General features: G+C 44.3%; 41 protein-coding genes and 1 pseudogene. 29 read left to right on the forward strand and 13 right to left on the reverse strand.

What is annotated here, in order from left to right:
- Positions 1-161: 161 nt before the first annotated feature.
- A pseudogene (locus H6F66_RS29495) lies at positions 162-470 on the forward strand (transposase); the annotation flags it as partial.
- A 186-nt stretch (positions 471-656) separates the two neighbouring features.
- Here H6F66_RS29495 and chlG read toward each other — a convergent pair.
- The 4 genes from chlG to H6F66_RS21675 all read right to left on the reverse strand — a co-directional run bounded on the left by chlG (position 657) and on the right by H6F66_RS21675 (position 5,713).
- Complete coding sequence (gene chlG, locus H6F66_RS21660; protein ID WP_190425289.1) at positions 657-1,649, reverse strand: chlorophyll synthase ChlG; 993 nt, start codon at positions 1,647-1,649, stop codon at positions 657-659.
- A gap of 146 nt (positions 1,650-1,795) precedes the next feature.
- Positions 1,796-2,893: an ArsA family ATPase gene (locus H6F66_RS21665; protein WP_190425292.1), complete on the reverse strand. Its 1,098-nt coding sequence runs from the start codon at positions 2,891-2,893 to the stop codon at positions 1,796-1,798.
- Between the two features lie 4 nt (positions 2,894-2,897).
- Positions 2,898-3,092: a DUF2862 domain-containing protein gene (locus tag H6F66_RS21670; RefSeq protein ID WP_190425295.1), complete on the reverse strand. Its 195-nt coding sequence runs from the start codon at positions 3,090-3,092 to the stop codon at positions 2,898-2,900.
- Positions 3,093-3,400: 308 nt separating this feature from the next.
- On the reverse strand, positions 3,401-5,713 hold the full coding sequence (locus H6F66_RS21675; RefSeq protein WP_190425298.1) for an O-antigen ligase family protein: 2,313 nt from the start codon (positions 5,711-5,713) through the stop codon (positions 3,401-3,403).
- A gap of 252 nt (positions 5,714-5,965) precedes the next feature.
- On the opposite strand from H6F66_RS21675, the gene H6F66_RS21680 reads away from it, so the two are divergent.
- The 14 genes from H6F66_RS21680 (at position 5,966) to H6F66_RS21745 (ending at position 24,840) form a co-directional block, all read left to right on the forward strand.
- On the forward strand, positions 5,966-6,811 hold the full coding sequence (locus tag H6F66_RS21680; RefSeq protein WP_190425396.1) for an ABC transporter permease: 846 nt from the start codon (positions 5,966-5,968) through the stop codon (positions 6,809-6,811).
- 21 nt (positions 6,812-6,832) lie between these two features.
- Positions 6,833-8,095: a Wzt carbohydrate-binding domain-containing protein gene (locus H6F66_RS21685; RefSeq protein WP_190425301.1), complete on the forward strand. Its 1,263-nt coding sequence runs from the start codon at positions 6,833-6,835 to the stop codon at positions 8,093-8,095.
- A gap of 32 nt (positions 8,096-8,127) precedes the next feature.
- Positions 8,128-9,663, forward strand: a complete 1,536-nt coding sequence (locus H6F66_RS21690) for a class I SAM-dependent methyltransferase (RefSeq protein ID WP_190425304.1) — start codon at positions 8,128-8,130, stop codon at positions 9,661-9,663.
- Positions 9,660-11,990 (forward strand): glycosyltransferase, encoded by a 2,331-nt coding sequence (locus tag H6F66_RS21695; protein ID WP_190425307.1) that lies wholly within the window; start codon positions 9,660-9,662, stop codon positions 11,988-11,990. Before H6F66_RS21690 ends, H6F66_RS21695 begins: the two co-directional genes overlap by 4 nt.
- Before the next feature lie 75 nt (positions 11,991-12,065).
- Positions 12,066-13,223 (forward strand): class I SAM-dependent methyltransferase, encoded by a 1,158-nt coding sequence (locus tag H6F66_RS21700; protein ID WP_190425310.1) that lies wholly within the window; start codon positions 12,066-12,068, stop codon positions 13,221-13,223.
- Positions 13,224-13,363: 140 nt separating this feature from the next.
- The gene (locus H6F66_RS21705; protein WP_190425312.1) at positions 13,364-14,299 is read left to right on the forward strand and encodes a methyltransferase domain-containing protein; all 936 of its coding nucleotides are present in this window, start codon (positions 13,364-13,366) and stop codon (positions 14,297-14,299) included.
- Positions 14,296-15,456, forward strand: a complete 1,161-nt coding sequence (locus tag H6F66_RS21710; protein WP_190425316.1) for a glycosyltransferase family 4 protein — start codon at positions 14,296-14,298, stop codon at positions 15,454-15,456. The genes H6F66_RS21705 and H6F66_RS21710 overlap by 4 nt, the downstream gene beginning before the upstream one ends.
- Positions 15,457-15,615: 159 nt before the next feature.
- Positions 15,616-16,587: a GDP-mannose 4,6-dehydratase gene (locus tag H6F66_RS21715; RefSeq protein ID WP_190425320.1), complete on the forward strand. Its 972-nt coding sequence runs from the start codon at positions 15,616-15,618 to the stop codon at positions 16,585-16,587.
- The gene (locus H6F66_RS21720) at positions 16,581-17,795 is read left to right on the forward strand and encodes a glycosyltransferase family 1 protein (protein ID WP_190425323.1); all 1,215 of its coding nucleotides are present in this window, start codon (positions 16,581-16,583) and stop codon (positions 17,793-17,795) included. The genes H6F66_RS21715 and H6F66_RS21720 overlap by 7 nt, the downstream gene beginning before the upstream one ends.
- A gap of 176 nt (positions 17,796-17,971) precedes the next feature.
- Positions 17,972-19,171 carry a glycosyltransferase family 1 protein gene (locus H6F66_RS21725; RefSeq protein ID WP_242023806.1) on the forward strand — a complete coding sequence of 400 codons (1,200 nt, stop codon included), beginning with the start codon at positions 17,972-17,974 and terminating at the stop codon, positions 19,169-19,171.
- An 89-nt stretch (positions 19,172-19,260) separates the two neighbouring features.
- Positions 19,261-20,133, forward strand: a complete 873-nt coding sequence (locus H6F66_RS21730) for a lipid kinase (protein WP_190425326.1) — start codon at positions 19,261-19,263, stop codon at positions 20,131-20,133.
- Between the two features lie 97 nt (positions 20,134-20,230).
- A complete protein-coding gene (locus tag H6F66_RS21735; RefSeq protein ID WP_190425400.1) occupies positions 20,231-23,038 on the forward strand; it encodes an HAD-IC family P-type ATPase in 2,808 nt (935 codons plus the stop codon).
- 70 nt (positions 23,039-23,108) lie between these two features.
- A complete protein-coding gene (recF, locus tag H6F66_RS21740) occupies positions 23,109-24,245 on the forward strand; it encodes a DNA replication/repair protein RecF (protein WP_190425329.1) in 1,137 nt (378 codons plus the stop codon).
- A 139-nt stretch (positions 24,246-24,384) separates the two neighbouring features.
- Positions 24,385-24,840, forward strand: a complete 456-nt coding sequence (locus H6F66_RS21745; RefSeq protein WP_199295297.1) for a hypothetical protein — start codon at positions 24,385-24,387, stop codon at positions 24,838-24,840.
- A 237-nt stretch (positions 24,841-25,077) separates the two neighbouring features.
- Here the strand turns inward: H6F66_RS21745 and H6F66_RS21750 are convergent, their stop codons facing one another.
- Positions 25,078-26,988, reverse strand: a complete 1,911-nt coding sequence (locus tag H6F66_RS21750) for an iron uptake porin (protein ID WP_190425332.1) — start codon at positions 26,986-26,988, stop codon at positions 25,078-25,080.
- Between the two features lie 350 nt (positions 26,989-27,338).
- Between H6F66_RS21750 and H6F66_RS21755 the strand changes: the two genes are divergently transcribed.
- Together H6F66_RS21755 and H6F66_RS21760 are read left to right on the forward strand one after the other, a co-directional pair.
- Entirely contained in the window at positions 27,339-28,310 is a 972-nt protein-coding gene (locus H6F66_RS21755; protein ID WP_190425404.1) for a zinc ABC transporter substrate-binding protein, read from the forward strand.
- A gap of 241 nt (positions 28,311-28,551) precedes the next feature.
- On the forward strand, positions 28,552-29,376 hold the full coding sequence (locus tag H6F66_RS21760; protein WP_190425335.1) for an ATP-binding cassette domain-containing protein: 825 nt from the start codon (positions 28,552-28,554) through the stop codon (positions 29,374-29,376).
- Between the two features lie 186 nt (positions 29,377-29,562).
- Here the strand turns inward: H6F66_RS21760 and H6F66_RS21765 are convergent, their stop codons facing one another.
- From H6F66_RS21765 to H6F66_RS21785, 4 genes are all read right to left on the reverse strand, one after another.
- A complete protein-coding gene (locus H6F66_RS21765; RefSeq protein ID WP_190425338.1) occupies positions 29,563-30,732 on the reverse strand; it encodes an NDP-sugar synthase in 1,170 nt (389 codons plus the stop codon).
- A gap of 196 nt (positions 30,733-30,928) precedes the next feature.
- Positions 30,929-31,756, reverse strand: coding sequence for a segregation/condensation protein A (locus H6F66_RS21770; protein WP_190425341.1), 828 nt, complete (start codon positions 31,754-31,756; stop codon positions 30,929-30,931).
- A gap of 85 nt (positions 31,757-31,841) precedes the next feature.
- Positions 31,842-32,222: a LapA family protein gene (locus H6F66_RS21775; protein WP_190425344.1), complete on the reverse strand. Its 381-nt coding sequence runs from the start codon at positions 32,220-32,222 to the stop codon at positions 31,842-31,844.
- A gap of 522 nt (positions 32,223-32,744) precedes the next feature.
- Positions 32,745-33,161, reverse strand: coding sequence for a DUF4112 domain-containing protein (locus H6F66_RS21785; protein ID WP_190425349.1), 417 nt, complete (start codon positions 33,159-33,161; stop codon positions 32,745-32,747).
- A 420-nt stretch (positions 33,162-33,581) separates the two neighbouring features.
- On the opposite strand from H6F66_RS21785, the gene H6F66_RS21790 reads away from it, so the two are divergent.
- The 8 genes from H6F66_RS21790 (at position 33,582) to H6F66_RS21825 (ending at position 38,927) form a co-directional block, all read left to right on the forward strand.
- Positions 33,582-34,112 carry a choice-of-anchor C family protein gene (locus H6F66_RS21790; RefSeq protein WP_190425352.1) on the forward strand — a complete coding sequence of 177 codons (531 nt, stop codon included), beginning with the start codon at positions 33,582-33,584 and terminating at the stop codon, positions 34,110-34,112.
- A 114-nt stretch (positions 34,113-34,226) separates the two neighbouring features.
- Positions 34,227-35,027, forward strand: a complete 801-nt coding sequence (locus H6F66_RS21795; RefSeq protein ID WP_190425355.1) for a hypothetical protein — start codon at positions 34,227-34,229, stop codon at positions 35,025-35,027.
- A 71-nt stretch (positions 35,028-35,098) separates the two neighbouring features.
- Complete coding sequence (locus tag H6F66_RS21800; protein WP_190425360.1) at positions 35,099-35,455, forward strand: hypothetical protein; 357 nt, start codon at positions 35,099-35,101, stop codon at positions 35,453-35,455.
- Between the two features lie 129 nt (positions 35,456-35,584).
- A complete protein-coding gene (locus H6F66_RS21805; protein ID WP_190425363.1) occupies positions 35,585-35,962 on the forward strand; it encodes a YtxH domain-containing protein in 378 nt (125 codons plus the stop codon).
- Positions 35,955-36,485: a DUF948 domain-containing protein gene (locus tag H6F66_RS28570; RefSeq protein WP_190425366.1), complete on the forward strand. Its 531-nt coding sequence runs from the start codon at positions 35,955-35,957 to the stop codon at positions 36,483-36,485. Before H6F66_RS21805 ends, H6F66_RS28570 begins: the two co-directional genes overlap by 8 nt.
- A gap of 60 nt (positions 36,486-36,545) precedes the next feature.
- Positions 36,546-37,196 (forward strand): rhomboid family intramembrane serine protease, encoded by a 651-nt coding sequence (locus H6F66_RS21815; protein WP_190425369.1) that lies wholly within the window; start codon positions 36,546-36,548, stop codon positions 37,194-37,196.
- A 122-nt stretch (positions 37,197-37,318) separates the two neighbouring features.
- Positions 37,319-38,122: a TPM domain-containing protein gene (locus H6F66_RS21820; RefSeq protein WP_190425372.1), complete on the forward strand. Its 804-nt coding sequence runs from the start codon at positions 37,319-37,321 to the stop codon at positions 38,120-38,122.
- 175 nt (positions 38,123-38,297) lie between these two features.
- Positions 38,298-38,927 carry a precorrin-8X methylmutase gene (locus tag H6F66_RS21825; RefSeq protein WP_190425375.1) on the forward strand — a complete coding sequence of 210 codons (630 nt, stop codon included), beginning with the start codon at positions 38,298-38,300 and terminating at the stop codon, positions 38,925-38,927.
- Between the two features lie 414 nt (positions 38,928-39,341).
- Here H6F66_RS21825 and H6F66_RS21830 read toward each other — a convergent pair whose 3' ends face one another.
- The 3 genes from H6F66_RS21830 to H6F66_RS21840 all read right to left on the reverse strand — a co-directional run bounded on the left by H6F66_RS21830 (position 39,342) and on the right by H6F66_RS21840 (position 41,587).
- Complete coding sequence (locus H6F66_RS21830; protein ID WP_190425378.1) at positions 39,342-40,055, reverse strand: phosphate ABC transporter permease; 714 nt, start codon at positions 40,053-40,055, stop codon at positions 39,342-39,344.
- Between the two features lie 63 nt (positions 40,056-40,118).
- Positions 40,119-40,949 (reverse strand): 4-hydroxy-tetrahydrodipicolinate reductase, encoded by an 831-nt coding sequence (dapB, locus tag H6F66_RS21835; RefSeq protein ID WP_190425381.1) that lies wholly within the window; start codon positions 40,947-40,949, stop codon positions 40,119-40,121.
- A 143-nt stretch (positions 40,950-41,092) separates the two neighbouring features.
- Positions 41,093-41,587: a DUF427 domain-containing protein gene (locus H6F66_RS21840; RefSeq protein ID WP_190425385.1), complete on the reverse strand. Its 495-nt coding sequence runs from the start codon at positions 41,585-41,587 to the stop codon at positions 41,093-41,095.
- Positions 41,588-41,668: 81 nt separating this feature from the next.
- Between H6F66_RS21840 and H6F66_RS21845 the strand changes: the two genes are divergently transcribed.
- The 4 genes from H6F66_RS21845 (at position 41,669) to H6F66_RS21860 (ending at position 45,342) form a co-directional block, all read left to right on the forward strand.
- Positions 41,669-42,442, forward strand: coding sequence for an ion transporter (locus H6F66_RS21845; protein ID WP_190425387.1), 774 nt, complete (start codon positions 41,669-41,671; stop codon positions 42,440-42,442).
- Between the two features lie 319 nt (positions 42,443-42,761).
- Positions 42,762-43,721, forward strand: coding sequence for a TIGR04222 domain-containing membrane protein (locus tag H6F66_RS21850; protein ID WP_190425389.1), 960 nt, complete (start codon positions 42,762-42,764; stop codon positions 43,719-43,721).
- A 203-nt stretch (positions 43,722-43,924) separates the two neighbouring features.
- Complete coding sequence (locus tag H6F66_RS21855; RefSeq protein WP_190425406.1) at positions 43,925-44,755, forward strand: DUF692 family multinuclear iron-containing protein; 831 nt, start codon at positions 43,925-43,927, stop codon at positions 44,753-44,755.
- A complete protein-coding gene (locus tag H6F66_RS21860; protein WP_190425391.1) occupies positions 44,746-45,342 on the forward strand; it encodes a hypothetical protein in 597 nt (198 codons plus the stop codon). The genes H6F66_RS21855 and H6F66_RS21860 overlap by 10 nt, the downstream gene beginning before the upstream one ends.
- Before the next feature lie 401 nt (positions 45,343-45,743).
- Here H6F66_RS21860 and H6F66_RS21865 read toward each other — a convergent pair whose 3' ends face one another.
- Positions 45,744-46,742: a DVUA0089 family protein gene (locus tag H6F66_RS21865; protein WP_190425393.1), complete on the reverse strand. Its 999-nt coding sequence runs from the start codon at positions 46,740-46,742 to the stop codon at positions 45,744-45,746.
- Positions 46,743-47,215: the final 473 nt, after the last annotated feature.

The raw sequence follows: 47,215 nt of genomic DNA on the forward strand, positions 1-47,215 counted from the left end.
TTATGAGTTATTGCCAGAAACATCGGAGACTTTTATTTATCTGGCAATGATCCGTATCATGGTCAGGCGGTTGGCATAATATTTAACCCCTCACCACTTTTCAAACATCCTCTTACACCGAGTGAGCTTTTTTACTGCTCAACCAACTTTTAAGACAACCTCTAATCAAAAGTTATTTTAGCCGCAACTGCGAACAAGAGTATCATCAAAAAGTTTCTCTATCCAGACAAAGTAAAAAAGAGCAATCAATCTGGCAACGCCGCTTTTGGGAACATCAAATTCGAGACGAAGAAGATTTTGCTAAACACCTGGAGTATATTCACTATAATCCAGTCAAACATGGATTAGTGAAAGCACCCAAAGACTGGGAATATTCTAGCTTTCACCGTTATGTTGCTGCCGGAATATATGATCTATCTTGGGGTTGTGGGGAAGAAATGTTGTTTTATGTCAGTGTAGGGCACGAGTAAGTTGGGGTTTGTTTTAATATCAATTCCTAATAATTGTAGGTTGGGTAGAGCGAATCGAAACTGAACAAATACTTGTTAATAAATAAGTTGGGTTTCCTACGCGAACCCAACCTACTGTAAAGAATAATTGTAGCGAAACCCAACAAATGCTTGTCAATGTTGGGTTTCGTATCTCAACCCAACCTACTAATAAACAGCGTGACCTAATGCCAAACCAGCAACCAGCATTCCTAGAACCAAAAAAGGTTGAGCGCTTGCCTGATATTTCACATCATTTTTTAGGGGATCGCGCAGAAAATACATATCCTGAAAAGTGATTTGGGGGATGATGAGTAATATCAAGATTGCCGCATAAAGATTTTGGTGGATGCTAATTAAATACGCGGCAATTCCAGCTTGAAAGATATCGATCATCAGCACGCATATCCATGCAGCGGTGCCAACGCCAAACATCACCGGAAGCGATTGTAGACCGAGTTGGCGATCGCCTTCAACACTCTTGAAGTCATTCACCACCGCGATTCCCAACCCCGCCAAACTGTAGAACAGCGTCAGAATCATAATCGTAGCGTTTAACTCGCCAAACAGCGCGTGACCAGTCCACCAGGGAAGAGCAATATAACTGGCACCCAGTGCGTAATTGCCTAGCCAGCCATTTTTCTTCAGCTTCAGCGGTGGCGCAGAATAAATATAGGCTAGAAAAGTACCACCCAAGGCAATGCAGGTGATGGTAGGAAAATCATGCCCCGCCCATCTATCTAAAACGTAGGAAAGACTTAACCCTGCAAATAACAGCACCAAAATTTGCATTACCACTTGGGGAACAGAAATGGCACCAGAGGGAATAGGACGGTAGGGTTCGTTAATCGCGTCGATATCGCGATCGTAAAAGTCATTTAAAGTTTGGGTATACCCAACCAGAATAGGCCCCGACAGCAGCATACAAGTAGCAGCTTTCAGAACATTTTCCAGAGTCCAAGTGTATTCACCCGAAGAAGCTGCACCGCAGACAACGCCCCAAATCAGGGGAATCCAGGTAATCGGCTTCATCAGCTGCAAGCGAATTTTCCAGATAGAAGTCTCGCCAGAAGCAGCACCTTTCATGCCTAGCAGTTGCCGAGTTTTCGCACTGCGCTCAGCTGAGTTATCAGTTGTTGGTTGTCCGTTGTCCGTTGTCATTTGCTAATAGGTAATAGGGACTGGGGACTGGGGACTGGGGGCTAGGGACTGGGGGTTGGGGGCTAGGGACTAGGGGTTAGGTAAGCAACTTTCCCAATTCCCAATTCCCAATTCCCAATTCCCAATTCCCAATTCCCAATTCCCAATTAAAACGAAATCGTTAAGTAACTATTTTGAAATTTAGCGCCTTTGACGGATTGACCGCTCAACTGGGGCGGCAAAGAGATATTGCGCCGCTGGTCTCCAGCATCGATGGTGACTTCTGGGCCAGACTGGGTAAGTTTTACCTGTTTTTTGTCAAAACCAGGCAAGAATAAACGTACCTGACGGGCAGAGATATCAATCTCAATCGGTTTGGGAGCCGATGCAGCTTGACGCAAATCTGGGAGAGCTTCTATCAGGGGTTGCCAGTCACTAGGAGGACAGATAGGAAGAGAACTAACTGCCAAAGGGCTAAAGTTCGCCGAGATGCCTTCTGTCACAGGCTCCTGGTTTAGCAGTACGCCGCCCACAGTCAGCCCGATTTGTTGGGCGCTACCCCACAGATACTGGGCAGTTGCCACAGCGGTAGGATCGCCTGTTGTCACCAAATAGGCGGCAGTCCGGGAGGGGTCTGCTATTGCTGCTTTCCCTCGTTCCAGCAGATTGTTCACTTCGTTAGTGGGTTGTTGGGCGAAGTTATCCCCAGTCCATGAGACGTTGAGGACAGCGCTGCTGATCGGTTGAATGAAGGGCGATACTGTTTTCCAGAGGTCGGAATCTTCCACTACTTTCCGGAAGCGACGGATATACCAGCTGAGTATTTCTGGCATACCCAACATCCGTAGGGTAGTCTGGTCGCCGCTGCCATCGTAAACGATCGCGTCGTACTTGCCACTGGCATCGTACTCGCGGATGGCGTTTAGAGCTAAGGCGCTATCCATCCCTGGCAATACGCCTAGTTCTTGACCGTAGACATTTTTTATCAGGGGTGTCCGGAGATATTGCGCCTCCAGTTTTTTGATTTCTTCCCAGCTGCGCTCTAGCAAGACGGCGGACTGGAACTGCACTACTTGCAAATTTTGAGTTAGTTCCTGGGGGTCGGGACTGGTGGATGTCCCCAGCAGCAATCCGAGGGATGGGCCGGGGTCAACTCCAGCCAGTAGAACTCGCGCTCCCTGGGTTGCCAGTTTTTTTGCAGCTGCGATCGCTACTGTTGTGCGACCAGTGCCGCCTTTGCCCAAAAAGGTTAAAATCAAGGCCATCTCTTTACTGTGCAGGTTTCAGTTCGTCTTCAAAGAACCATGTGGCTGAGTTGTCCTCGAATTGTACGACGACCCCAACGCCACTGCCATCGGTCATTCTGTAACCTTGGATGGTTCCGACTTTCCCCAGTTTATTGACTATCGCAGGTGATACCCTGTCTCTGAGGCGGTATACTTTAACTTTTTGACCTATCTCCATTACTGCTTCCGAATACAATGAATCATTCCACAGTGTAGCGGAATCGGGGACTTAGAGGGACTGGGAATTGGGGAATAGGAGCTAATGAGATATTGCACCATTGACAATAAGCTTTGAAATAAATTTCAGGCTGAAAACTTAAACCTTTTAAAACTGGTTAAAATCTTTATCTAGTCTGTTTTAACTGACTGCTTACTATCAGCCTCAAACTTTAGTTCAGGGCAGGATTGCGTTGCTCATAGTGACTGGTGCAAAATGTGAGGATTAGGAACAAAGAAAAAAAATACTACCGGAGTTCCTAGTCAGCTTCATTTCGGGCAAGATGCTTCCTGTACGATGGCTGTCAAATTTCGATCATCTGGAGAAATTCCCAAAGATTTTGGGTTAAAAACTGAATCAGACTCTACCCAAACCAGATACCAGGAGGTTTTTGGGGTTCCTTGCACATGAATCAGCTTTGATGTGCCAATTTTATCAAATTGTTCGCGCAAGTCTAGAAGCGGAATGGGCAAATGTGAGAAAAGTTTCTGGGAAAACTGAGTTTCTTCGCTAAACCCATAAACCGAAATGTGCAAAGTAGACGGTGGAATTTTCCCATCGACGGGTCGGGGTGCAAGTATGGAAAAATCTAAGCGATCGCTTCTGGAACAAGTTTTTACCAAAAAAACACAATTCTGTCCACACCATCGCCCCTTAGCGTTACCAAACGTCTCCCAACCATACATATTTCTCGACCAAGCAATGCCAAGATTTGATTGCACTGGCGGGTAAGCAACCTGTACTCCGATCCAGCGCGTTCCATCCCCAGCGACTGGAAAAAAAGATAAATTGTGTTTGCGAGGTAAATTCTGTCCCCCATTCTCTAGCGCCAGTTCCAGCCGATCCGTTCCTTCCACTGTGATGCTGAAATCCTTAGCCTTACCAAGATTAACAGTCATTGGCTTCTGTCTGGGATTGACATCGTACACGGAGTATGATTTTTTCTCTGCCGTTGCGAAAGTTGCCAATGCCGTATTTGGCCCCAACCAGCGCATGATTTTTGTATTTGGTGCCGTCAAAGCTGCCTCAAACTGATATCCTCCGAAACTAAAGGTTAAATAACAAAAGAGAATTCCTAGAAGGGAAACACCAGACAGTAGCGCGAATGCGATCGCCGGAATAAATCGCGCCCCTAGCGATCGCGTCTTAGACGGTAGTAATTGATACTGTGGCTCAACCGAGTTTGGCTTTGAACTATGGTCTGCATGAAACGGTAGACCAACTAAAGCCCCCCAAAAGATAGCATGAATATAGTAACTAGGGCGGATGTAGTTAATTTCTTGCACCAGGGTTGGTACAAAAAAGGAACTCACGGCTAAAAGAAAAAGTAACCTACCACCGGGTAAAAAGCGAGAGTTTTGAAATGCAGTAAACGCGATTAGTCCTAAGAAAGAAAAAATAATTACAGTGTGCAGTAACCCAAATTCTACTAATATTTGAAAAAACAAGTTATGGGCAGTATCAAACACAACATTTGGTCGATTATTTCTCAAACCGTACTCGGAAATTATTTGTAGCCAACTTGCATATCCATGCCCAAAAAGCGGTGCTTCTTTAAAGATATTCCACGCTGCTTTCCAAATTTCCAGCCGTGTCGTCTCAGGAGATAGAGCTTCGGTATCCCATTCATAACCTACCAATTTAGCAATTTGCTGCAAAAGCTTTTGATTACTAAATATTGCGAGGAGAATACTAGCAATAAAAAGCGGTAAGCTTGCACGTTTTACTTGATTAACTATGCTACTTTTTTTCAATCCAAAGCTAAGGTAATAGAAGCCGCACACAGTAATGTAAATAAGACAAAGTAGAAGTGCGCCAGCTTGTTGTGTGGCAAGAGCACCCAGAATTAATATAAAAGATATCCCCGCCCAAAGAATCCGACTTCTTCTAGTCGATGCTGTGACTGTCGCCCATAAAACAATAGCGATTCCCGGCGCAAAATAAGGCCAGGCCCAGCCAGGATTTCCAAATATTTGCGTTAGCCGATGAGAACCCCAAGCATTATAAAGAAGGCTTTTTGGTAAAACTTGCTCAATTCCCACCAAAAGGCAGAAAAAGCCCGTAAGGGTGACAAGAAGCGGGCCAAAAACAACTAAACCTAATAATAACTTCCAACCATGTAAAAAACTGCGGACAATTAAACAGGCAAGGGTTCCCATCATCACCGCAGTTAGGAGCATAAAAAATGTTCTAACCCCATAGTTTTGATAGGTAGTTGCCTGAAAAAAACATTCAATGCGAGTATTTATATTAGGAATAATCAGGCATGGTGTCCAAAGCTGACCGGGAGTTTTAAATAAGGATATAAAAGCGCGTGTTCCCGTTAGGAACAACACAGTTAACCATAGAAAGCTGAATACACCAACCTCACTTGGTCGGAACGACCAACCGGACACCTGAAGATTTCTTCCCCAACTGAAGGTAAAACAGAGAATCCCACTCAGAAGCGCAATCCCCGCAAGTTCTGGTATAGCAGGAAGAGTACCATCTGGATTGACTGGAACCAAAAGATGAAAAATAATAATAATTCCCAAGCAAAAGCTAATAACCGACCTTTGCCACAGCGCTTTGTGTCTAATCACTTCTCCTCTCCTGCACTTTTTTTGGATTTAACAGCGTTACAGCTTCAGCGCTTTGCCTTCTGGCAAGGCTGAAATAATTTTGAATGGCTTGTGTTTACGCAAAATTGTTATAAAATCATAAATTTAGCAGATGACCAGATGAATTGGAGGCGGAATTTACAGGAACGGGAACTTTGATGTTGGACTACCGACTAAAAAAAAAGCGCTTCTGTAAGTCGGCTGTAGATGAGGGAGTAAGGGTTGTTAAAGTCCATTAAGACGGCTGTACGCAGAGTGGGAAATATAGTTTATTGGCTACCAGTGAATGAACAGTGGCGGACAAAGCTTGATTTACTCAAAGCATTGGTGCAACGCGACTTGGAGGCGCGATACAAGGGATCAATATTGGGCAATCTGTGGCCTCTCTTGAATCAGCTGTCGCAGTTGCTAATTTACACCTATGTCTTCTCAATTGTCTTGCAAGTGAAGCTGAGTCTCAAGGGGTTGCCTACAAATAACCTTACATTTGGTTTGTGGCTGTTTGCAGGATTGCTTCCCTGGATTGCCTTTACTGGTGGGCTATTTCAGGCATCTGGTTCGGTCATGGGGCAGCCTAATTTGGTGAAAAAGGTAGTTTTTCCTTTGGCTTTATTACCTCTAGTGCCAGTGCTATCAACCTTCATTGAGAGTACCTTTGGCTTAATGGCATTGATTGTCTTGGTGGCGGTGTCATCCAATACAATACACAGTACGTTATGGCTGTTGCCGCTAGTATGGCTACCTCAACTGCTATTGACAGCGGGGCTGGGGTATTTAACCGCAGGGTTGACGGTATTTTTGAGAGATGTTCCGCAGACGCTGGGAGTTATATTAAACCTTTGGTTTTATTTAACTCCGCTTGTCTATCCAGCGTCGGTGATTCCCCAAGAGTGGCGAGGTTGGGTATTTTGGTTGAATCCCCTGGCAGCGATCGCAGAAGTGTATAGAGATTTAATTTTGGTGGGAGAAGTGACGCATTGGGGAGAGTGGGGAGTCGCTACAGTAGTCTCTGTTGTGGGGTTTTTTGGCGGATTATGGGTGTATCGTCGGTTACGACCAGCATTTGCTGATGTACTCTAGTATTGGGACAACAACAGCTGTGTGATGAGTGATATTGCTATTTCTCTGAAAAATGTCTCGAAGTGCTACAAGCGCTATGCGCGTCCAGTAGACCGACTTAAGGAAATTTTGCTACCGAGGAGGAGTCACGTCCAAGAGTTTTGGGCGTTACAAGATATTAACCTGGAGATAAACAGGGGAGAGACCCTGGGAATCATTGGGCAAAATGGTTCTGGAAAAAGCACCCTGCTGCAAATTATTGCAGGAACTTTGATGCCAACCACTGGTGAGGTAGGGGTAAACGGTCGAGTTTCGGCATTACTAGAACTCGGCAGTGGCTTTAATCCAGAGTTTACTGGGCGGCAAAATGTATTTTTTAACGGGCGAATCTTGGGATTAAGTCAACTAGAAATTGCCGATAAGTTTGATGATATTGAGGCTTTTGCTGAGATCGGAGATTTCATCGATCAGCCTGTTAAAACTTATTCGAGCGGCATGGCAGTGCGATTGGCATTTGCAGTTATTGCCCATACAGAACCAACAATCTTAATTGTAGATGAAGCGCTGGCTGTCGGCGATGCAAAATTTCAAGCTCGGTGTATGAAGCGGATTCGTCACCTTAAGGAACAAGGCGTAACAATTCTATTTGTTTCTCACGATTCCTCAAGTGTTAAAATGCTATGTCAGCGTGCCGCTTTGATGAATCACGGAAGAATATTAGAGATAGGTAATCCCAAGGACGTAGTAAATCACTACATTGCGTTGCTTAGTTCAGATAAGACTCAGGTTGATGCGAAGGAAATAAATAGTGCTGGGAGGGAGGATTTTATAAGCCGCGATCCAGAGAAATTACTGCACAGGCATGGGAATAATCTAGCAATTATTAAGGATGTTAAAATTACTCATGCTGACGGCAGCGAAGCAAAAACAAAAATAGAGACAGGAACGGGTTTTAATATTGTAATTTTAATAGAAGCTCAAGCAGAATTATCCGATATAGTAATAGGTATATCTATTAGAAATTTGCTGGGAGTAGTGGTTTATGGAACTAATAGTTTCTTAAAAAGAGTTAAACTTACTAAAGTAAACAAAGGAGAAAAAATTACGGCAAGGTTTAAAATGCCTTGCTATTTAAATAGGGGAACATACACGGTAACAGTTGGTATACATTCCGAAGAAGGATTGAGTTACGACTGGGTAGATGAGCTGGTAGTGTTTGAAGTATATAATATTGATGGGTGCGAAGGTATTGTAGATATGGATTGTAGTCTAGAAATTAATACAGATAGAATTGTTAATGTTTAAATAATTTGATAAATAAATATAGGTTTAAAAAAATGATAGAAGCAAATAATCCAGAAATAAATGTAGATGAATTAATGCAAAAAATTCGGGAAGAGGTTGCTAGGCGTAAAAGCAGCTTTCCTGCGAAAAATGGGGAAGTGATGGCTGGGGCAGGAACAGTGGTAGCAAATTACAGCAATATAGTTAGTTGCATAGATGCTTTGCTTAATAATGCTGAATTTAAGTCTCAAGTTCGTAGTCATTGGCCTAAAAAGTTTGAGCGGTTTCCATTTAATTTAAGTGGAGGGATACAGAGATTTGCCCTAAAAGTATATAATTTTCTACTAAAAGAACAACGTGTAGTTAATTCTTCTTTGATTGAGGCATTAAGGCAGTCGCTGTTCTTGAATCGACAGCTATTGGAGCAAGTAACTGCTCTCCAAACACAACTACAAGGAACGAGCGCTCACCTCGACACCACCGATGCACACCTGCAAGCGGTAAGCGATCGCATATCAGCTACAGATGCACAACTGCAAGGGGTAAGCGATCGCCTCAACACCACAGATGCACAACTGCAAGGGGTAAGCGATCGCTTGAATGGCACCGATGAGCGAGTTAATCTGATAAGCGATCGCATATCAGCCACCGATGCACGAGTTAATCTGATAAGCGATCGCATATCAGCCACCGATGCACGACTGCAAGAGGCGAACGATCGTCTCAATGCCACTAATGGACGACTGCAAGGGGTAAGCGATCACCTCAACGCTACCGATGAGAGTTACATCAGAAACGACAGTTATCTCAAGAATGATTTAAACCAACAAAAGCGATTGATCGCCTTGTTTCTAGAAGAAGCGCGACAACGTTTGCCAGAACCTTTTAGTCAAGAGCAAGTGGAAGCTTTTGTGAATGAAGAACAGCACTTGCTAGATGCCTTCTACGTTGCTTTTGAAGAGCATTTTCGGGGCAGTCGTGAGGATATCCTAAATCGGCTAAAAGTCTACCTGCCGTTAGTCGAACAAGCAAAGGTTGGTACGCAGGATTCTCCCATTCTAGATGTGGGTTGTGGGCGCGGTGAATGGTTAAGATTGCTACAGGAATCGGAATACGTTGTACGAGGTCTAGACATCAACCGGGTAATGTTGGATGAGTGCAAAGCTAGAGGATTTGAGGTAATAGAAGCAGATGTAATAGATTACTTGCAAGCTTTACCAGATGCTAGCTTAGGTGCAGTAACAGGCTTTCACATTATTGAACATTTACCCTTTTCAGCGTTGATACAGTTATTTAACGAGACACTGAGGGTGTTGAAACCAGGTGGCTTGGCTATTTTTGAAACACCAAATCCACAAAATATTCTAGTAGGAACTACCAATTTCTACATGGATCCCACTCATCGCAATCCTTTACCCAGTCCTCTAGTTAAATTCCTGGTAGAGAATAGTGGATTTGCTTCAGTAAATATAATGAATTTAAATCCTTATGAAGAATCATATAAAGTTAGTGGCTCGGAGCTGGCAGAGCTATTTAACCAGTATTTTTATGGTCCTCAAGATTATGCAGTAGTTGGATACAAGGTATGAAGCCACTGGCTATCGTCACTCCCTGGTTTGGTAGGGATTTAAAAGGAGGAGCAGAGCAACAAGCTTGGCAAGTAGCGACACGTCTCGCCTGTCGAGGACATGAAGTAGAGGTACTAACAACCTGCTGTCGCTCCTTTCAAGATGATTGGGCTGTCAACTACTTCAGAGCTGGATTGAGCCAGGAGCAGGATGTAAAAATTCGACGCTTTCGAGTAGACAGACGCGATCGCAATGCCTTCGAGCGCACTAATGGCATAATGTTAAGCTTACCGTCTTTAGAGCTAAAGCCTGGAATCAATCCAGTAACTTTAGAAGATGCAGCTATTTTTTGTCGTGAAAATATTAACTCTACTCAACTGCTGAAATTTCTAAAAAAGCATCATGACCAGTATCAAGCATTTCTATTTATTCCCTATCTTTATGGTCTTATTTTAAATGGATTGCCGATTGTTGCCAGTCGTGCCTTTCTACAGCCTTGTTTACACGATGAAGTTTATGCTTATTTACCCCAAGTTACTAATATCTTCCATGCCGCCAAAGGTCTATTATTTATCAGTGAGGGTGAAGCAGAACTAGCAAAACAGTTATATGGTCCTGGAATTATTTCCAAAAGCATTGTAGCGGGTGCAGGCGTGGAGGCTGGTCAGTTCTATGATGAAACGATTAGTCAAATTGGAGATTTCTCAGTAAAACAAGAGCGTTTTATCTTTTACCTGGGTCGGCGGGATGCAACAAAAAATACAGATTTATTAGTAAGAGCTTATGTAGCTTTCAAGCAGAAACATCCAGATTCTAGTTTAAAGTTAGTTCTGGCTGGTCCTGGAAATACATCCTTTAATGGCTGTGCGCCGGGTTTGGTAGATTTAGGTTTAGTCCAAGAGAGTGAAAAAGAAGGATTACTAGCTAACTGTTTGGCTTTATTTCAACCTAGTCAAAATGAAAGTTACTCTCGCGTCATCATGGAAGCTTGGTTTTATGGGCGACCTGTCGTTGCCCATAGAAGTTGTTTAGCTACTGCTATGGCGGTAGAGTGTGCTAAAGGGGGTTGGTTAGCAAAGACAGAACTTGAATGGGCAGAACTGTTTGCAAAAATTGACCAACTAGGTGAGGAACAACTGGCAACTTACGGTGCTAATGGTCAAGCTTATGCAAGAGAATATGCGGTATGGGATAAAGTCATCGAACGTTACGAAGTTGTATTAGGACTATCTCAAACCCCAGCAATCACAGCCAAGCTAAAAGCTGGAAAGCTCAAGGAAATCCATCAACTACTGCCCAATTTGGCATACGGGGATGCTATCTCTAATCATGCTCTAGCAATCAGGAATTACTTACGCAGTTGCGGGTATAAGTCAGATATATTTGTTAAATATGTGGATGAGCGCGTTGCTCATGAAGTAACAGTCTTTCAGCCAAAATGGATTAGCCCTCAAGCGGGGTTAATCTACCACCATTCGATTGGTTCTGAATTGACAGAGTATGCGATCGCTCATCCAAGTTCTAAATGTCTGATTTATCACAACATCACGCCTGCTGAGTTTTTTTTGCCTTATCGACCAGAGTTTGCCAAGATTCTGGAAAAAGGTCGGGCGGAGCTAAAACAACTAGCCCAGCACTTCCCAATGTCAGTGGGAGTTTCTACTTACAATACGGCTGAACTTGTGGCGTCTGGTTTTCATGTAGCAGGGGTGCTGCCTATCGCTATAGACCCCAGAAAGTGGGATTTGCCTGCGGATGGTGCATTGATGCGTCAACTGCAAGATGGCAAGGCAAATCTGCTATTTGTGGGTCGTATGGCACCAAATAAGCGTCAAGATCATCTGTTGGAAGCTTTTGCTCACTACCTGACAATGGATCGAGAGGCGCGGCTAATTGTAGTGGGATGTGGTGAGATACAAGATCCATATTACTGCCACATTATCAACACTATTCATAGGTTAGGACTAACCAACTATGTTATACTTCCAGGACAAGTCAACGATGCCCAATTATTGGCTTTTTATCGAACTGCACACCTGTTTTGGTCAATGAGCGAACACGAAGGTTTTTGTGTACCGCTGGTAGAAGCGATGTGGTTTGATGTTCCTGTTTTGGCTTATAAAAACACTGCCGTACCAGAAACCTTAGGTGAAGCTGGGGTAATGTTTAGCAGTAAGGAAGATTTGGTGCAGGTGGCAGCTCTTGCTAAACTTCTTGTGCGAGATGAAATACTACGGTCAAAAGTGATTAAGGCACAGCGAAGTAGGCGAGAATATTTTACCCAAATCACAGTAAATGAAAGGTTAAACAGCCTAATTTTAAAAATGGAAGAAGTAAATAAACAATGAACAAGCTGTATAAATCTTGATCGTTAGCAGTAGTACAGTTATAAGATTAAGTCTCGATACAAAGGGGTAAGTGGTATGGAACTAGAAGAGCTAAAAAGAAACTGGAATGAATTTGGGCGACGAGATCCTTTATGGGCAATATTGACCAATCCGACTAAAAAAGGTAATAAGTGGGAACCAGATGAATTTTTTAAGACTGGTGAAGAAGAAATAGAAAGTGTAATAAATTACATAAACTCTTTGGGTATTGCTTACTCTCGAAAGAAAGCTTTGGATTTCGGTTGTGGAGTCGGACGACTTACTCAGGCACTTTTCCACTACTTTGATGAAGCTTGTGGTATAGATATTGCTCCGTCAATGATTGAACTTGCTAGAAAATATAATCGTTATGGTGATAAATGCCAATATTACGTCAACGAATCTGACGATCTAAGACTGTTTAAAGATAATTCATTTAATTTTATTTATTCAAAGATCGTTCTTCAGCATATTAGACCAGAGTATAGCAAAAATTATATAAAAGAATTTTTGCGTATTCTTACTCCTGGTGGCTTAATGGTTTTTCAGATTCCAAGTGAACCAGTTCCTATTGAATACCTTACTACTTTAGGAGATTCGGCTTACAACGCACAAATAACTTTATTAGAGCCATTGCCCCTTTTAAAGGCTGGAGGCGAAGCTACCATTAAAGTTAGCGTAAAAAATATTAGCGATGTAACTTGGCCCTCCCTCTCGGAATCACAAGGAAAATACATGATTAATTTGGGCAATCACTGGCTGAATAAAGCTGGAAAAATTATCATGAATGACGATGGAAGAAAACCACTACCAAAAAGTATAAAACCATTGGAAGAAGCAGAAATTTCGCTAGATATTACTATTCCAGGAGAACCTGGTAACTGTCTTCTTGAACTAGACATGGTTCACGAAGGAGTGACTTGGTTTAAAGAAAAGGGTTCTCAGACAACCAGAGTTTCTGTTCAAGTTGAGAAGGCATTTCAACTCAAGGATATAGGTCAAAGTATTTTGAACTTATATCGCATGGTTGCGGGTATTAATGTGCCGAAAAACAGCTCTAATTTTTTTGTACCTACTATGGAGATGTACGGCATACAAAAGGATGTAGTTTTGGAATTGATAGATTGCGGTGGAGGGAAACTTATAGATGTTCAGCAAGACTTTTCAGTGGGTCAAGGGTGGTTAAGTTACCTCTACTGTGTAATCAAGGAATAAAAAAGGATGCTTAATATAAATTATTTAAAGCTCAGCTAGACAACGTACAAATTTTATAAAGCTAGACCACTGAAAGTAAATACCTTCTTCCCTCAAGTTGATTAACAATAAACCATTTAAAAAATGTAGGAGGCGGCTGCATGATCTATTCTTTGAAAAAGATTGCTAGGAATATTAAAGATACTATTATTCAGCAACCAGAGGCTCTGTTTCCTCTTCATCCGAACTTGCCTTTACCAAAAGACATATCTGAAAGTCAAGTGTTTAATTTTTTGAAGTCTGTTCTGGTTACAGATGCTAATCCTCAGGAGATGGCAAATTATTGTGAACAAGACTTTAGAAGATTTGTCTATACTTATGGACTTGTAATAAATTTATCAGGAAAGTGTCTGGAGTTAGGAGCCAATCCATACTTTACAACGATGTTATTAAAAGAATTTACTCAATTAGAACTATATTTAGCTAATTATTTTGGTTTAAATCGAGGAGATAAAGTCATTCAGGAGGTAACCTATAAAGACTTTAATTCTGATAATAGTTTATCAATCCAGCTTGAATCTAGTCATTTTAACATAGAGGAAGATCCGTTTCCCTTTAAGAATGGAGAGTTTGATATTGTTTTATTTTGTGAAATAATAGAACATTTGCTTATGAATCCCGTTGCTGTGTTGAAGGAGATTAAGAGAGTCCTGAAACCCAATGGAGCCTTAATTTTAACTACCCCAAATGTAAGCAGATTGGAAAATGTTGCTAAAATGATTGCTGGAGTAAATATCTACGATCCGTACTCTGGTTACGGACCATACGGCAGGCACAATCGGGAATACAATAAGCATGAATTATACTTGTTGCTTAATTATCTAGGTTTTACGATTGACTCTATGTTCACGGCTGATGTGCATCAAAACAATGCAAGCTGTTATGCATTAGTATCTAATTTAAAACCATTGTTGAAGCAGCGGGAACTTGACTTAGGTCAATATATTTTTGTTAGAGCTTTAAATACTAGAAAAGCAGGTGAAAAAAAACCTGCATTTTTATATAGAAGTTATCCCGCTGATGAGCTAGAGCAATGACCAAGGTTGCCTTTGTTGTTCAACGCTGTGGATTGGAGGTTAATGGAGGAGCAGAAACGCTCTGCCTTAAGATGGCAGAGCGAATGTCCAAGTATTGGAATACAGAAATACTAACCACCTGTGCATTAGACTACATAAGTTGGCAAAATTACTATTCACCAGGAGTAGTAGATATTTCAGGTGTCAAGGTGCGGCGTTTCCAAGTGACAAAGCAGCGGAATATAGAAGCATTTAATCATTTATCTGAAAATCTTTATCCTCGATTGAAAGAAGTTCCTATTGAACAGCAAGAAGCGTGGATGCTGGCACAGGGACCATTTTCGGCTGACTTGGTTGCCTATGTTGAGAAGCACAAGCATGAATACGATGTATTTATTTTCTTTACATATTTATATGCAACAACTTATTTCATTTTGCCATTAGTAGCAGAAAAGGCTTATCTGGTTCCTTTGGCTCATGACGAATGGCCCATTTATATGAGTATGTGGGAAAAGTTTTTTGAGAAACCGTGTGGTTTTGTCTTTAACACGGTGGAAGAACGGGATTTTCTCAAAGCACGTTTCCCAAAAATTAATTTAAAGGGACCTGTCGCTGGAGTAGCAGTAGTTCCACCGCAAGTTTATAGTGCAGAACGCTTCCGACAGCAATACAACATTTATGAGCCATTTTTGTTGTATATTGGCAGGATTGACCCTTCTAAGGGGTGTGAAGAACTTTTAAGTTATTTTTTCAAGTTGCGTAAGCAGGAATCTGGTATGAGAAAGCTAGTGTTGTTGGGCAAGCCAACAATGCCAATTGCCAAGCACCCCGATATCATTCCACTAGGTTTTGTGGATGAGCAGGCTAAGTGGGATGCTTTAGCTGCTTGCGATCTCCTGGTAATGCCGTCCCCCTATGAAAGTCTTTCTATGGTGTTGCTAGAAGCGTGGTCGGTGGGTAAGGCTGTATTAGTAAACGCAAGATGTGAGGTACTCGTGGGGCAATCTCGGAGAGCGCAAGGCGGGCTTTGGTATACAAATGTAGATGAGTTTCAGGTAGCTATAGAAATGATGGATGAGCAAGTTAGACATCAGCTAGGTTTGCAAGGAAAAAGTTTTGTAGAAACAAATTATGTATGGTCGAAGATAGAAGAAAAGTATTTTAATTTATTGAAGTAGTTAACAAATTTTTAATTATAAAGTTTAATATGTATAATTACATCAAAGTTTATTGAGAAAAAGTTATTTTTGGATAAATAAAATATTTATTATTTCGAGGTACTTATAGACCTTATCTCTTGCTAGTATTGTTAACTACCGACAACCCAACAAAAGACAGTGCAAAAAAGAGCTTTAATCACCGGATTAACCGGACAAGATGGTTCGTACTTAGCCGAACTTCTCCTAGAAAAAGGTTATCAGGTATTTGGTTTAGTACGTCGCTCTAGTTCTGGCAACCTTGACCGCATCAGTCACCTTTCCGGCAATGTCCAAATCCTCTCCGGCGACCTTTTGGATCAATCTTCCTTAATGGATGTTATTAGTGAATCTCAACCAGATGAAATCTATAACCTCGCCTCCCAAAGCTATGTTCCCCTATCTTGGACACAGCCAGCCCTCACAGCTGAATATACGGCTCTTGGAGTTTCTCGACTTTTAGAATCTATCCGTCGCTGCAAAAAAGATGCCAAATTTTATCAAGCTTCCAGCAGCGAAGTTTTCGGTCAACCAGACGAATCCCCCCAAACCGAACGCACCGCTTTTCGCCCCCGCAACCCTTACGGTGTCGCCAAAGCTTACGCCCATTGGATGACTATTAACTATAGGCAACAGTATAATCTTTACACCTGCTGCGGCATCACCTACACCCACGAATCCCCCCGGCGCGGGACAGAATTCGTGTTTCGCAAAATCACCAGCACAGCTGCGATGATTAAACTTGGTTTGGCAAAAGAACTGAAACTAGGCAACTTAGAAGCTCGTCGAGACTGGTGCTATGCCAAAGATGCGGTATATGCTATGTGGTTGATGTTACAGCAAGAGAAACCTGATGATTATATTATTGCCAGTGGTGAAACCCATTCTGTTAAAGATTTAGTGGAATGTGCTTTTAATTGTGTCGGATTGAATTGGCAAGATTATGTATCTGTAGATCCGGCTTTCTATCGACCTGATGAATCAGTGCAGTTAGTTGGTTCCATTGAAAAAATTAAAACTCAGCTAGATTGGAAACCTCAGTATTCCTTTGAGCAATTGGTTGAATTAATGGTTGAGCATGACCTGAAAAAACTCACCAATACTGGATGCTAAAAGTTGTAATTGACGGTACTCCTGTACAGCCTAAACCAAGCGGAGTTGGTCTTTATGTCGCGAATCTAATTCGTTACCTTTATCTGCTACAAAATCAGGGTGACATTCACTTTCAACTAGGCATTGTTTACCAGCCGGGCATGAAAAATTGGCTGCGTGGCAACTTATCCTGTCCTAAACTGCTGGCAGAGTATTCCAACCTTTACGTAATGCCTTTGCCTGTAAGAATTTCTAACCCTTTATTTTTAGCATCTCCAAAAATATTTCAATCTTATTTTGAACCTTCTCTCAATTATCCAAATGTAATTCATGGAACAAATTATTTTGTATATCCATGTAAAAAAAGTAAAAAAGTAATGACTCTTTACGATCTGACGTTTATTAAGTATCCACAATATATAAACTCAGTTGTAAAAGAATATGCCAACCGTGTCCGCCAATGTTTAAAGTGGACTGATTTAGTTATAACTATCTCGGAAAGTTCTAAGAGAGATATAGTTGAATATTTGGAAATAGACCCAAGTCGCGTATATGTCGCGCCTTTAGCTAGTCGTTACTATCCAGAATATTTGTCGGATTTGTTAGCTGAAAAAATTCTCGCTAAAGGAGAGGAAGCAGCCTCTCACGTGGGTTCCCAGCCTGATGATAATGAGAATAAGTATGATTTTTCCAAGCCTTATCTACTATTTGTAAGTACGATTGAGCCGAGAAAAAATATTACTAATTTGATTAGAGCTTTTAATTATTTAAAGCAAAAGTATAAAATAGAGCATCAATTGGTTTTAGTGGGTCAAAAGGGATGGCATTACGAGCCAATATTTACCGAGATTGAAGGTTCTGCTTTTAAAAGCGAGATTCATCACTTAGACTATTTATCTGATGAAATGGTTGCTTTGTTTTATTCTAAGGCTGATGCTTTTGTATATCCTTCCCACTATGAGGGTTTTGGTTTACCTGTGTTGGAAGCAATGACGTTAGGGACTCCGGTTATTACTTCAAATACGTCTTCACTGCCGGAGGTTGTGGGAGATGCGGCGTTGTTGGTAGATCCTAACGATGCAATGGGGTTGGCGGAGGCAATATTACAGGTAATTAGTGATTCTCAGTTTCGCCACGAATTGATTAAAAAGGGTAAGGAAAGAGCTAAAATGTTTTCTTGGGAAAGAACTGCTAGAGAAACATTGAAGGCGTATAATTTATTGTTTTAAGTCACAAACAAAAACCTACCAATTTAGACTTTATCATGGTTTTGTTGGGTTTCGCTTACGCTCTACCCAACCTACCAATTTATTATGAGTAATGCCACATTTAGAATCCCTTTAACCTGCTTTAAAAGGGGCGACAGAAGGAGCGGTTGCAGGCATAAAGTAAAATGGTATAATTTATGCCTTTGTTGGGTTTCGTCGCTCAACCCAGCCTACAAATGGAGAATTATTTGTCAAGTCAATTGCTGATTAATCTCTCTTTTCTTTTTTCTAAGCCGACTGGGATTGCTACTTATGCTGCTAATATTTTTCCTTATTTACAGCATCTCAATCCAACTTTATTAATAGCTAATAATATTCTTAATAATGGGGAGGCTGAGCCTACCTTAGTTAGTTCACAGGTTGAGCCTGGGAAACAGGAGGGAGTATGGAAGAGTAACTATAGCCGCTATCCAGTACCGCCTAATTTAACTCCGGAACAAGGGACCAAAGGGCATTTTAATCGGATTTTGTGGACACAGTTGCAGTTGCCACAAGTTTACAAAAACTTAAATTCTAGTCTGCTGTTTTCGCCGCTTCCAGAAGCGCCATTATTTTCTGGCTGTCGTTCTGTGGTAATGGTTCATGATTTGATTCCGGTGCGTTTTCCTAAGCGGGGTTCCCCACTGGGCCTCTACTTTCGTTACTACATTCCGCAAGTTTTAGGGCAGGCACAGCATATTATTTGTAATTCTAGGGCTACTGCTCAGGATATTAGGAATTTTTATAAAATTCCAGAGGATAAAATTACGCCAATTCTTTTAGCGTATGATGCGAATCATTTTCGCTATCTTGATTTACCAACCAGCAATTATTTTCTTTACATAGGACGTTACGATCCTTACAAAAATCTGACTCGGCTGATTGAGGCTTTTGCTACTTTATCTAATTGTGGCGATCGCGAGTTGTGGTTGGCTGGATCTGCGGATAAGCGTTATGCGCCGATTTTGATAGAGCAAGTGGAACGGCTGGGGCTGAAAAATCGGGTAAAATTCCTAGAATACGTTCCTTCTGCCCAGTTGCCGACGCTGGTTAATCAAGCGATCGCGCTCGTTTTTCCTAGTCTCTGGGAAGGTTTCGGCTTGCCAGTTTTGGAAGCAATGGCTTGCGGTACCCCGGTAATTACCTCGAATATCTCATCGTTGCCAGAAGTCGCTGGCGATGCGGCAATTTTAGTAAATCCTTACAATGTTGGGGAAATCGCTGACGCGATGCAGGCAGTAGCGACGGATTCAGGATTGCGATCGCGTCTATCTGATGCTAGTCTCGCCAGAGCCAGCCAATTTAGTTGGGCAAAAACCGGACAAGCTACCGCCGAAGTCCTAAAGCGGTATCTTTAGAAGAATTATCAGGCGAGAAGTTAACTATAGGTAGATTTATTCTTTCAAAAATTTTGTGAAAATTATTACCTCTTAATGGAAAACTAGGCATGAATCGGCGAGCATTGTTGCTGGTTAATCGCCACGCACGGCGCGGAAAAGAGGCTTTAGCTCAAGCTGTTAGCAAATTGCAAGAACTAGGCATTGATTTGCAAGAAGAGTCTACAGAAAAGCCCAAACAACTGCCAGACATTATCCGGCGATGGAGCGATCGCGTAGATTTAGTCATTATCGGTGGCGGCGATGGCACCTTGAATGCAGCAGTAGACGGTATAGTTGACACGCAACTCCCTTTAGGCATCCTGCCGTTGGGAACCGCCAACGACCTAGCGCGAACCCTAGCAATTCCTCAAGCTTTAGATGAAGCTTGCCAGGTGATTGCAAATGGGAAACAACAACGAATTGACTTAGGCTGGGTCAATGGTAAGCACTTCTTTAATGTTGCAAGTTTAGGCTTAAGCGTACAAATTACCAAGCAACTGACCAAAGAAATCAAGCAACGCTGGGGAGTTCTGGCTTACGCAGTAACAGCAATCCGAGTAGTTGGGCGATCGCGTCCTTTTTTGGCAGAAATCCGCAGCAATGGCGAATCAATTAAGGTGAAAACCGTTCAAATTGCCGTAGGAAACGGGCGATATTATGGCGGTGGCATGACAATAGCTGAAGATGCAACAATCAACGACCAGCGGCTGGATTTGTACAGTTTGGAAATTGAACGCGCATGGGAAATAATCCCCTTGTTACCAGCAATGAAGCAAGGGCAGCAGGGAGATTTACCAGGTGTGCGGACTCTTCAAAGTCAGGAAATAGAGGTATACACCAATAAACGTCGCCCAATCAATACCGATGGAGAAATCACCACTTATACGCCAGCAAAATTCCGCCTGATTCCTCAAGCTTTATCGATTTTTGTACCTGGCTAACTCATAGTGCATAGTTAAAGTAGCATCCAATCACCAGGTTTAAGCCCTATGATTGAGAGCTAGTAGGTCTTAAAGCACATTTCCCGTGACTCCATCTATCCCTTCAAATTCAAATCCCGACCAGGCAAGACCCTGGCACACCTTAGAAGTTGAAAAAACGCTGGAACTGCTCTCTAGCGACGCAGAATCTGGTCTAACCACCGTAGAAGCTCAAGAACGGTTGCAGCAGTACGGCCCCAATGAGCTACAGGAAACTGCCGGGAGGAGTTCCTGGGAAATCTTGCTCGATCAGTTCAAAAACATCATGTTGTTGATGCTGATCTTGGTGGCCCTGATTTCTGGGATTTTAGACCTGGTGGATTTACGAAGCGGAAAGTTAGCCGCAGGCGAAATCCCCTTCAAAGATACAATTGCCATCTTGTTGATTGTAGTTCTCAACGGCATATTGGGCTATCTTCAGGAAAGCCGTGCCGAGAAAGCTCTAGCAGCCTTGAAGAAGCTGTCTTCCCCAAAAGTGCGAATCATTCGCGACGGCAGACAAGTGGAAGTGGAAGGCAAGACGCTGGTGCCGGGGGACATTATGCTAGTGGAAGCTGGGGTGCAGATTTCCGCAGACGGGCGGCTGATTGAAGAGGCAAATCTGCAAATAAGGGAATCAGCACTCACTGGCGAAGCTCAAGCGGTGAACAAACAAGCATCAGTGCATTTGAGCGACGAAACATCTTTAGGCGATCGCATTAACTTAGTCTTTCAGGGAACCGAAGTTGTCCAGGGACGAGGCAAAGTAATCGTCACTGGAACCGGAATGAAGACGGAACTCGGCAAAATTGCCGATATGCTGCAATCCGTCGAAAGCGAAGACACCCCCTTACAACAGCGGATGACCCAGTTGGGTAACGTGCTGGTGAGTGGTTCTCTGGTCTTAGTTGCCATAGTGATCGTGGGCGGCATGATCCAAAGCCGCTTCAGCTCAGGACGTTGGGATTGGGGTGTCTTGCAAGACCTCGTAGAAGTTTCCCTGTCGATGGCTGTGGCTGTGGTGCCAGAAGGATTGCCAGCTGTAATCACCGTAACTTTGGCACTGGGAACGCAGCGGATGGTGCGCCGTCACGCCCTAATTCGCAAACTCCCAGCAGTAGAAACTCTGGGTTCAGTCACGACTATTTGCTCAGATAAAACTGGCACCCTCACCCAAAATAAAATGGTGGTGCAACGGGTAGAAACTGGTTCCCAAAGTTTCCGCGTCGCTGGCGAAGGTTATATTCCCACCGGGGAATTTTATCTAGGCGATCAACAGGTAGCAGTAGAACAGTATCCGGATCTGCAAACCTTGATGCTTGGTTGCGTGCTTTGCAATGATGCCATGTTGCAGCACGAGAAAGACCAATGGACGATTCTGGGCGACCCCACCGAAGGGGCGCTGATTGTCCTCGCCGGAAAGGGAGGCGTGGATAAAGAACCTGTCTTGCGGCAGATGCCCCGCGTCAGAGAGTTTCCCTTCTCCTCCGAACGCAAGCGGATGAGTGTAATTTGTCGAGCAGGGGACAAAGGACAGGCGAACTCCCAGTCACCTTACTTAATGTTTACCAAGGGTTCGCCAGAGTTAATACTGGAGCGTTGTACTCATATTCAGATGGGCGACAAGAAGGAGCCTCTGAGGGATGAGCAACGCACTCAGATTCTGGAGCAAAATAACCAAATGGCATCCGTTGGCTTGCGGGTGCTGGGCTTTTCCTACAAACCTATGGACAACGTTCCTCCGGAAGGGTCAGAAGAAACAGAGGAACAAAAATTAGTGTGGCTGGGTTTGGTGGGAATGCTGGATGCTCCCCGTCCAGAAGTGCGGGATGCGGTAGCCAAATGCAAACAAGCTGGCATCCGAGCAATGATGATTACTGGCGACCACCAGCTGACAGCGCAAGCGATCGCTCAAGATTTGGGAATAGCACAAGTAGGCGATCGCGTCCTCACAGGTCAACAGTTGCAAAAGTTTAGCCCAGAAGAACTAGATCAACAAGTTGACGACGTTAACATCTACGCCCGCGTTGCTCCAGAACACAAACTACGCATCGTCCAATCCCTCCAGCGTCGCGGCAGATTCGTCGCCATGACTGGTGACGGCGTTAACGATGCCCCAGCCCTCAAACAAGCTGATATTGGCATCGCAATGGGCATCACAGGCACCGATGTCAGTAAAGAAGCAAGCGACATGGTACTACTAGACGACAACTTCGCCACCATCGTCGCCGCCACAGAAGAAGGGCGGACAGTTTATAGCAATATTCGCCGCTTTATCAAATACATTCTGGGCAGCAACATTGGTGAAGTGTTAACCATTGCCGCCGCACCCCTACTGGGCTTGGGAGGCGTTCCCCTCTCGCCATTGCAGATTCTCTGGATGAACCTCGTCACCGATGGTTTACCAGCTCTCGCCCTCGCCGTAGAACCCGCAGAACCAGACGTGATGCGCCGTCCTCCCATGAATCCTCGCGAGAGTATTTTTGCGCGGGGGCTGGGTTCTTACATGATCCGGATAGGGATTATCTTTGCCATTATCTCCATTGCTTTGATGGTAGTGGCATACCGCTACTTTCCCGATGATTGGAAGACGATGGTGTTTACGACTTTATGTCTGGCTCAGATGGGACACGCGCTCGCAGTTCGTTCCAACACTAGGCTGACAATAGAGTTAAACCCCTTCTCTAACCCTTATTTGCTATGGGCTGTGACTCTCACCACGGCGTTACAGCTGCTGCTGCTTTACGTCCCATTCCTGCAAGATTTCTTTGGTACGACACCACTAACTCTGCAAGAACTGGGTATTTGCCTGGGATTCAGCTCTTTAATGTTTGTTTGGGTGGAACTGGAAAAGCTGTTTATTCGCTGGTACAAAAGCAGACAATGATAGCTGATGGCTAATTGCTGATAAACAACTAGCAATTAGCAATTAGCCATTAGCAATCCTTCCATTATTTATGTACCTCAAAAGCCTTAACCTCCGTTCCTTTCGCAACTACCGCGAGTGCTTAGTCGATTTCGACGCACCCAAGACAATTTTGGTGGGGAATAACGCTCAAGGGAAATCTAATCTTCTGGAGGCGGTGGAGTTATTAGCAACATTAAAGAGCCATCGAGCCGTGCGCGATCGCGATCTCGTTTGCGAGGGAACGGCGGAAGGTAAAATAGCCGCAACCCTAGAACGCGCCAACGGTACAGTCGATCTAGCTTTAACCCTACGCACTCAAGCGCGGCGCACCGTATCCCTCAACTCCGAAACCTTACGCCGCCAACTCGACTTTCTCGGCGTACTCAACGCTGTCCAGTTCTCCAGTCTAGACTTGGATCTGGTACGAGGTTCGCCAGAGATGCGTCGCAACTGGGTAGATTCCATTCTGACTCAGCTTGAACCTGTCTACGCTCACATTTTGCAGCAATATAACCAAGTTTTACGGCAACGCAACGCCCTGCTCAAGGCTTTCCGAAAAGAGTCCGATTCAAACAACTCAACAGCCAACACTCAAAACTCTTCAGAACTGGCGTTGTGGGATGCCCAATTGGTAACAACTGGTTCCCGCGTCACACGCCGACGTGCCAGAGTCCTGACCCGATTGGCTCCTCTAGCTCAAACTTGGCACTCTAGCATTAGCGGTAGGTCAGAGGTGCTGGAATTGAAATATGCTCCCAATATCAGTTTAGAGAAGGACGACCCCGAAGCCGTGCAGCAGGCATTTTTAGAAAAAATCCAGCAGCGTCGCATCGCCGAACAGCACCAAGGTACAACTCTCGTCGGCCCTCACCGAGACGAAATTGAATTTACCATCAACCAGACACCAGCAAGAGTTTATGGCTCCCAAGGTCAGCAGCGAACGCTAGTATTAGCCCTAAAACTAGCAGAGCTAAAGTTAATTGAAGAAGTCGTTGGGGAACCGCCCCTGTTGCTACTTGATGACGTTTTGGCTGAACTAGACCTGAATCGTCAGAATCAACTCCTAGATGCCATTCAAGACCGCTTTCAGACCCTGATTACTACAACTCACTTAGGTTCCTTTGATGCTCAGTGGCTAGATTCTTCCCAAATTCTCTGTGTTGAAGCAGGACAGATAAAGCGATAGTCATTAGGTGGGGACTAATGACTAATAACTAATCCTCCATCCGGAGTCAAAGCAAAAAGTCTCGTATCCTAAAAGTATGCCCTGTTTAGGGGATAATTTGGTTATCAATTGCCTAGCGGTCTGGTAACAGACACCCCGAATGATGGTGAATTTACTAAACTTTGCTGTTATGCACCGAACTAATATTACTATTGACGCGGATGAGATTGTCGCACTGGGTGCTTCTTTGCAACGGATCGATCAGAAGATACTGACCCCAGTCAAAGTAAATGGTTCCAAAAGAATATGGTATCAGGGTATTAAAGAGCCTTATTTTGATGTCTTTTTGGATCTGCGCGAGGATAATATCGAGTGGTTTCAGTTTACTTTACGCGGCAAATCTCTTTCTTGGAATAAGGCTGGATGGCAAACAGGAATAACGAATGAAGGAAGTGTGAATGACATCACTTTTTATGCTGCCAGCAAGCTTATTAATACTGATAACAGACTCGACTTATCTTTTGTAAAATTAGCACATTCTATTCTAGAAACTCGTGCTGGCGATGCCATTTTCGATAAAATTTTGGCATTATTTGAAACTGATAATATTCATTAGTTATTAGTCATAGCTACTAGGTTGATTTGGGTTAGCGGTAGGGGCTTTTTGATTGCCATGCCCCTACAAAATGTTGCAATTTTCGATATTTTCTAAGGGTTGTATGAACCCCCCTGCTTTTCAAGGGGGATATTGTACGGCTTGCTACAGCCAGTGGGACTTTTAAAATATCCTCTTAGTTAGTGGCAAAAAAGAATCGATGGACGCAGGCAAAATACCTGCGCCACAGACAACTGACTAGAAAGTAAACGTAGTGCGGATCGTACCGATCACAATATCATTATTGCGCGAGTTGTGATCGGGAGCGGTGAGCCAAATAACTCCAGGGGTGATGGAGATATTTTCTGTCACTTGATATTGATAAAACGCTTCAACGTGCAGTGAAGTATCGTCATTTTCTCCAACTGGGGGTAGGGGTATATTTGGAGGTAAGAGAGCTACTGCGCCTAGATTTACATCTATGGTGGAGTTAGTTACTTTCGGTTCCATACCTACAATCAGACCGCCCAAGTTGCCTTTTTTACCAAGGTCGGGGAATGCTAAAGTAATAGCCCAGTTCCAGATGTCAACATCGCCACGGTCAATTAACCCGCCTAAGGTGGAGAGGTTGCGGGTGTTAGTGTAACCAGCCCAACCACCGATAACAAAGCGATCGCTTAATTGCCAAGACAACTCTAAACCATAAGAATTGCTGACTAGGGGGAGTCCGGTACTGAAACCCAAGCTACCCAAAGTATCGCCTACCGAGGAACCGCCAGCATCTCGGTCAAAGAAGCGAGAAAGTCCACCTTGGAAGTTAGCTAGATTACTGCCAGTCCCAGTGTCATTGTTGTTGTATGAATGAATGTAAGTTAAGCCAATATTTAAGCGATCGGTTGGCTTGATCAGCAGCTGTGCTATAGCAGCGTAAGGACCATTGAACAAACCTCCATCGTCTTCTGGGTTCGCAGCATCACCAGCTAAATAACCTAAGCTGATTTCCAGTCTATTACCTAACTGATGTCTTACCCCGATCCCGGCACCTTCAGCTAGATAATAAATCGGGTTGCGCGTTCCAAAGGCAGACAGTGCGCCCGTTGCACCGTCGCCGTCTAGGAAATTGACGGTACTGGCAAAGTCATCTGAAGCACCAGCATTAGCGGCAATTACAACCTCTGTGTTTTCGCCGAGGGGAAAAGCGTAAAGCAAAGCATCGACAAAAATATCATTGTCTGCTTCTCCAGAGAAAGCTAGCTGACCTTCTGGCGTTAGGGTACGTTCGGCAAAAGAACCCAATCCTTCTGCTTGCAGTCGCGTTCTTAAAACGTCTCTTCCGGTGAAGCTGGTTTCAAAGTTAAGGCGCGATCGATGACCAAAAACTGTCACGCTGTCAATATCATCGCCTGTGGCATCTTCTCCGGTTAAGATACTTGCCAGCCCAAAGATAACTTCTCCTTCCAGTCTGGTGGTGGTGGAAAAGTTATTTTCTTCTAAGAATTTGGTACGACCTTCTAAATTATCTACTCGCGTCCGTAAAGTCGCCAATTCTGTGCCAAATTCATCAATCAGCCGTTGCAAGGTGGCTAAATCTTCTTTGGTGACAAAATCAGCTGTGCTGGCGGCAATCAATTTCTCAATTTGTAACAGACAGGCATTCAACCCAGCAGCAAATTCATAACGCGATAGCGCCCGATTGCCGCGAAATGTGCCATCAGGATATCCTGCAATACAGCCGTAGCGTTCGACAAGACTTCGCAGTGCTTCATACGCCCAGTCTGTCGGTTGCACGTCCCGCAACTGAGAAACATTCGTCACCTGTTCCAGCGCATCTTCACTAGCGCGATCGCTATAAACATCGATTTGTTCTAACACATCACCATTTGTGGTTGATGGTTGATTGCTATCAGCCACAATTTCTGAACTTGGAACCACTCTTTTGATTGTTGATGGTTGATTGTCAGTAACCAAATTCGGTGTTTCTACTGCCTCTCTTACATCATCTTCAGTAATATTAGCTACGTTATAATCTGCGTTAGCATCTGAAACCTCTAAGCTTGTACCTTGGATAACATCTGAGCTTTCAGACGCGATCGCACCAGCACCAATCAACAAGATCGCACCCAAAACAGCTGGGCTTACCAGCAGAGCATTCCACAAGCTCTTTAACATTCTTTTTTAACTCCTCACACCCGTTTAAGATTCTCAGAAATTTTTGACCACATTACTGCCTAGAGGCAGCTTATGGACAAAATTTATTCTTTATTTTGCCCGTAGCTTGTCCTGTTCAACTGCAAAGTATCAGTTGCTACTGAGAAATTATGCCTATTTTCACACCAATGTAATTGTTCTGATTTTTTGAGAATTTTGCAATCCTCCACTAGGGCATTACTTTCGCAAAATCTCATCGCCGACAGTAACATCGTACTAAAATGAGACTGATTCTCATATAGTAGAACAAGACTCATTCTCAAAAAAAAGATATTTACAAGTTAAGGGGAAAAATTGTGACACGCCCTCATATGCGACATCATCCGGGCAGAATTGGGCTATTTTTGGGAGCTTTGCTGCCGATATTAGCTGCTAATGGATGCACTCAAGCGGAATCTACGGCACAGTCTCAAAATCAGACAGCTTCGCCGCCAGCAGCAAAAAGTGGCGAGACAGTAAAAATAGTGACAACCTTTTTGCCGATGTACTGGTTCACCAAGGCAGTTGCTGGTGAGAAGGCACAGGTAGATATTTTAGTACCACCTGGTTCAGAAGTGCATGAGTATCAAGCGACACCAGCAGCCGTGCAAGCGATCGCGCAAGCAAATGTGCTGGTGAAAAACGGTTTGGGTTTGGAAGAATTTCTCAAAGAAACAGTCAAAAACGCCGGAAATAGCAGCCTAAAAGAGATTGAGGCAAGTAAAGGTATTAAAACCCTAGAAGAAACCGACCACGACCACGCCGAAGAAAAAGGCGATCACGAACACGCCGGAGGTAATCCCCACGTTTGGCTAGATCCATCCTTAGCAAAACAGCAAGTTGAGAATATTCGGGATGGTTTAGTCGCAGCCGATCCGGGAAACCAAACTACTTACGAGGCTAACGCAGCTGCTTACATTCAGCAGCTAGAAGGGTTAGACAAAGAATTTCAGCAACGGTTGCAACCTTATCGCGGTTGCACTTATGTCACCTTTCACGATGCTTACCCGTACTTAGCTAAACGCTACCAACTTAAACAGGTTGCGGTTGTCCAGATTCCAGAAGATAGCCTCTCGCCTGCTGATGTACAAAAGGCAGTAGGAGCAGTGAAACAGCATAAGGTGAAAGCTTTGCTTGGGGAACCGGGAACTGACAACAAATTGCTGCAAAGTCTTTCCCAAGACTTAAACTTAACCCTGCGTCCCATCGATCCTCTGGAAAATGGCCCGCAAGATCCGGATCATTACTTTAGGGCGATGAGAAACAATCTGCAAACTATTGAAGCTGCGTGTAAGGAAAGTTAGGAGTTATATCATGTCCGGTAAGTTACCCATTATTCCCAGGGAACCTCTCCCCGACCCCTCTCACGAATAAAAGGCATCCTCCTGTGTCCTACCGTCGAAATGGGGGAATGAGGGGGTAGAGGAGGGCGACTATGGCTTGGGACAAAGTTGGAGAGAGGTCTTTTTATTATGGGCAATTTTACAGACTTGATTTAAAAGAGAGGAATTTTGGGTTTGAGTTGGAAGTTTTGAGTGTTGAGTTGTGAATTCAGAAAATCTAAATTGCCAACACCCGATTTTGAAGGTGGATGGCTTGACTGTTTATCAAGGCAACTATTTGGCGTTGCGAGATGTCTCTTTTGAATTGCTGCCTGGAACTGACACAGCAGTGGTGGGGCCAAATGGTGCGGGTAAAAGTACGCTGGTGCAGGCAATTCTAGGATTGATTGAGCGAACTGCTGGAAAGATTGAGATTTTTGATCGTCCAGTGGAAAGATTGGGGCATCTGTGTCATTTGCTGGGCTATATGCCGCAAAATTTTATTTTTGACCGCAGTTTTCCCATCTCTGTTGGGGAATTGGTGGGGTTGGGATGGGTTAAGGAAAGCAAAAGCCTTCATGGGAATCTCCCCAGTCACAAAGGGAATACACCCTTTTGGCGAAGGCTGTGGTGGGAAGATGGAGAAAAGATAGATGCGATCGCATCCGCGCTCAAACGTGTGGATGCCTACCACCTGCGCCATCAAGCCATCGGCACTCTCAGCGGCGGACAACTAAAGCGAGTATTGTTGGCTTATTGCTTGGTGATGCCTCGTCAACTGCTGGTGCTGGATGAAGCGTTTGCTGGTGTGGACGTACAAGGGGCAGCAGATTTTTATACCTTGCTAAATGAACTTAAGCGGGAGCGAAACTGGACAGTGTTGCAGGTTTCCCACGATATTGATATGGTGAGCCGACATTGCGATCGCGTTCTGTGTCTCAACCAAACTGTCGTTTGCACTGGCACGCCCGATATTGCCCTTTCTCCACAAAACCTTTTAGCTACCTATGGCCCTGCCTTCAGTCGCTATCACCATCATCACGGTTGACACTCCCCGCATTAAAGTAATTCACTACAGCAATTCAAGGGTTGGGTGCGATACATCTGTAGGGACATGGCAATGCCATGTCCCTACCAAGGCTGCCCGAAGGTGCCAATTGCTACTAAACAAAGTTTTCAGCCCAGCAGGTAGTCATTAGTCAAAAGCTATGAACTAATGACTAATGACTAATGACTAAATGGCCTCTCTTTTGAGCAGTTCAGCGATCGCTTGCCGTTCTGCTGGGGGTTCAGATGGTCGCACCTGACGAGCGTCAGTAATTAGCCAATCTAACGCTGCTGCTTGGACATCAATCGTGGCACCAGTTTTATCCACGCAGTAGCGTCCAAACACCAACTTATCTACCAGGCGCACGTCTTCTCCCAAGCGGGAGTATTCAAAAATTACGCTGTTTTCCACTTTCGCGCCGCTACACACCCAGCAATTTGGCCCAATCATGGTGGGGCCTACTATTTTGGCTCCATCTTCAATGTGGGTCATAGCGCCGATATAGACGGGGCCTGTAATATCAACTTTGTCCCAGTTCACGGCAACATTCAAGCCAGTGTAGATACCGGGAGCCACTTCGTGTCCGGGAATGGCGACATTTTTTACTTCTCCCAGTAGTACGCTGCGAATTGCCTGCCAGTAGTCCGGCACTTTTCCAATATCCACCCACTGGAAATCCATTGGAATCGCGTAGAAAGGGGCATTCATCGCTACTAACTGGGGAAACAGGTCGCTACCAATGTCATATTGAACGCCAGAGGGGATGTACTTCAACACTTCTGGCTCAAAAATATAAATACCAGTGTTGATGTTAGTGCTGAGAGCTTCTTCCACGGAGGGCTTTTCTTGAAAAGCTTTAACTCGTCCGTCCTCGTCCGTGACGACGACACCATAGCTAGAAACTTCTTCTCGCGGGACGGTTTTCATGACGATAGTAGCGATCGCGCCCTTTTCTCGATGCCACTTTACTGCTGCTGTCAGATCGAGATCAATTAGGGCATCTCCGCACAAAACTACAAAAGTATCGTCAAAAAAAGGAGAAAAGTCCTGAATACGCCGCATTCCCCCAGCAGATCCTATAGCCTCTCCTACCAGATCGCCGTTTTCTTCAATCTTCCCTTCAAAAGAGTAGCCAATCTGTACGCCAAAACGCTGACCATCGCGGAAATAACTTTCAATCTCATTAGCAAGGTGGCTGACATTGACCATGATCTCGTCAAACCCATGCTGCCTTAGCAGTTCCACTAAAAACTCCATCACTGGTTTTTGCAGGATCGGAATCAAAGGTTTGGGAATGGTGTAGGTAATAGGACGAACGCGAGTACCCTTACCAGCTGCCAGAATCATGGCTTTCATGAATATTTTTCCTCAATCCTATGCCACTTTAGTTTTATTGCATTTAGCTGAATCTCCATCCCTTAAAGAATAAGGGATGGACGGACAAACATTGTAATCTACCGACTCTGTAGATGTTCTACAAGTTTCCTTGTAGGCGATAGGCATTGGCTAAAAGAGAATTTTTAGTTCCCAGTACAACCAATACAACCAGTCGCTAGTCCCCAGTCACTAGAGTACGGATTTTCAGGTCTTGGTAGAACTCTTCTTGGGCTAGCTCTACTTTAGACTGAGCTGATAGTAACAGCAGCGCCCAAAAAACGCCCACTCGATCATGTCGTTTTGGCACAGCATACGCCTCTGGTGGCGATGCCTGACCGTTTAACTTTTCTGAGTGTTGCTTCACCCCTGCCCATAACTCTACCAGCTCCTCTAGCTCTAGCCAATCCTGACCAAGTGACATTTGGGGACGATAGTGGCTCAAAAACACGTCTAACTGGGCTGCCGTTTCGGTAAGATTTTCTTGGTGAGCCAAAGCAGCGATCGCTTTGGCAGCTTGGGCGCGAGACTGGGAAACCCGATAAACTGGGTCTTTTGTAGCACGGCGAGAAGGTTTTTCTTCTAGTGCATCTGCCATCTGCTGTATTTGGTCAATTAATTCTTGCAGCGTCACGCGACGTCTAGAAGGAGGCATAGCAGTCCCGCGTCGGCGCAAATGTCGCTCCAGCTTTACTGGTAAGCTTCTGACAGCATCAGCAACCTCTTGTGCATCGGTGTCGTCCAGTTCGGGATCGTCTGCTGTTGATGCTTGGGAAAACAGGGTGTCCGCCTTGAGTAACACCAGCATGGAAGCATACAAAAAAGCCTGTCCGGAGTGAGACAGTTCTACTTCACAGGTGCCAGAATGCTTATCGCCCAATTTCTCTAGTTCCAATAGGCATTTGTCAATTACCTCAATCACCTGAACATCCCAAGGGTCAATTTCTCCTCGCTGGGCGAGATCGATGAGGAGGGCGATCGCTTCTTGGGCTGGTTGGGCTGTCATATGAATTTTGGATTTTGGATTTTGAATGGGGAATTGGGAAATATCCTAATCCCTCCTTTTGCCCCTAGACCCTTTTCCAAACAAGTTAAATGGACTGTGCAAAGGCTTTTGTTGTCTGTGCATCTTGCTCTTGGAGAGTAGCACTAAGGGACATACTTTGTTTTTCTTCCAGTTCTGCTTGACGTTGGGCAATATTTTGCTCTAATTCCTGAATACGCTCGTCCTTAGAGCGCATCTGGCGCATTTGTTTTCCAGACTCTATCCCGCGTAGCAGCCGCGTCCAGATGCTAAACAGCCAAGCGAGAATCGCGCCCACGCCCATCGCCAGAATCAGTTCAATACAAATGGGCGCTTGCACCTGCACACCTTCGACAATTTGAATAGCAGCGGGTGCAGTATTTTCTAAGCTGAATAAAACCAGGGCAAGGATTAGCGCAAAAATTATCAAGAAATTAATTTGCCGCATAATTTATACTCCTCAACAACCACACTTACTTAAAAAGTTTACCGGGTAGCAATGCCTAAATTGCCAAGAAAACCCGATTTCCATCTCAAGTTAACCTACCGCAGCGCCTGTATTCAGCTTATTTTCTCGTTTCCTCACCTCAGTTGGCAACAGAAAATGTTGCGAAGTGGTGGTATCTATCCTGACAATCCCAATAATTCTCCGATAAGCCCACAGGACTTGTCACCTCGATGCTTTACAAACCAAGTCAGCCTAACGCAACCGCCTCTTGCAAAGCATTCCTCAGTAGAACCTGGAAACGAGAGATTAGAAAATAAATTCGTTTAACATTAGCAAAAATTAATTTTATGATTTTTTAACGATGCTAGTGAAACCAGCCAATCCTTGTATCAACGTAGGAACTGCACTTTTATACTTAATATTTTTCCTAAGCGCGGCATCGACTTAAAAACACCAATAGCAACTAAGGCAAAGGAAAAAATACAAAATCTAAACTCTAGTATTAATAAGCATCTCTGATTTCTATAGCACTTTACCCAGAGGGTTAGTGTCTAATGGATTCATTTCAGATGCAATTTCAACAACTTCTGGTTCAACTGCCTCAAGATGTTTTTCTAAAATTGCTAAATTACGGATATTTGACTTGTAATAAGCATCGAACAAGTCACCCACCAAAGGCACCGTGCCAACGACAGCTTCCAAAGAAATATTGAAAATCATTCGTCTTAAATCTTCACCCGGTATCCGGAATTTAGCAGCTAAATAGATAATATAAGCGGAAAATGTTGTACTTACAATATCTCCTGCGCCTGGGACTAAACCAATTATTGGATCTAAACCAATCCGAAAACGTGTCCCTGGAATACCGATGGCTGTATCCATCAGGCGGCTAAGCTTACGGATGCGATTAAGGGTAGCAATGCGTTCAGCAGTATTCATATTTGTGATTTTGGCACCATAAATAGACGCTCGTCTTGTACCGCGAGGAATAATATACAATTGCACCCAACCAATCCAAAGCTATACCTCGACTGGAGTGTGTAGGCAATGCCCACCTATCCCTGTCTAGGTGGCTTTGGTTTATTAAAAAACTAAAAACTAATATAGCAGTCCCAAAGGATTCGGGAATACCAGATCCCCGACTTCTCTAGGAAGTCGGGGATCTGAAGTGCTGGGACATCAGAACTCAAATAGGATTGCTATGCTATAGGTTCCCTTAAAATATCAGCCCTTAGGTGGATTAATAAAAATCGAGTGTTCTTTCTATAGATAGCTGAATATTAAGGTGAGATTGAATATTAGTAGTGATAAGCATTTTGACTTAACCGTTTTTATTTTTTTTTAATGAGGGCTTTAGATATGACTGTTTCGACAGAATCTACAAGACGAAATAGAGCCACTCGGACTAGAAACCTAATTATCAACGGCAGCTTCCAAAACGGCCCTAACCCAGGACAATCCTTAAAACTCAATCCAGGGTCAACAGTAATTCAAGGATGGGTTGTGACACGAGCGCCCATTGATTATGTAGGCACACTATGGCAAGCTGCTAATGGTGATCGCAGTCTGGATCTTGACGGTGCAGGTGCTGGCGGAATTGCACAAACATTTGACACAGTACCTGGTGAAAGTTACGTTGTTACCTTTAGTCTGGCTGGAAACCCGTTGGGCGCGCCTCCAATTAAGCTGTTGGGTGTAACAGCGGCAGGGCAATCAACTAATTTTGCATTTAATATTTCTGGCCGCACTCCAACGAATATGGGCTGGGAAGCTAAAAGATGGATGTTTATGGCGGAATCTAACAAGACAACTATTGAGTTTTTTAGCCTGAATACATCCGGTGGTTCTTGGGGGCCTGCACTTGATAACGTATTGGTTGTATTAGCTTGAGAAAAAGTTGACGGCTGTTATTTGTCAATTCAGAAAGTCTTTCTTCAGAGGTGTGTCGTATTCCTGTATCAAGTTCAAGATTAGTAACACTATCTCAAAGGAAAGGAAGTTAGAATGGTTAGTCACCACAAATTATCTGGGGTCGCGGGTAGAGTAGCAATTATTGCCAGCTTAGTGGTTGGCGTAGGGCTTTTAGAAAGTAGAAATATAGCAGAGGCAACAATTGTCTCTCCAACTAGGACGACTAACATAGAGGGGAATGGCAATAATAATATCCCTTTTAATAACTTCCTTGTTTCTCCTCTAGGAGTACGATATCAACAAGTTTTTGCAGCTCCTGACTTTTTAAGTATAGAACCAGGATTGATTACTAAAATTGCTTTTCGTCCCGATGCAGGACGAGCGGGTAATGCTTTTTCATCCACTATCCCAAATATCCAAATTAATCTTTCCACAACCAGTTTATTGCCAGATGTTTTAAGCACAACCTTTGCCGAAAATGTTGGAGATGATGAAACAATAGTCTATAACGGGGAGCTTTTACTCTCTAGTGCGAATATTAGCACTCCAAAACAACCAAAAGACTTTGATATAGTTATTGATTTAGAAAACCCATTTTTTTATGACCCAAATCAAGGCAACTTGTTGCTTGATGTGAGAACCTTCTCTTTCACTAGGACAACTGCATTTGATTCGGAAAATACCTTTGGAGATTCTATATCTCGCGTATTTAGTTTCGATTCTCGTGCTTCTACTGGTACTGCCGATACAACTGGGTTAGTAACTAAATTTACAATTGCAACTAGGAATAACACAGCTTTGATTCCCGAAAGTTCCTCGACAGTAGCACTGTTAGCATTTGGTGCATTAACTGCAATTTCACAAGTGAAGCGTTCTCTCGCAACACCGAAGTAATTTCTACTGACAAGGGTTTGCTGGGAGAAATTGAGGCAAAACAGCGTCTAGATTCGCCAGAATAGAGGGGTGTGTCACCTGGAAATTGGAAAATGATCGCGATCGCTGTGGGTTTCAACGTCCTGATCTCGCTGGTGCTGTTGTATAGTGCCTGGGTAATAGTTAAATTGCGATCGCGTCTAGCAAAAATAGCAGATAAAATAATTGCCGCTGAACGCAGCACCTACAAAGTGCTACATAATGCCCCCAATGCCATTTCTAAAGGTCAAAAGGGGGCATTGCGGCTAGGACAGCAATATCAGCAACTCGATCCTCAACTACAACGAGTGCAACAAGTTTTAGGATTATTCAGTCTGGGTAGAAAGTTCTGGCTGCGGGGTAAGCCGAAATCGGTAGCAACAGGGCTACGCTTCTGGCGCAGAAGTTGAAACCACTACTCTTAAGATTGGGGCAATTCTTCAAAACAAAGATTGGACGATTGCCTTGTTGTGTGGGCAACATATCAGTATTAACGGGAAAACTGAATAGAATTGGAGATAAGACATAGAGACTAGAAGATGTCAAACAACCGTGCTGGATCTGGATCATTTATTGGTGGTGTGTTACTAGGCACCGCTATCGGAACAATAACCGGGTTACTGATTGCGCCCCGCAATGGTCGAGAGACACGGCAGCTGTTGAAAAAATCTGCCGATGCCTTACCGGAGTTAGCAGAAGATTTATCAACCAGCGTGCAGTTGCAAGCCGATCGCCTCTCAGAATCAGCACTGAAAAACTGGGATGAGACGCTGATCAGATTGCGGCAAGCGATCGCAGCGGGGATTGAAGCTACTCAACGCGAACAACAAGCGCTCAAGCAAACACCGGGGGCAGAATTAGAACCTGATGTCCGTCCTCTTGTAACCACAGACGATAGGCGAACGTTAAGTGACTGAACCCTTATTTTGGCTTGGACTCTCAATTCTACTGGTTGCCGTCAGCTTAACCGCAGTCTTAATCACGCTACTGCCAGCAGTGCAGGAGTTAGCGCGGGCAGCCAGAAGTCTAGAAAAGTTGGCTGACACTCTGCGCCGAGAATTGCCGCCAACCCTGGAGGCAATTCGTCTGACAGGTATGGAAATTACTGACTTGACAGATGATGTCGGTGAAGGCGTTAAAAGCGCTGGTCAAGTTGTTAAACAAGTCGATCAAAGCATCAGCGGTGCCAAAAAGCAGGCTCAAAATATCGAAGCTGGCACCAAGAGCGTTTTTGCGGGTATCAAGGCGGCTTGGAGAACCTTCAAGCGTCCCACCTCGGCCCGTCGGTCGATGGATCGTCTGCCACCAAGCCACAGAAATGCCGTTGGGATGCGTGGCTACCGCGATGCTTCTTATCAAGACCCTAAACCTAACAACGCCTCTCCTTCCAATGGACATTATGAGGAATGGGAGCGGGAGCAGCCAGACTCAGAAGATTAGAGGGCTATGGAATCAGCAGCTTTGTCAGTGAATTAGCAACTAACTCAACACTCTTTAATCATGAGAAACGATAGAAACTCACAGTCTGCCAATTCCGCCACTGACAGGCTGTTAGATGATAATCGGCATTCCCCCCGGCGGAATTATCAATACAACGGTGTTTTTGCCCTGATATCAATCAACCTGCTGATATTTATTGTTGGCAATATACCCGGCATTGCTCTTACTAGCACCCTGGCTCTAAACCACTCCAACCCAGCCTGGTATCAATTTTTTACGGCAATGTTTTCTCACGCCAGCTGGGCGCACTTGTCGGGAAATCTGTTTTTTCTTTACATCTTTGGTCGCTTAGTTGAGGAAGAGGAAGGCCTTTTAGGGGTCGTTGGCTCTTATTTAATCTGCGGGCTGGGAGCTAGTTTAATGAGCTGGCTTTTTCAACCGGGGGGAATTTATTCTTTGGGAGCGTCGGGAGCAGTCTTTGGGTTGTTCGCCGTCAGCGTGTTGATTAAGTTGAGCTGGAATTGGCGAAAAATTCTGGAAGTGCTGATTCTGGGGCAGTTTGTTGTTGAACGAGTATTTTTCGAGTTCGGACAGACGGGGGCGAGAGACGGCGTAGACCATTTCGCTCACCTGGGTGGCGCTGCTGTGGGGGTGGCGCTGATTATGGGGTTGATGCGGCTGGAGAAAAAGCACCTGGGTAAAGGCGGGTAATCTGAGGGCGATCGCTATTTGAGGAGACTCAATTAGATGGCATAGTATTAAAGGAAGGTAAACAAGTGTTAAGAAAAATGAGTTTACCTAACTAGTCCGTTATAAAAAAAATCAAATTGCCAATGCCGCATATTTTCCCAAAACGACTTCTGGCATCTCTGGTCGCCTTTATTTTGGCAATGTCCATATGGGCGATCGCTCCTGTAGCACACGCCTATAACAACCCCGACTTACTGCCCGAAACCCCAACCCCAGTAATAGACTTAGCTAAAGCCCTCACCAACATTCAGGAAGAGGCACTTGTCAAAAATATAGAAGAATTTGAAGCTGAAACTGGCTGGAAACTGCGAGTTTTAACCCAGTATGACCGCACCCCCGGTCGTGCCGTAAAAGATTTCTGGGGTCTGGATGATAAAAGTATCCTCCTAGTTGCTGACCAAAGAGGCGGCAATATCCTCAACTTTAATGTAGGCGATGAAGTTTATAAGCTCATGCCTCGTACCTTCTGGATCGAGCTACAGACACGCTTTGGTAATCTGTACTTTGTCCGCGAAAACGGCGAAGACCAGTCAATCATTCAATCCTTAGAATCCATCAAAGGCTGTCTGGTTCAAGGTGGTTGCCGCGTTGTCCCCGGACTGCCCAGAGAGCAGTGGATTCTCACCCTGATTACCTCCATAGTTGGTGGAGTTATCTGTGGCTTTGCCGCTATCCCCCGCAAAGAAGGGCAGATTTTTGCATGGCAGTGGGCTTTAATCTTCTCCCCACTGTGGGGAATTTTGTTCATTGCCTTTGGCATCGGCCCAGTTATCTCTCGTACCTCCGAGTGGTTGCCTCTGTTTCGCAACTTCGCCGGTTTTATGATCGGTGCCTTAGTAGCTTACCTCTCGCCAATGATCAGTAACTCTACGGCTTCCGAAACCTAAAGGGTGTAAGGTGGAAGGTGATATTTAGGAGTTAGGAGTGAAGAGTTAGGAGTGAGGAGTTGTAGAGACAGCGATTTATCGCGTCTTTGAGTTATTAATTTATAACCCATAACTCATAACTCATAACTCATAACTCATAACTCATAACTTTTTCATCCCCTTCTTGCTGATGGCTATGGAATGGCACGTAACAGATGCCCAAAGTTTGGCAATTATCGACCGGGAAATGGGCGACCACATCTTTTCTCCGGCAGAATATGAGATTGTCCGCCGGGTGATTTACGCAACCGCCGACTTTGAATATATGTCTTTAATACGCTTTTCTGAACGTGCGCTCCAAGCTGGTGCAGCAGCTTTAGCGGCTCGTAGTACCATTGTCGTAGATGTGCCTATGGTGCAAGTCGGCATTACACCAACTATCCAGAATACTTTTGCTAATCCGGTGTATTGCAGTATGGAAGCCCTGACGCGCCCCCAAAAAGAAAAAAGTCGTGCTGCCTGGGGGATCGAAACCCTAGCTAAACGCTATCCTGAGGGAATTTTTGTCGTCGGTCAGGCGCAGACGGCTCTCACTGCCCTTGTAGAGTTAATTGAGGCAGAGGAAATTAGACCAGCGTTAGTAATTGGTACACCTTCGGGATTTGTAGATGTGGATGTCGCCAAAGATCGGCTGAAAGATTCTCTGGTTCCTCACATTCGGATTGAAGGTCGTAAGGGCAGTGCAGTAGTAGCTGCGGCGATTGTCAATGGATTGGTTGACTTAGCTTGGCAGGCATACGGGCAAGATCCTAATGGCGTAGGCTAAACTCCTAGCTCTTGTTACCGGGTGCAAGCTGGGTAACAAGAGCTAGGAGGCAGTGCCTCCCAAACAAAACCTAACCAGAGTGCGATCGCACTCTGGACAGGTATTTCCAAGACTAAGCCTAGAGACTAACGTGAAGGCGAAACTTCGCCCTTATTACTTACCTGGTAATCCGTTATGTCTGTTCGGGTCTTTCTTCTCCTTCTTAGTCCCGTCAGATTCCTTTTTAGGCTTTTTGGCTTCTCTACCGCCCTTTTCCTTTGCCATTGCTTTTCTCCGTTAGGGGTTCCCTTAATTGTGTATCAACTTTCCGATTTCGGAACTTGGGAAACTCTATTTTTTTTTAACCTTCCCTTGAATAATTCGAGATAAGGTCAAAAGGGATGACGAGCGTTATCCTGATTATTTATTTGAGAACTAAGGACGACGCGATCGCTTACGCCGTTGAGTACGCTCTTTAGGCTCTTCAGGATAGGGAACATCATCGGCGTACTGCAACTGACGGCTGACATCGACAAAGAAACCTCGTTGCAAGTAAGGATAGTCGCTTACCCACAGATTCTCATCTGGAAGATAAATGTCTGTAAATTTGGCAATGCGTCCCAAATCTTTTTGATTTGATAGCACTACCATTTCTGCAATTTGCCCCGGTCTAATTGCTTTATGAGTTTTCTTTAGGGGGGCTTGTATCTGAGTAGTAAATCCGGTTTCGTCTCCGACTTCTATATTCAGCCGTCGTTCCCGATTTTCAATGATCACCAGCTGTCCGCGATTATTGACAGTTTGCTCCTCACCAATCAACTCTTCTGTGACAAAAACATCCAATACCTCACCCCGCCAAAATCCACTGTAAGGGTAGCGACGATAGGAAACATTCCGCAAACTAGCCGAGTAGATGGGCCCCCACAGCCAGTAAAGACCACCTATTACTCCCAAGAAAAAGGTTATCCAACCCAACTGTTCGCCCAAAACAAAATTACCTAAGAGTGAAACCACCACAACGACGAGGACTGAAATCAGCAGTCGCTTTAAAAACTCCTGAAACTTACCCCAGTAGTACGCATACTGCGGGCCTGTGGCGATAACGGGAATCAACTCTTCAAATTTCTGGCGCGTTAATGGGACTAACATGAGGAAAGCTAATTGCTAATTGGAGAATTGCTAGTTGAAGGATTGCTAATTGCGATTAGCTACTTACAATATCTTTTCTAAACCATAAACTAAAGATTTGAGTTGAGTAACTTTGCGGATGGCTAGTAGAACACCAGGCATATAGCACGACCTGTCTGTAGTATCGTGGCGCAGAGTATAAATTTGACCAGATGCTCCAAAGATAACTTCTTGGTGGGCAATCAAACCAGGTAGGCGAATGCTGTGGATGCGAATCCCTTCCTCTGCTTGAGAACCTCTGGCACCTGGTAGCTTTTCAGTTTCTTCTACCGATGGGGGGTTAAAGGTTTTGCCGAGTTCAGCTAACAATTGGGCAGTCTGAAGAGCCGTACCGCTAGGGGCATCGGCTTTTTGGTTGTGGTGTAACTCGATAATTTCAACATGGTCAAAGTATTGGGATGCCTGGATAGCGGCTTGCTGTAGCAACACCATGCCGATAGAGAAGTTAGGGATAATCAAGGCACCTGTGCTGGCTTTGTCGGCAAAGTCGGCAAGGTCTTGAATTTGCTCTACACTCAGTCCGGTGGTGCCAACTACGGGACGAATGCCGTAAGCGATCGCACTCCGCACGTTCTCATAAACTGAGTCTGGATGGGTAAAATCTACCATCACTCCCTGTTCTCTTTCCTGTGTCGCCAGCACCAGCATCCCTTGTAAGTCGCTGACAATCGGCACTTCCAAAGGGCCGCAGCCTGCCACTTCTCCAACATCTTTACCTTGATGTTCCGGAGTGCGGTCTATTGCCCCCAAGAGGGTCATATCTTTGGCTTGTGCAACGGCTTTGACCACTTCGCGTCCCATTTTGCCAGCTGCACCGTTGACAACAACGGGGATGGGAGATTGTTGATTCGTCATACTTTAAGCATATCCTTCTTGACAAGGGCATTTTAGAACAAGAAGGGCAACGCTGTGGGCTGGTTTTGAATTAGTGTATTTTCAAGGTAATTGAAGTTAGGCACTTTTCACTTCAGATAGCGCCTTACTAGATTTTGCGATCGCTACCAGCCCCAGGTTCCCGGTTCGCCTTTGAATGGCCCTACAATATCGCTGGTAATCCAACCGCCGTAGAAACCCCCAGGCTGCGGCTGCACTTTTTCACCATCGACATAGCAAGCATCCATCATTTGGGCATAAAAGGCTATGTAGTCTTTAATAGCTGCAAAGGTTGGTGTGGGATTGGGATAACCCCAGGCTGCGTTCGGTGCTTGTTTATCGCCAACTGAGACGGTGTAATAAATAGCACTCCCTTTCCATTCACAAAATGAACCCTTAGTTGCCCCCACCAGGTATTCCATCTTGATATCTTCCGGAGGAAGGTAGTAAACGGGCGGGTGGCTGGTTTCTAGTACCCGCTGTGCCTTGTGGGTATCTGCGATCGCTACGCCATTGAAGACAATCTGGATGTGCTTGGGAGTTTCTTCCAGACGCGGCGGACGCGGATAATCCCATACTGATTCTTGACCGGGGCCGGGGGGAATGCGATCGCGTTTCATTTTGGCTTTTCTACTCTTGAAACCACACTCGTTATTGTAGAGGTGTTGCGTTGCTCTTTAAAAATCAGCTTTCTTAATTACATGTTACTGCCCAAAAGGATTGCATTTTACCTAGAAGACATTGAAACCCCCGCCGGAAAAGTTTTCAATCTCATCATTACCGGACTGGTGCTACTGTCTTCAGCCATTTTTGTTATAGAAACTTATCCCATACCAAATTATGTCCGATTAAATCTTGAAACTATAGATTTTTGTATCTTACTCCTTTTTGCCTGGGAGTATTTGTTGCGTTTGGGGTATGCCAATGATAAGAAAAAGTTTCTTATTAGTTTTTATTCAATTATTGATTTACTAGCTATATTACCATTTTTCTTAGGCATAGTAGATATCAGCTTTATCCGTATATTTCGCTGGTTCCGAATTTTGCGGCTCATCCGATTTATCAAAGGGAAAACTTTGTTAGGCAGCATCACTTCTGAAGATAGCGTAATTTTCGCCCAAATACTATTTACTTTATTTGCCATTGTCTTTGTTTACTCTGGCTTAATTTATCAAGTCGAGCATCCAGTAAATCCTAAAGTCTTTAGTACGTTTTTAGATGCTTATTATTTCTCGGTAGTGACGATGACAACTGTTGGATTTGGCGACGTTACCCCAATTTCCGAAGCAGGTCGCCTGCTAACAGTATTAATGATTTTTACCGGAATTGCTCTAATCCCTTGGCAGTTGGGAGATTTAATTAAACGATTAGTTAAAACTACAAATCAGGTAGAAAGACTGTGTAATAATTGCGGTTTATCAACCCATGATGCAGATGCTAGATTCTGCAAAAATTGTGGCAAAAGCCTGGAATAATATATATAGCAATTCAATGGTTGGGTACGATACATCTCTAGGGACATGGCAATGCGATGTCCCTACCAACATGGGCTGAACGTCAGAACTGCGATATATTCCACCCAACTGAGAAACGCTCTACTTATTTATACTAAAAAATTTACAAAATTAGCCTCTTAGAGAATTGTAGATTGGGCTGAGGAAGACCTAACAAAATATCTATACCGCTTCACTAAAGTTTACAAATTTAACTTGCTTAGATTTTCCGTAAAAGCCCAACCTAACACTGTAGAAATGCGCGGAAATAACTATCCAAATGCAAGAAGGATCGTTAGTAATGGATAAGCTACTAATTAGTATCTTGGCTTTGTTAGTGGTTGTGACAATCTGGAACCCATTAGCCAACCCAATTGCAGATATGTATGGCCCGTACTTCCTGCTATTTTATGCCTTTGTTAGCGGAGTGACGATAGTAATTTGCGGGTTGAGCATCCATAGTTCCGACCAGACCGCAAACTTACCTTTGCCCTTAGTTCCTGCCGACCCCGACCCCTACGAAATTGCCTACATGAGGGGTGGAGAAAATGAAGTTATAAGATTGGCTCTTTTAAATTTAACAGGGCGCGGTTACTTGCAGATTACAGGCGATCGCTTAGAAAAAGCACGCAATCATCCAGATCCTTTAATTCTGCCTGTAATAGAGCGCGATGTATTTCGCTGGTTCGTTTCTTCTCACAAAGCCCAGGAAATCTTCCAGTCATCGCTACCTACCACAGTGAAGCAGCACTGTACAGTTTACGAACAGCGGCTACAAAATGAGAAACTGCTGTGTCCGGATGAAACAAAACAGATAGCACAGCGCGTTAGTTGGAAAGGAGTGCTAATTATCCTGGGTTTAGGCAGCTACAAGCTCGTAGTGGCGCTGGCGAAGGGATATACGAATGTTGTGCTTCTCATCGTCTTGGGCATTGTTTCGCTGATTACCCTGGCCGTTGTCTGCAAACCACTCCGCTTGAGTCAACGCGGACAAGCTTATCTCAAGCGACTACAGCAAACATTTGAGCGCCTGAAGTGGCAAGCTTCCATCCTCCACCCTAGTGGGGCAGACTTCGGCCTGTTACTGCCTGTAGCCATCTTCGGTGTAGGGATGCTATCAGCAACCCCCTATGCTGAATTTGAGAAAATGTTCCATCTGTCAGCAGCTAGTGGTGGCGGTGGTTGTGGTGGAGATAGCGGCGGCTGTGGTGCTGGTTGCGGTGGTGGCTGTGGTGGTGGTTGTGGTGGATGCGGCGGCTGAGGATAAGAAGCCATCAGAAGCTTCTCTTTGACTTATCTTCGCGTCCTATAGCGCTAACGCGCATGGCTACGCTAATGCGTCTTTGCGGTTTATTATCTTATGTCCCATCTACCCAGTTTTATCTCGTTTCCAAGTTGAGCCTGGAAACCAGTAGAATTTCTACAGCTTTTTCTCTGCGTTCTCTGTCTCTCCGTGGTTATTCTATGTCCCATCTACCCACTCTAGGCATCGGCTTAGGTTTCCGAGAACCCTTGCGTAGCGACTTGTTTTTGCATCAACAACAAGTTGACTTTCTAGAAATTGTTGCCGAACACTATCTAGATCCGCCACCCCAAAAACAGCAAGAATTAGAACTATTGGCGGATCACTTCCCGCTTATTCCCCACGCAATTAATCTGTCGCTAGGTAGTGCTGAAGGTTTGAATACAGATTACTTACGGAAACTGGCAACACTAATTAAACAACTCAATCCGCCTTGGTGGAGCGAACACATCTGTTTTACAAAAGCGGGTGGAGTAGATATCGGACATTTATCACCGCTACCCTATACACACGAAGCGGTAGAAGTTCTTTGCCGCAACATTGAGCAAGTGCGTCGCTATGTTGACGTGCCATTAATTTTAGAGAATATCACCTATATGGTGACACTTCCCGGCGCAGAGATGACGGAAGCCCAGTTTTTAACTGAAGTGGTAGAACGTTCTGATTGTGGGTTGTTGCTGGATATTACGAATTTGCATATCAATGCTGTAAATCATAATTACGATGTTGGTGATTTCTTATCGCAATTACCTTTAGAAAGAATTGTCCAACTGCATTTTGTGGGCGGACATTGGCATAATGGCGTGTTAATTGATAGCCATTCGCACTCGACACCGAAGGAAGTTTGGCAACTTATGGATAAAGTTGTCGCCAAAGTTCCAGTTAAAGGGATTGTGCTAGAACGGGATGAAAACTTACCGCCTTTTGCTGAACTTTCCGCTGAATTGGAAGAGGCGCGTAAAATTGGAAAGCGTTATAGACGATGGGATTAGCTCAAACACAGCAAACTTTAGCCCAGCTTTACACTAATAGTGTGTTGCGATCGCGTTTTTTTGCCAATCCGCAAGCAGTCGGTGAAGAGTTGGGACTTAATTCTGATGAAGCACAGCAGCTGGCTAAATTATCTCCACAACAGGTTAACCTTTTCGCCAGTTCGCTGAAACGCAAGCGGTTGGGAGAAGTGCGCGAACTGCTACCTTTGACGTACTCCGTTTTGGGTAAAGGCTTTGCTGAGTTATTTTGGCGATACGCTGAGACTTATATACCCACTGGAATCAAAAAACATCTGGAGGATGCGATCGCATTCTCCACTTTCATCGAAGTTACTCAGCTAGAAAGCATCGATCCGCCTTGGGTTGTGGATTTGCTGCGCTACGAAAAAGCTTGGTTACAAGCCGCAGAACCTAGTAGCCGATTAACTGTATGCTGGTTTCGTTATGCCATCGACAAATTAGCGCGAACAGTACAACAAGATGAAACTCCGTTAGTATTGATGCAACCTGCGATCGCTATCTGGTTTCGCCTGTCGCCGCGAAGCCATCTGCGGCATTTCGTGCTGAAGTTGTATGCGATGCGCTGATGCGCTACCGCTTTGGCGTAAATAGCTATAGTATTCCTAAAGAATTTATGAATTATTTTTTCGTTTGTAGCCTGCCACAGACAGGATGCCTGCCCTACAATTTACAAATGAAATAGGACTCCCATATACATAAAATACCTTAAGCTTAAACAGCCCTTCGGCTTAACCTAAGTAGAAAGTATTTATTTAATATTTATTAAAATTTTATAGATTGGACTTCTGCCCAACCTATAAAATTAAACTATTAGACTTCTTGCAAAAGTACCTGAATAACCCTTATCTAACTTTCCTCGTTAACAGCAGAAGCACAAATGATTATTACTTCCCCTGTTTACAAAGATACTGAGTTTGGTTGTTTTCACCTATTGCAAGAATGCTATTAAATGTGCAACGCCCTGGAGCTAAACGAAATTGAAGTTACTACTATTTAGATTTAGGTCTAAAGGCGAAACCCCTTGAACAATAGCAACTAGGTCGTTGCCAAAAGATATGGATGTCCCCGACGGAAGACCCTCAGGAGATGCACCTAAGCTAAAAGTAGCAGCTTGAACTTGAACCCCAGCTAAATCTATCGTGTAGCTCCCAGTACCGCCACCACCACCGGGGAAAACAGGTGGCGTTCCCACTGGATCGTTATTGAAGCTGGAGATTGCTAGAAAGTAGGTACCGGAATCTAGTGTTGAAGCAGGAAGCGTGGATTGAAGGGTGCCGCTAGAGTCGTCATTTTGAGCAACTAAGATGCCATCCTCGTCGAAGAGGAACAACTGCGTGTCGAAATTAGCGCCGCCGACTGTTGTGGCAAAAAAATCTTCCTCGCCACTCAGAGAGATCTGGAACAGGTCAACATCGTTACCACTGGATATTGTCCCAGTAATAGAGTCTAAGTCATCCCCCTCACCAGCAAATAGAACATCAAATCCATCGCCACCAAATAGTCGGTCATTCCCAGCTTCACCGTTGAGGAAGTCATCACCAAAACCACCGTCGAGGATGTCATTGCCAGCACCCCCAGTTAGATTGTCAGCCCCCTCGCCACCATTCAGGTTGTCATCGCCATCTCCACCATTGAGAGTGTCATCCCCGTTTTCGCCAAAAAGGGAGTCATTTCCACCTTCACCAAATAGAACATCGAACCCATTACCACCATTGATGAAGTCATTTCCACCTACACCAAAAACTTGAGAGTCCCCAAAAATTACGTCGTTGCCGTCCTCTCCAAACAGGAAGTCGTTACCACCGCCACCAATAATAATGTCAACCCCAGTACCACCAAATACAAAATCATCTCCATTAAGGGCAAATATGCCATCATTGCCATCCAGCCCAAAAATTTGATCGCTCTCATTAGTACCAATAAGAAGATCGTTGTTGTTACCAGGTGCGCCAGAAATAACAGCCATCTATGTTCACCTCATTATTTAAAGAAATCATGGTTGTGCTTACAGAAAGTGTGGAATTAGTTCTCACATCTTTCAGCAGCTTTTATTGACATAAATTGGAGTGTTTCATCTTGAAGTCCACAAGAATACTCTTGGCGTTTCCCTATAAAATTTGGGTTATATTGCCAAGATAAAATTTGCCGACTTCTGATGACTTATCAGGGACAGCTCCGGGAAATTACGCATGCCGTTACAAAAGTACATATTAAACTTTTAGAGGGTCAGAAAACCCGATTTTCAGGAGCTACTTAGAGGGTGTTTGAAAAGGTATTATCTGTAATATTTCTCACTCAGCGCTCCCCCTAAATCCCCCTTTAAAAGGCAGGGTAAGAGCATCTTAATCAGGCTTGACACAAGGAATCAGAAGAATCTAAGGTAGGGTCAAGAAAACAAGAACTGAGAACTTGAATCATATAATCATCATCCATAGCGGC

Origin of the sequence: Trichocoleus sp. FACHB-6 (assembly GCF_014695815.1) — a bacterium.
GTDB classification, from domain to species: Bacteria; Cyanobacteriota; Cyanobacteriia; order Cyanobacteriales; family FACHB-T130; genus Funiculus; species Funiculus sociatus.

Coding starts and splice junctions, on each gene's coding strand:
- recF (WP_190425329.1), top strand. CDS start 23,109: ATGTACCTCAAAAGCCTTAACCTCCGTTCCTTTCGCAACTACCGCGAG.
- H6F66_RS21820 (WP_190425372.1), top strand. CDS start 37,319: ATGCCGCATATTTTCCCAAAACGACTTCTGGCATCTCTGGTCGCCTTT.
- H6F66_RS21830 (WP_190425378.1), bottom strand. CDS start 40,055: ATGTTAGTCCCATTAACGCGCCAGAAATTTGAAGAGTTGATTCCCGTT.
- dapB (WP_190425381.1), bottom strand. CDS start 40,949: ATGACGAATCAACAATCTCCCATCCCCGTTGTTGTCAACGGTGCAGCT.
- H6F66_RS21670 (WP_190425295.1), bottom strand. CDS start 3,092: ATGGAGATAGGTCAAAAAGTTAAAGTATACCGCCTCAGAGACAGGGTA.
- H6F66_RS21860 (WP_190425391.1), top strand. CDS start 44,746: ATGGGATTAGCTCAAACACAGCAAACTTTAGCCCAGCTTTACACTAAT.
- chlG (WP_190425289.1), bottom strand. CDS start 1,649: ATGACAACGGACAACGGACAACCAACAACTGATAACTCAGCTGAGCGC.
- H6F66_RS21665 (WP_190425292.1), bottom strand. CDS start 2,893: ATGGCCTTGATTTTAACCTTTTTGGGCAAAGGCGGCACTGGTCGCACA.
- H6F66_RS21705 (WP_190425312.1), top strand. CDS start 13,364: ATGATCTATTCTTTGAAAAAGATTGCTAGGAATATTAAAGATACTATT.
- H6F66_RS21745 (WP_199295297.1), top strand. CDS start 24,385: ATGATGGTGAATTTACTAAACTTTGCTGTTATGCACCGAACTAATATT.
- H6F66_RS21825 (WP_190425375.1), top strand. CDS start 38,298: ATGGAATGGCACGTAACAGATGCCCAAAGTTTGGCAATTATCGACCGG.
- H6F66_RS21695 (WP_190425307.1), top strand. CDS start 9,660: ATGAAGCCACTGGCTATCGTCACTCCCTGGTTTGGTAGGGATTTAAAA.
- H6F66_RS21765 (WP_190425338.1), bottom strand. CDS start 30,732: ATGAAAGCCATGATTCTGGCAGCTGGTAAGGGTACTCGCGTTCGTCCT.
- H6F66_RS21725 (WP_242023806.1), top strand. CDS start 17,972: ATGCCTTTGTTGGGTTTCGTCGCTCAACCCAGCCTACAAATGGAGAAT.
- H6F66_RS21845 (WP_190425387.1), top strand. CDS start 41,669: ATGTTACTGCCCAAAAGGATTGCATTTTACCTAGAAGACATTGAAACC.
- H6F66_RS21865 (WP_190425393.1), bottom strand. CDS start 46,742: ATGGCTGTTATTTCTGGCGCACCTGGTAACAACAACGATCTTCTTATT.
- H6F66_RS21840 (WP_190425385.1), bottom strand. CDS start 41,587: ATGAAACGCGATCGCATTCCCCCCGGCCCCGGTCAAGAATCAGTATGG.
- H6F66_RS21750 (WP_190425332.1), bottom strand. CDS start 26,988: ATGTTAAAGAGCTTGTGGAATGCTCTGCTGGTAAGCCCAGCTGTTTTG.
- H6F66_RS21775 (WP_190425344.1), bottom strand. CDS start 32,222: ATGCGGCAAATTAATTTCTTGATAATTTTTGCGCTAATCCTTGCCCTG.
- H6F66_RS21730 (WP_190425326.1), top strand. CDS start 19,261: ATGAATCGGCGAGCATTGTTGCTGGTTAATCGCCACGCACGGCGCGGA.
- H6F66_RS21770 (WP_190425341.1), bottom strand. CDS start 31,756: ATGACAGCCCAACCAGCCCAAGAAGCGATCGCCCTCCTCATCGATCTC.
- H6F66_RS21815 (WP_190425369.1), top strand. CDS start 36,546: ATGAGAAACGATAGAAACTCACAGTCTGCCAATTCCGCCACTGACAGG.
- H6F66_RS21700 (WP_190425310.1), top strand. CDS start 12,066: ATGGAACTAGAAGAGCTAAAAAGAAACTGGAATGAATTTGGGCGACGA.
- H6F66_RS21805 (WP_190425363.1), top strand. CDS start 35,585: ATGTCAAACAACCGTGCTGGATCTGGATCATTTATTGGTGGTGTGTTA.
- H6F66_RS21855 (WP_190425406.1), top strand. CDS start 43,925: ATGTCCCATCTACCCACTCTAGGCATCGGCTTAGGTTTCCGAGAACCC.
- H6F66_RS21795 (WP_190425355.1), top strand. CDS start 34,227: ATGGTTAGTCACCACAAATTATCTGGGGTCGCGGGTAGAGTAGCAATT.
- H6F66_RS21755 (WP_190425404.1), top strand. CDS start 27,339: ATGCGACATCATCCGGGCAGAATTGGGCTATTTTTGGGAGCTTTGCTG.
- H6F66_RS21720 (WP_190425323.1), top strand. CDS start 16,581: ATGCTAAAAGTTGTAATTGACGGTACTCCTGTACAGCCTAAACCAAGC.
- H6F66_RS21785 (WP_190425349.1), bottom strand. CDS start 33,161: ATGAATACTGCTGAACGCATTGCTACCCTTAATCGCATCCGTAAGCTT.
- H6F66_RS21850 (WP_190425389.1), top strand. CDS start 42,762: ATGGATAAGCTACTAATTAGTATCTTGGCTTTGTTAGTGGTTGTGACA.
- H6F66_RS21790 (WP_190425352.1), top strand. CDS start 33,582: ATGACTGTTTCGACAGAATCTACAAGACGAAATAGAGCCACTCGGACT.
- H6F66_RS21710 (WP_190425316.1), top strand. CDS start 14,296: ATGACCAAGGTTGCCTTTGTTGTTCAACGCTGTGGATTGGAGGTTAAT.
- H6F66_RS21690 (WP_190425304.1), top strand. CDS start 8,128: ATGATAGAAGCAAATAATCCAGAAATAAATGTAGATGAATTAATGCAA.